General features: G+C 73.4%; 37 protein-coding genes and 2 pseudogenes (1 of these 39 only partly in view). 27 read left to right on the top strand and 12 right to left on the bottom strand.

Annotated elements, in window-relative coordinates:
* The 3 genes in view from K2F47_RS22870 to K2F47_RS22860 are tightly spaced (each overlapping or abutting the next) and all read right to left on the bottom strand, a layout consistent with a single transcriptional unit that may run on beyond the window.
* Positions 1-880: the 5' portion of an Eco57I restriction-modification methylase domain-containing protein gene (locus tag K2F47_RS22870; RefSeq protein ID WP_242906943.1), read on the bottom strand. The gene continues 3209 nt to the left of window position 1, outside the view; the window shows 880 of its 4089 coding nt (coding positions 1-880); it begins with the start codon at positions 878-880; the stop codon falls past the left edge of the window.
* Positions 877-3840 (bottom strand): DUF8741 domain-containing protein, encoded by a 2964-nt coding sequence (locus K2F47_RS22865; protein ID WP_242906942.1) that lies wholly within the window; start codon positions 3838-3840, stop codon positions 877-879. The genes K2F47_RS22870 and K2F47_RS22865 overlap by 4 nt, the downstream gene beginning before the upstream one ends.
* Positions 3840-9044 (bottom strand): DEAD/DEAH box helicase, encoded by a 5205-nt coding sequence (locus tag K2F47_RS22860; protein ID WP_242906941.1) that lies wholly within the window; start codon positions 9042-9044, stop codon positions 3840-3842. Before K2F47_RS22860 ends, K2F47_RS22865 begins: the two co-directional genes overlap by 1 nt.
* A 209-nt stretch (positions 9045-9253) precedes the next feature.
* Here K2F47_RS22860 and K2F47_RS22855 point away from each other — a divergent pair, with 209 nt between their 5' ends.
* The 6 genes and pseudogenes from K2F47_RS22855 to K2F47_RS22830 all read left to right on the top strand — a co-directional run bounded on the left by K2F47_RS22855 (position 9254) and on the right by K2F47_RS22830 (position 19975).
* Positions 9254-10876: a PD-(D/E)XK nuclease family protein gene (locus K2F47_RS22855; RefSeq protein ID WP_242906940.1), complete on the top strand. Its 1623-nt coding sequence runs from the start codon at positions 9254-9256 to the stop codon at positions 10874-10876.
* A gap of 10 nt (positions 10877-10886) precedes the next feature.
* A complete protein-coding gene (locus tag K2F47_RS22850) occupies positions 10887-12005 on the top strand; it encodes a restriction endonuclease-related protein (protein ID WP_242906939.1) in 1119 nt (372 codons plus the stop codon).
* Positions 12002-15259: a hypothetical protein gene (locus K2F47_RS22845; protein WP_242906938.1), complete on the top strand. Its 3258-nt coding sequence runs from the start codon at positions 12002-12004 to the stop codon at positions 15257-15259. The genes K2F47_RS22850 and K2F47_RS22845 overlap by 4 nt, the downstream gene beginning before the upstream one ends.
* A gap of 3 nt (positions 15260-15262) precedes the next feature.
* A pseudogene (locus K2F47_RS22840) lies at positions 15263-16795 on the top strand (pPIWI_RE module domain-containing protein); the annotation flags it as partial.
* A gap of 53 nt (positions 16796-16848) precedes the next feature.
* A complete protein-coding gene (locus tag K2F47_RS22835) occupies positions 16849-17748 on the top strand; it encodes an RNAseH domain-containing protein (protein ID WP_242906937.1) in 900 nt (299 codons plus the stop codon).
* Between the two features lie 184 nt (positions 17749-17932).
* On the top strand, positions 17933-19975 hold the full coding sequence (locus K2F47_RS22830) for a UvrD-helicase domain-containing protein (RefSeq protein WP_242906935.1): 2043 nt from the start codon (positions 17933-17935) through the stop codon (positions 19973-19975).
* Here K2F47_RS22830 and K2F47_RS22825 read toward each other — a convergent pair.
* Complete coding sequence (locus K2F47_RS22825) at positions 19972-21495, bottom strand: serine/threonine-protein kinase (RefSeq protein ID WP_242906933.1); 1524 nt, start codon at positions 21493-21495, stop codon at positions 19972-19974. The genes K2F47_RS22830 and K2F47_RS22825 overlap by 4 nt on opposite strands.
* Before the next feature lie 15 nt (positions 21496-21510).
* Positions 21511-23565 (bottom strand): N-6 DNA methylase, encoded by a 2055-nt coding sequence (locus tag K2F47_RS22820; protein WP_242906931.1) that lies wholly within the window; start codon positions 23563-23565, stop codon positions 21511-21513.
* 196 nt (positions 23566-23761) lie between these two features.
* Between K2F47_RS22820 and K2F47_RS22815 the strand changes: the two genes are divergently transcribed.
* Entirely contained in the window at positions 23762-24895 is a 1134-nt protein-coding gene (locus tag K2F47_RS22815; RefSeq protein ID WP_242906929.1) for a DUF4011 domain-containing protein, read from the top strand.
* The gene (locus tag K2F47_RS22810) at positions 24892-25569 is read left to right on the top strand and encodes a DNA/RNA helicase domain-containing protein (RefSeq protein ID WP_242906927.1); all 678 of its coding nucleotides are present in this window, start codon (positions 24892-24894) and stop codon (positions 25567-25569) included. Before K2F47_RS22815 ends, K2F47_RS22810 begins: the two co-directional genes overlap by 4 nt.
* Before the next feature lie 35 nt (positions 25570-25604).
* Here K2F47_RS22810 and K2F47_RS22805 read toward each other — a convergent pair whose 3' ends face one another.
* Positions 25605-26897 (bottom strand): tannase/feruloyl esterase family alpha/beta hydrolase, encoded by a 1293-nt coding sequence (locus K2F47_RS22805; RefSeq protein ID WP_242906925.1) that lies wholly within the window; start codon positions 26895-26897, stop codon positions 25605-25607.
* 163 nt (positions 26898-27060) lie between these two features.
* Between K2F47_RS22805 and K2F47_RS22800 the strand changes: the two genes are divergently transcribed.
* Positions 27061-28149: a sensor histidine kinase gene (locus K2F47_RS22800; protein WP_242906923.1), complete on the top strand. Its 1089-nt coding sequence runs from the start codon at positions 27061-27063 to the stop codon at positions 28147-28149.
* A complete protein-coding gene (locus tag K2F47_RS22795; RefSeq protein ID WP_242906922.1) occupies positions 28146-28757 on the top strand; it encodes a response regulator in 612 nt (203 codons plus the stop codon). Before K2F47_RS22800 ends, K2F47_RS22795 begins: the two co-directional genes overlap by 4 nt.
* A 262-nt stretch (positions 28758-29019) precedes the next feature.
* Here K2F47_RS22795 and K2F47_RS22790 read toward each other — a convergent pair whose 3' ends face one another.
* The gene (locus K2F47_RS22790) at positions 29020-29172 is read right to left on the bottom strand and encodes a hypothetical protein (RefSeq protein WP_242906920.1); all 153 of its coding nucleotides are present in this window, start codon (positions 29170-29172) and stop codon (positions 29020-29022) included.
* 89 nt (positions 29173-29261) lie between these two features.
* On the opposite strand from K2F47_RS22790, the gene K2F47_RS22785 reads away from it, so the two are divergent.
* Positions 29262-29381 (top strand): GNAT family N-acetyltransferase, encoded by a 120-nt coding sequence (locus tag K2F47_RS22785; protein WP_242906918.1) that lies wholly within the window; start codon positions 29262-29264, stop codon positions 29379-29381.
* Here the strand turns inward: K2F47_RS22785 and K2F47_RS22780 are convergent.
* Positions 29378-30712 (bottom strand): serine/threonine-protein kinase, encoded by a 1335-nt coding sequence (locus K2F47_RS22780; protein ID WP_242906917.1) that lies wholly within the window; start codon positions 30710-30712, stop codon positions 29378-29380. The two genes, K2F47_RS22785 and K2F47_RS22780, sit on opposite strands and share 4 nt — an antisense overlap.
* 143 nt (positions 30713-30855) lie before the next feature.
* On the opposite strand from K2F47_RS22780, the gene K2F47_RS22775 reads away from it, so the two are divergent.
* The 7 genes from K2F47_RS22775 (at position 30856) to K2F47_RS22745 (ending at position 38877) form a co-directional block, all read left to right on the top strand.
* The gene (locus K2F47_RS22775) at positions 30856-33978 is read left to right on the top strand and encodes an AfsR/SARP family transcriptional regulator (RefSeq protein ID WP_242906916.1); all 3123 of its coding nucleotides are present in this window, start codon (positions 30856-30858) and stop codon (positions 33976-33978) included.
* Positions 33979-34045: 67 nt separating this feature from the next.
* A complete protein-coding gene (locus K2F47_RS22770; protein ID WP_242906915.1) occupies positions 34046-35599 on the top strand; it encodes an MFS transporter in 1554 nt (517 codons plus the stop codon).
* A gap of 40 nt (positions 35600-35639) precedes the next feature.
* The gene (locus K2F47_RS22765) at positions 35640-36551 is read left to right on the top strand and encodes an SPFH domain-containing protein (protein WP_242906914.1); all 912 of its coding nucleotides are present in this window, start codon (positions 35640-35642) and stop codon (positions 36549-36551) included.
* Positions 36552-36564: 13 nt separating this feature from the next.
* Positions 36565-36837 (top strand): type II toxin-antitoxin system antitoxin, encoded by a 273-nt coding sequence (locus K2F47_RS22760; RefSeq protein ID WP_242906912.1) that lies wholly within the window; start codon positions 36565-36567, stop codon positions 36835-36837.
* A 2-nt stretch (positions 36838-36839) separates the two neighbouring features.
* Positions 36840-37463: a GOLPH3/VPS74 family protein gene (locus K2F47_RS22755; RefSeq protein ID WP_242906910.1), complete on the top strand. Its 624-nt coding sequence runs from the start codon at positions 36840-36842 to the stop codon at positions 37461-37463.
* A gap of 117 nt (positions 37464-37580) precedes the next feature.
* Entirely contained in the window at positions 37581-38270 is a 690-nt protein-coding gene (locus K2F47_RS22750; RefSeq protein ID WP_242906908.1) for a lysophospholipid acyltransferase family protein, read from the top strand.
* A gap of 31 nt (positions 38271-38301) precedes the next feature.
* Positions 38302-38877 (top strand): 3'-5' exonuclease, encoded by a 576-nt coding sequence (locus K2F47_RS22745; protein ID WP_242906906.1) that lies wholly within the window; start codon positions 38302-38304, stop codon positions 38875-38877.
* A gap of 22 nt (positions 38878-38899) precedes the next feature.
* Here the strand turns inward: K2F47_RS22745 and K2F47_RS22740 are convergent, their stop codons facing one another.
* Positions 38900-40336, bottom strand: coding sequence for an MFS transporter (locus K2F47_RS22740; protein ID WP_242906905.1), 1437 nt, complete (start codon positions 40334-40336; stop codon positions 38900-38902).
* A 137-nt stretch (positions 40337-40473) separates the two neighbouring features.
* Between K2F47_RS22740 and K2F47_RS22735 the strand changes: the two genes are divergently transcribed.
* Entirely contained in the window at positions 40474-41052 is a 579-nt protein-coding gene (locus tag K2F47_RS22735; RefSeq protein WP_242906903.1) for a TetR/AcrR family transcriptional regulator, read from the top strand.
* Positions 41053-41073: 21 nt separating this feature from the next.
* Here K2F47_RS22735 and K2F47_RS22730 read toward each other — a convergent pair whose 3' ends face one another.
* Complete coding sequence (locus tag K2F47_RS22730; protein ID WP_242906901.1) at positions 41074-42174, bottom strand: mechanosensitive ion channel family protein; 1101 nt, start codon at positions 42172-42174, stop codon at positions 41074-41076.
* Positions 42175-42299: 125 nt separating this feature from the next.
* Between K2F47_RS22730 and K2F47_RS22725 the strand changes: the two genes are divergently transcribed.
* The gene (locus tag K2F47_RS22725; RefSeq protein ID WP_308198443.1) at positions 42300-43946 is read left to right on the top strand and encodes a CocE/NonD family hydrolase; all 1647 of its coding nucleotides are present in this window, start codon (positions 42300-42302) and stop codon (positions 43944-43946) included.
* Here K2F47_RS22725 and K2F47_RS22720 read toward each other — a convergent pair.
* Positions 43918-44556, bottom strand: coding sequence for a histone deacetylase (locus K2F47_RS22720; RefSeq protein ID WP_242906899.1), 639 nt, complete (start codon positions 44554-44556; stop codon positions 43918-43920). The two genes, K2F47_RS22725 and K2F47_RS22720, sit on opposite strands and share 29 nt — an antisense overlap.
* A 165-nt stretch (positions 44557-44721) precedes the next feature.
* Between K2F47_RS22720 and K2F47_RS22715 the strand changes: the two genes are divergently transcribed.
* The 7 genes from K2F47_RS22715 (at position 44722) to K2F47_RS41460 (ending at position 57067) form a co-directional block, all read left to right on the top strand.
* Positions 44722-45990, top strand: coding sequence for a glycosyltransferase (locus tag K2F47_RS22715; RefSeq protein ID WP_242906897.1), 1269 nt, complete (start codon positions 44722-44724; stop codon positions 45988-45990).
* 339 nt (positions 45991-46329) lie between these two features.
* Entirely contained in the window at positions 46330-49275 is a 2946-nt protein-coding gene (locus K2F47_RS40825) for a helix-turn-helix transcriptional regulator (protein WP_308198442.1), read from the top strand.
* Positions 49276-49582: 307 nt separating this feature from the next.
* Positions 49583-50431, top strand: a complete 849-nt coding sequence (locus K2F47_RS22700; RefSeq protein ID WP_242906895.1) for a nitroreductase/quinone reductase family protein — start codon at positions 49583-49585, stop codon at positions 50429-50431.
* 197 nt (positions 50432-50628) lie between these two features.
* Entirely contained in the window at positions 50629-53187 is a 2559-nt protein-coding gene (gene lanKC, locus K2F47_RS22695) for a class III lanthionine synthetase LanKC (RefSeq protein WP_242906894.1), read from the top strand.
* 6 nt (positions 53188-53193) lie between these two features.
* Positions 53194-53304 (top strand): SapB/AmfS family lanthipeptide, encoded by a 111-nt coding sequence (locus K2F47_RS22690; protein ID WP_089315262.1) that lies wholly within the window; start codon positions 53194-53196, stop codon positions 53302-53304.
* Positions 53305-53421: 117 nt separating this feature from the next.
* The gene (locus tag K2F47_RS22685) at positions 53422-55125 is read left to right on the top strand and encodes an ATP-binding cassette domain-containing protein (protein WP_242906892.1); all 1704 of its coding nucleotides are present in this window, start codon (positions 53422-53424) and stop codon (positions 55123-55125) included.
* Positions 55126-55141: 16 nt separating this feature from the next.
* Positions 55142-57067: an ATP-binding cassette domain-containing protein gene (locus K2F47_RS41460; protein WP_504913225.1), complete on the top strand. Its 1926-nt coding sequence runs from the start codon at positions 55142-55144 to the stop codon at positions 57065-57067.
* Here K2F47_RS41460 and K2F47_RS22675 read toward each other — a convergent pair.
* A pseudogene (locus K2F47_RS22675) lies at positions 56999-57523 on the bottom strand (response regulator transcription factor); the annotation flags it as partial. The gene K2F47_RS41460 and the pseudogene K2F47_RS22675 sit on opposite strands and share 69 nt — an antisense overlap.
* Positions 57524-57671: the final 148 nt, after the last annotated feature.

The following is a 57671-nucleotide window of genomic DNA, read 5'->3' as shown; positions in this document are numbered from 1 at the left end:
GGAGCAGTTCGTGGCGGTAGTCCTGCCGGGTCAGGCGGGCGTGCGCCAAGTCGTCGCGTAGTTTTTGGTTGGCCTCGAGAAAGCCGGTGCCGAGTTCGTTCAGGGCGCGTTCGACGTTCAGGCGCAGTTGCTCGCGGGCGCGGCTGCCGGTTTCGATGCCGTGGGCGCGCCACCGTTCGAGCCAGCAGTCGGCGACCGTGGGATCGCCGCCGTCGTCGCGGGGCAGCAGTTCGAACCTGGACGAGTGCAGCAGCGCGAAAAGCTGGACGAACTCCGGATACAGGTCGCCGTCGAAAATAGTTTCCAGGTCGAACTGCACGTACGCCGAGCCGACGAGGGCGGACGAGTCGCGCAGGATGCGCAGGACGCGTCCGTTCGACAGGACGCCCCACAGGTGGGCGTCGCTGACGTTGAGGAATTCCTGGAGCATCGACTGCGGGGCGCGGCCGGTCTGGCCATGGGCCTTCGTCCGGCGGTCGAGGTCGGTGTGCCAGCCGAGCAGGTGCACGGCGACGTGCTCCCCCCACTGGTGGGAGACCGGGTACGTCTTCTCCCCCGCCGCGATGCCGCCCCGCACATAGGTGAGGCGTCCGAAGCCGAGTTCGTCGAAGAGGCGGAGGAGCCAGCGCTCGCGGGTCTCGGTGACGGCGGAGTCGGTCGGCGGAAGCGCGTCCAGACGTTCGCGGAAGGCGCGGTAGGCGCCCTTGAGGTAGTCCCATTTGCGGCTGGCCGCCTCGCCGATCCGCTCCCCGGCGGCGAGATGGTAGTCCTCGGGGCGGTTGCCCGGCAGTTCCCTGGTCCCGGACCTGATCAGCTCGATCAGGTCGGCGGAGAGCAGGCCGCCCTCGATGTGAACGGCGGTGTAGGGCGAGCCGCTCACCGGGCGCCTCCCGCGGGCAGGTAGACGTAGACGCCGAGGACGTCGGCGTGGTCGTGGGGCCGGACGTCCAGGCCGCGCTTGATCGCGCCGACCGACGACCGGACGCGCCGGTGCGCGGCCTCCAGCCGGTCAGCCAGTCCGGCGGCGCGGGCGTCCAACTCCGCCTGGACGGAGCCGGGCGGCGCGGGTTCGCCGGGCGCGGGCGGGTCGCCGAGTTCGTCGATGGACGTCTTGACGGCCCGCTGGACGAGTTCGGGGAGCACGTTCGCGTCCGGGCCCGCGCCGAGCAGCGCGGCGACCTCGTCGTCGGTGAGCCATTCGCGACCGCCCGCGTCCCCCGGGGCCGGTGTGTCCCCGGTAGAGGGGCGGACCGATCTGTAGGCGAGGATCCGGGCGTCCTCGGCGACGAGGGTGCGCGGCTCGGGCCGTGAGTCGTCCGGCCGGGGCGGTCTCGGCAGCGTCAGGTGGAAGCGGTAGCGGACGAGGAGCATGGTCGTGCGGGACGTGACGGCCGTGGTGCGGATCGCGCCGCAGCTGCGGGCGGGGCGTTCCCGATCCGGCAGCTCGGGATCGAGGGCGGCGTCGACGACATGGCGGGCGAGTGCCACGACCGACGGGTCCGTGCGGACGAGGGCGTGTTTGCCGGTGGGCGCGGGCACATCGTTCACGAACTCCAGGAGTGGCGGCTTCGACTCCTCCTCGGCGGCGCCGATGAGACCGAGGGCGTGCCGGACACCGATCGGGAGGCCCTGCGTCTGGACGCTGAACCCCTGCTCGCCGACCTGGACGGCGCCGCCCATCGCCGACAGCGACTCGCGGACGAAACGGGCCACGTCGGTGTGGCGGCCGACCGCGGTGCGGGCCTCGGCGGCCTCGCGCCGCACCTCGTCCAGTTCCTTGACCCCGGAGTGCGCGTACTTGGTGAGCACCTTCGATTCGCGGGCTGCGGCGCTCTCCCAAGAGCGGTGGAGCTTTTTGGTGGCGGGGTCGTCCTCGAAGTTGAGGGCGAGCTGGTCGGGGTCCTTCCTGTGCAGGAGAAGGCCCTCGACAAGGGCCTTGACGACGGTCTCGCTGCGCTCGGGAACGGGCACGGCGACGCCGGTCTGCTTCGCGATCGTGGCGTGCTTGAGGAGCAGGACGTGCAGGACGACGCCGTCGATGCCGTTGTCGGTGCCGAACAGGGTGATCGCGCGGACGTTCGTGCTGCGCTGCCCGAACCGGTCGACGCGGCCTTCCCGCTGCTCGTGCCGGGTCGGGTTCCAGGCGAGGTCGTAGTGGACGACGGCGTTGAAGTGCTCCTGGAGGTTGACGCCCTCGGAGAGGCAGTCGGTGGCGACGAGGACGCGGCGCTTCGACCGCCGGGTAAGTTCCTCGATGCGGTCGATGCGCTCGGCGGGTGGGAGCGTGCCCGTCACCGCCTCCACGCCGGCCTTGCGGCCGAGGGCCTTGCCGAGGTGTTCGGCGACGTACTCGGCGGTGGGGATGTACTTGCAGAACACGATCGGGTCGTAGCCGTCGATCAGCAGCGTCTTGACCTTGTCGATCAGCTTGCGGAGCTTCGCGTCGTGCTCCACACCCTCCAGCGCGCGGGCCTCGGCCGCCATGGCGCGCATGCGGGCGCGGGCCCGTGCGGACAGTTCCTCGTGGTCGGCGCCGGGCGCGACGTCGACGCCTTCGAGCGCCTCGTCCTCGATCATGTCGAGGACGCCCCGCGCGCCGAGCTCGTCCGCTTCGGAGACGGTCTCGGCGGCGTCGGCCGCGGAACGGGCGGTGAGCGTCGCGGCGGCGGCGCGGGGCGAGGACGCCACCGAGCGCAGCAGCGCGAGCACCGACCACCAGCGCACCTGCCGCCGGACCTCCCTGGTCACCGGATCGCGCACGGTCTCCCGGGCATAGGAGAGGACCTTGTGCATCAGCTCGGACTGGCCTTCGCTCTGCTCGTACGGGACGGGAAGGAGCATCCGGTCCTTGGGGAAACGGGTCTCCTCGTCCAGGTAGCGGCGGATGTCGCGGCGGCGCCGCTGGACGTAGTGGCGGGCGAGGCGGTCGCGGCCCTTCTCGGTCTCCAGGTCGACGTTGGCGAGCGCCGGGTCGAGCAGGCCGATGAGGTCGCGGAACGCCTCCTCCTTGCCGCTGTGCGGGGTGGCGGTCACCAGGATCAGGTGCCGGTCGGCATCCTCGGCGATCTCTTTGAGCAGGTCGTAGCGGCGCTGCCGGAGCGTCGTCGCGGCGCCGCCCGCCGGGACGCAAGTGTGCGCCTCGTCCACGATGACCAGGTCGGGGCAGGCGCGGAGGAACTGGGCGCGGCGCTGGTCGCCCTTGATGAAGTCGGTGGAGACGACCGTGTAGGGGTGGCGTTCGAAGACCGACTCGTCCGAGCGCAGGTCGCGCTGGAGCCTGGTCACCGTGGAGGGCAGGACGAGGACGGCGTCGATGGCGAACTTGTCGCGCAGCTCGGCCTGCCACTGCTCGGCGAGCGCGGGCGAGCACAGCACGGTCAGCCGGTCCGCCTCGCCCTGCTCGATCAGCTCCTTGGCGATCAGCGCCGCCTCGATGGTCTTGCCGATGCCGACGTCGTCGGCGATGAGCAGCCGGACGGTGTCCATGCGCAGCGCGAGCAGCAGCGGGAGGAGCTGGTACTGCCGGGGTTCCACGGCGATCGCGGCGAGCGAGCGGAACGGCCCGGCAGCGGAGGTGAACCCGATCCGCATCGCGGTGCGCAGCAGGCCGGCCGCGACGCTGTCGCCGACCTCGCCCGGGTCGGCGGACGGGCGGGGGAAGCTCGCGGGCTCGACCTCGTCGGCGAACAGGCCCGTGGTGAACTCCCGGTCGCCGTTGAGGGGGCGCGCGACGATGAAGCCGTCCGTGGACTCGGGCAGGACGACCCACTCCCGGCCGCGCGCGGCGACGAGGGCTCCGGGCGAGTACACGGGCGCGGCGGTGCCCGCGGGAGCCGCCATCAGGCGTTGCCCCGTCCGGTGCCGAAGACGCTCGGGTACCCGCTCACGATCTCGTCCCACTCCCCGTCATAACCGAACCGGACCACCAGCCAGCCGAGGTCCAGCAGCCGTCCCTCCGCTTGGACGTCGCGTTCCCACACCTCCGCGTATCCGTGGTGCGGGCCGTCGACGAACACCGCCACGGGACCGGCGGGCAGGCGGTACACGAAGTCGGGGCGGGCCAGGGCGTCGGCGACGAGCGTCTGGGCCTCGTCCGGCAGACGATAGTCCCTTTGCTTGAGGAACGTGACGAATCGGCGCTCCAACTCGCTGCCGGAGGCGTCGGTGAGGCCGGTCGCGTGTTCCTCGACGGTGCCCCGCTGGTCGGAACGCGCGCCCGTCCAGGCCCCGGCCAGCTCGGCCAGGAGGTCGATGACGGAGTGTCGGTCGATCCGCTGGTGAAAGAGCTGGTTGGTGTAGGACAGCAGGCAGTCGTAGCAGCCGCGTTCGCAGCGCTCGCGGGCGCCGGGTGCGGAGCCGAGGTCTTTCAGGGTGCCGGGCTCGACATGGATGATTCGCAGCGCCGTCTTGGCGACCTCGGCGAGCGCGTCCCCCTCGTCGTGGAGGCGGCGCAGAGCGCCGGCGCCACCCTCGGCGCTCTCGACGAACAGCATCCGGCCGCGGTCGTCGGCGTCCGGCAGGCCCTCACTGGTGAGCTCGGAATCCTCCAGTTGGAAGTGGGCCTCCATGCCGCGCTCCAGCGCGTAGCGCAGGGTGACCGCCTCGGTCTCGGAGATCCGGCGGCCGAGCCGGATCACGCAGATGTTCTTGTGGTCCTCGACGAACGGGACCACCTTCACCGCGCGGGCGGCGTCCTTGAGCGGGCGGAGCCCCTCGTCCTCGGGCATGAGGCCGGCCGCGGACGTCTCGCTGAGCCAGCGGCCGCGGATCGGGTCGAGCCAGAAGCCGACGTCGCTCGCGTCCCTGCGCCGCCGCCGGCCCCGGTTGATGACGCGGAGCGCGGCGGCGTCCCCGTACACGAGGTCGGCGATCCGGGCGCCGTCCGGCCCCTCGACCTCGGCGTGCAGGCGGCCCGGGCGGGTGCCGTGCGTGCTGAACCGGTAGACGGTCTGCAACTCGAAGCCCGCGCGGCGCCGCTCCTCCTCGTCGGAGGAGATGCGCTGCCGCCGGACGGTGTGCACGGTCTGGAGGTGCATCATCCCGGACAGGGCGCCGCCGAGCTCGGCGTCGCACTCCTCGCACCGGTCGACGCCCGCCTGCCGCGAGTGCCAGTATCCGCACGACCCGCAGATGCGGGCCTCGGTGGTGGCGACCTCGCCCGCCTCGGCGCCCGCCGGAACCTGGACGCTGCTGACCTGGTAACGGGCGCCCTCGTGGTAGATCAGCGCGCCCGGCCCGAACTCGCCGACCGCGATGAACCTGGGCCGCTGGATGTAGGTGCCGCGCCTGCGCTCCCCCGGGATGTAGGCCGCCAGGGGCAGCCGGGGGAAGGAGTAGCCGGGCAGGAACCCCTCGGACGCGAAGTAGCGGTAGGTGTAGAAGTCGCTGAACTGCTGCTCGCTGTCCTCGTTCTTCAGCAGCTTGATCTGGTTCTCGGCGTCCATGCGCCGCCGCTGCGCCTGCGTCCGCGCCCTGGACTCGGTCGAGTGGTCGAGGACGCGCCGGTTCTGCTCGCGCTGCTCGGCCAGGGCCGCCCGGTAGAGCTGCCGCCAGCGGTCGCAGGCGGCGTGGAACCTGTGGGCGGCTCCGCGGACGACGTCGCGCACCCAGTCCTCGTACCACCAGGTGGTGTCCTCGATGCTCTGCGGCCCGGCGCCCGGGACGGCGAGGTCGGCGAGCACACGGCTCGCCCGATCGGTCGCGCGGCGGCGGGCGGTCTCGTCGGCGAACTGGTCGAGCAGGTGCGGATGGATCTCCAGGGACGGCTCCTCGCCGGAGATGTCCAGCACGTCCGCCATCCGGGAGTGCAGGGACACACCGGTCTCGGCCAGCCAGATGGCGTGGACGTGCGAGCGCAGCAGGTCCTCGTTGGTCAGGTCGAGCCGGGGCGGTTCGACGCTGCCCGCCACCATCAGGTCGGAGCGGCGGAAGTAGTACTGGTCGTGCGCGCGTCCCGTGGAGCAGTAGGTCGTGACGAGGGCGGGCTGGCCGCTGCGTCCGGCACGACCCGACCGCTGGGCGTAGTTCGCCGGGGTGGGCGGCACGTTGCGCATCCCGACGGCGTTGAGCGTCGCGATGTCGACGCCCAGCTCCATCGTCGGTGAGCAGTACAGGAGCGGCAGCTTCCCCTCGCGGAAGTCCTGCTCGCGCTGCATCCTGTCCTCGTTGCGGACCTGGGCCGTGTGCTCGCGCGCCTCCAAGCCGGTGAGGCTGCCCGACGTCTCCTTGTAGAGGTCGCGGAAGAACCGGTTGACGCGGACGCCGACCTCGGGGTCGACGACCTTGCGGAGCGGGTCTGCGGCACCCGACATGCCGTCGCCCGCGCGCCAGACCAGCGCCGACGCCTTGAGCCGGTAGCCGCGCACGCCCTCACGGGTCTCGGTCTCGACGGTGAGCAGCCCGCAGTCCTCCAGGACCTTGAGCAGGCTGGCGATGATCTCCTGGGCGTCGGCGACGGACAACGTGTCCGGCAGGTGGGGGAACTCCTTCGGTCTGCGCAGGTAGCGCCCGACGGCGCTCCGGCCGGTGAAGTGGACGCTGCCGCGACTGCCCCCGCGCCCGGACGGGACCGCGAACACCGTCCGCGCCCTGACCATCGGCTCACCGTGCGGCAGCGCCCATGTGCCCTTGAGAAGCTGGTCCGACAGGCCCTCGATCCGCTCCTGCCCCTGCTGGGTGAGGACGTCGATGTCCACGGCGAGGGCCCGCCGCATCTCGTCCAGGACGATCTGTATCAACGTCGCCCGGTGGCCCGGATCGTCGTCGCGGAGGACGTGGTAGGCGTTCTGCCAGCTCTCCTCGTCGGCGGCGATCTCCTCCAGGTCGAGGTAGCCGAAACGGATCAGGCCGGTCTGCTCCAGGTTCGGCATCGTGACCCGCCAGCCGCGTTCCAGATCCGCGTAGAGGCGGTACGACAGCACCAGCCGCAGGGCGCGCCTGATGTTCTCCTTCTGGCTGAACTTCGCCCCAGGGTTCTGCGCGAAGTCGTTCATGCCGAGGCCGAGCGCGTCCTCGACGGCCTGCGCGACGTTCTCGTGGGTGAGCCCTCGCTCGCCGGCCGCGAGCGCGGCCTGGTACAGGGCCCCGCGCACCTGGGTGACCTGCACGAAGTCGTTGAGGAACCCCGCCTGGAGGCTGGCGTCCTGCCGGTTGTCGACGAACGTGAGGAGCTTCTTCGCCTCGTCGCTCAACTCCTCCTGCGTGCGCAGGCTGCGCACGATGCTGGAGCTGATCACCGAGACGGCGGAGCTGCGGCCCTCCGCCGCGTAGGAGGCGAGCTTGGCGAAGTCCTGGCCGCGGGTCTGGGTATAGGAGACCCGGCAGCGCAGGCAGAAGCGGAAGGGCGTGGAGAAGTAGGCGGCTCGGACGCCGTCGCCCTCGGGCCGCTCCGCGCCGTCCACGCCCAGCCACACCTCGCGCGGCAGGTGATCGCGAAGCGACGGCAGGACGTAGGGGGCGCCGCTCTCGTCGGTGTCGTACCAGGAGTCGGGCAGGCGGCCCGCGCCGATCGGATCCTGGACCGGCCACGGCTCGTCGGAGCTGAGGTACAGGTAGCCGTTCGCCGCGTCGCCACCGGCGACGTCCTGGTCCTGGCGGGGCGTGTAGAACACGCCGTCCGACCTCCGGGTGCGGGCGACGACGAGGTACTCCTGCCCGCACTCGCGGCAGAACGCCAACGGCAGCAGCGCCTTCTCACGGTGCCCGGGGACGCTCACCTGGTACTGGCTGGTGATGTGGCGCTCGTTCTCCGGCTCCAGGCTGACGTAGACCGTGTCGCCCTTGGAGAGGAACTGGTGCAGGCGGAACGCGAACAGCGGCCAGCCCGTCACCGGATGCCGGGCCCGTGAGCCCTGCTTGAGCGCCTCCTCGATGGCCTGGGCACACCGGTCTCGCGGCGCCCCGGTTGTCCGCGCGAGTTCCTCGGCCGCGTCCGGCAGCTTTCGTGGCCGTTGGCGGACGAGGCGGTTCGTCGATGCCTCGGTCGTGAGGCCGAAGGTCGTCTCGATCCATCCGGCGAGCGGATCGCGGGCGAGCGCGGCGTAGTCCCGTTCGGGACCGTCGAGAACCGCGGCGATGCCCTCACGAAGGTCGTCCGCGCCCGGCCCCTCGGCCTCGGTGGCACGGCGGAGCGTCTCACCGATCACCCGGTCCGGCCGCACCGGCGTGCCGAACAACCTGGTCGCCACGCCGGCGACCTTCTCCCGCGCCTGGGCGAACGTGGCGCCGGTGGCCATCGTGGCCGACGTACCGACGCACTGGAGCGCGGGGGCGTCGCAGGCGTCCCGCAGGCGCCGGACGAGCATCGCGACGTCCGAGCCCTGGCGCCCCCGGTAGGTGTGCAGTTCGTCCAGGACGAGGAACCGCAGTCCCTGCGCGGCGCCGATCAGTTGCAGGCGCTCCGCCGGACGGGTGAGGAGGTACTCCAGCATCACGTAGTTGGTCAGCAGGATGTCCGGCTTGCGGCGCAGGATGCGGTCGCGCTCCTCCTCGCCCTCCTGACCGGTGTACCGGGCGAACGTCACCGGCCGGTCGTCGGCCGCCATCCCCCAGGTCAGGTACTTCTCCAGCTCGTGGAGCTGGCTGTTGGCCAGGGCGTTCATCGGGTAGACGACGATCGCCTTGATCCTTCCGGGGGCGGGGTCGCGCAGGACGGAGTCGACGATCGGGACGATGTAGGTCAGGCTCTTGCCGGACCCCGTCCCGGTCGTGAGGACATAGCTCTCGCCGGTCCGTGCCGCGTCGATGGCCTGCCGCTGGTGCTCGTGGAGGGTGAGCGACCGCGCGCCCTCGTCGTCCGCGCTCTTCTTCGCCCGGAAGAAGCGGTCGCAGTAGGGGTGCAGGACGTCGCGCCGGACCAGCTCGGTCACGGTGCCCGCGGGCTCGAAGTTGGGATTGAGGGAGAGCCAGGGGTCCGGCCAGCGGACCTTGTCACCGTTCTCCTCGGCCAGATGCTCGGCGATCCTCGGGTCGCGCACCTCCACCAGTGAGGCGGTGAAGGCCGAGTAGTCCTCGATCAGCCGCTCGTGCACGCCGAAGACGTCCATGCCGCCGGCCCTCCCCTCCCGTTGCCTCTCCCCGTCGCGAGCGGCCACCGGTACCGCACGTGGCACATGCTCACCCTGGGTGGACGCCTCCCGCAAGCCGACGGATGACATCGCGTCGGGAAACCGTGGAACTGTCCTCAAGGTAAGAATTACCCTACCATCAACCGAATCATGTGTTGATCGAGTTCACAGCTGCTCTAATGGACGACATGACCGTTCATGAGTGGGGAACTCCCGATGGGCTGCGCGGTGAGGCGCACATCATCAGGCTCTCGGCCAGCGCCCTCGACCGCGACGACCGGCACTGCCGCGACTTCACGGCCCTCAAGGCCCGCCCTCGGGTCTGGCCGCGCGCGTACGAGCGGCGCCGCTACGCGCCCTGGGAGACGTTCCCGCTGGGGCTCGTCATGAGGGCGCTCGACTCGGTCGAGTTCCATGGCGCGGACATCGCGGACGCGGCGGACGAGGCCGTCACGCGCAACCGTTCCACCGTCCACCCCGGGGTGGCGGTGTGGGTGCGGCACGCCTGCGACGCCTACCTTCAGGCCGCCGAGTGGGTGGCGGACGAACTCGAACCCGAGGGTGTCGTGCTCGTGCCGCAGCGGCTCCCCCGGGTCGTCCAGCACGAGTCGGCGGCCGAGTTGCGGATGCTCACCGCCTGGGGACGCTGGTACGCCTCCGCGGGCGGCCGGGTCCGGGAGTTCCGGCGGCTGCGGATGAGCCGGGCCGGCGAACCGGACGCCCCGTCCAACGACGCCATGGCCTTCGTGGCGGCGGCGGGGCAGCGCGCGCAGGGCGACGTGTACCGGGATCTGCCGGTCGACGTCGACGCGGACGAGAGCATGCCCACGCGGGTACGGGTGGTGGAGGTGGTTCTGGCGGCCGGCGTCGCCCCGAGGGTTCTCGTGGACTCCGCTCCGGACGAGATCCGCCGGACCTACCAGCAGAATACGCGGCATCTCGTGACCCTTGTCGTTTTCGGCGGAGGTAGGCGGCCGGGCTCCGACTGCGTCGACTGCAAAGCGCGGGCGTCCTGCGAGGCGCTGCCGCGTGTTCCCGGCCTGCTGGGCCTGGGGGGAACCGGAACGCATCGCCGGACGTGGTCGGTCACGACCGGACGGCAGTACCTCGTCTGCCCGGCGCAGGCGCACCTCCGGGAGCTGCACATTCCCGCGGCCCCGTGGGCGGACGGCTCGGCGGTGCGGCGCGGCCGGGCCGTCCACCGGTGGTTGGAGGCCGCGCACGGCCGTTCGCCCGCCCGAGCCTGCCGTCCGGAGGACCTTCCGGAAGTGGACGCGGCGGACCTCGGCCTGGCCGCGGAGGTCATGACCCATGAGGAGTACCTGGACGCCCGACCGTTCCTGCTCGCGCATCTGGCCGTCTGCCCCTTGGACGGCACGGTGGAGAACGTCGTCCCGGAACCGGCCCTGGCGGTGTACGACCCCGCGGCCGACGTGGTGGTCGTCGCCTACCCCGACCTGATCCGCGAGGTGGGCGGCCGGACCGTCTACCGGGAACAGAAGACCACGCTGGCGGCGACGCCCGGTGAAGCGCCCGAGGAGGTCTTCCCGCGTGTCCGGATGACCGGCGAGTGGCACGTGGACACCGCCTTCCGTCCGAACCCCGGTCACTGGTGCGCGGGATGCCCGGTCGCCCAGTGGTGTCCGGACCGCGCCCCGACCGACCCGGCGGCGCCGATCGTGGTGGACGGCGTCCGCATCGACCCCCGTACGGGCGAGGTGCTGGACGTTCCGCGATCGGTCAGCGGTCGCGCCGCCGCCGTGGCCCAGGGCATCGCCGAGCCCGGCGCCGATGATGAGCCCCCGTTCTGAGGAAGCCGACATGACGAGTACGACGACGCTCGAGCGGGCGGTCACGGCGGCGATCCGGGCCGGCTTCGCCTGGACCGTCAGGCGGGAGCGGCCGGAGTCCTGGGCGGAGATCGCCAGGATGACCGGCGTGATCATGCGGACGTGCGGGCCCGGACGGGGACCCGCCACCCCCGTCGAGCTGGTCGCGGCGCTGAGACGTCCCCTCGGCACATGGCTGCCGGGATGCGGAGACGATGTGCGCGGTCTCGTGGTGCTCGACGCCGACGACGAGCTCACCGACGCGACCTTCGAGATCGGTTGCGACTACACCGCCGAGGTCCTGAGCGGTCAGGACGATCCCGGCGCCAGGTGGCTTCCGGACTGGCGCGTGCACCGGGGTGAGCAGATCGAGAAGGCCGCCTTCCGCACGCTCCTTGTCGGAACCGACGAGGAGTACACCCGGGGACGGAGGTTCATCACCGAGCACCCCGCGGGCGCCCTGACCGAGCTGATGCTCGCGCGCGACGCCCTCGACCTCCCCGCACTCGTCTCGTACTCGGAGATTCCCGAGGAGCGGCAATGGCGCGGTCTGTGGTGGCCCTGTCCGGTCTGCCGCTGGCCCATGCGGGTGCGGGGCCCGCTGGTGCGCTGCGACTTCCCCCGCCACGAGGCGGTCTATGGGGCACCGGACGGCGGCACCGCTCCGCGGCTGAGTCCGGTCGGCGCGGCGCGGCGCGCCCCCAGGTCCCGGCCCGCGGACGGCGCCGTCTGCGTGGACGAGTCGGTCTGGCGCTACATCGTGGTGCCGGGTGTCGTCGAGGTACGACTGCACGACCGGCTCGCCGCACTCCCCGGCGTCGAGACCACCCTCTACCCGCGAAAGGACCTCCACGACATCCAGGTCGTGGGCACGGGGGAAGGCGACGGCTGGGAGTTCACCCTGGACGTCAAGGACTACGCTTCCGCCTCCGCGCTGGCCCGCAGGCTGGAGGAACGGCCGATCGCCTCGGGCCATCTCGTCCTGCCCCGTTACCGGCGCGACCAGGTCGGAGAGCTGCGGCGGCTCCTGCCTGAGACGCGGATCGCCACCGAGGACCAGATCCACGACCGGATCCGCCGGCGAGCGGCTCGGCAGGGAGGAGCCCGATGACACAGGCGAACGACGGACGGCGTGTCCGCGAGCAGACATCGATCTCCTGTGCCCTGGCGCTCGCCGAGGTCTATCTCCCCGGCATGGGCGGCAAAGCCCATGAGGAGCACGCCCAATTGCTGCTCACGGGACGAATCGACGCTTGGCCGGGCTACTGGCATCTCGCGGAGGACGACAAGCGACGGGTCTGCGCGCTGCTGCGGCACCGCCCTGACGAACTGGCGAGCGGCGAGTTCTTCGCCGCCGCGCTGCGCACGGCCGCCGAGACCGGGCGGCTGCCCGGCTACCACCGCGAACCGGACGGGACGGTCACGTCCGACCACGGCCTGCCTCCGCTCGAACACGCCGACCGTCTGCTCGCGGAACTCTCGCGACGGCAGAGGAACGGCGCCCGGCTGACGAAGGCGGCCACCCCAGGCCGGTACCGGACGACGCTCCGCGTCCTGCGCCAGGGCGCGGCGACGACCACGACCCGCGCGGTCTACAACCTCACCGACCTGCGCGCCGGAACCGACGAGCTCCCGTTGGTGACCGACGCCCCCCGTGAGGACGAGGTCGTCCTCGAAGCCGACGACCTGCGCAAGACGGCCGAGCGCATCGACTTCGCCCGAGGCGAGCGACACCGCCTGGAGCGGGTCGACGCCCTGTTCGCGGGGCTCGTCGGCCGTAACGGCGACACCGTCACCAAAAGGCTGCGCATCGGCGCGGGCGGGCTCACGAAGGTCCTTCAGGCACCGACCGGTTTCGGAAAGTCCGTGCTGCTGGAGGTCATCGGAACGCACGCGGCCGAACGGCATCTGACCACCGCGCTCGTCGTCCCGACCAGGGCCGCCGCGCTCCGGCTCGCGCACCGCATCGAGAGCAACCTGTCGCTGCTGGGGATCGACGCGTCCTGCACGCCGTTGCTGTCCCCGGCCAAGCTGATGGACGACGCGGTGAAGGCCGCGACCGACGATCCGGACGGCTTCGGCGCCTGGGCGTACGAGCGGCTGGCGTACGGTTGCGCGCTCGCCGCGGCGGCCGAGACCGAGTCCGAGGTGGACGCCTGGCGGCCGGGAGAGGAGCCGTGCCGGGAGTTGCGCCCTTCGCGCCCCGGCAGGACCGAGACCGACGGCGCTCCACGCGCCTGCCCATGGCGGGCCGGCTGCGGCAAGTTCAGGCTGATGCGGGAGGCCGTGGACGCCGACGTCATCGTCACCGCGCACCAGACGTTCTTCACCGGGCGGATGCACATCCCCCTCGAAACCTCCGGCGCGACGGCGCCGGGACGCTCGGACCGGCTCAGCGTCGAGGAGTTCCTGCTCCGGCGGTGCCAGCTCGTGGCGGTCGACGAGCTGGACCAGTTCCAGGCCGCGGTGATCGGCAGGAGCGCCCGCCATCTCGTGCTCGCCGACGGACCGTGGAAGACCCCGCTCCACACGCTGGAGGAGGAGTTCCGCACCGCCTTCGGGCAGATCCCCGCCGAGATCGACGGGGAGGTCCGCCCGATCCTCTCCGATCTGCAACTGCTGGCGGGCGGGTACGTCGCGGGGCTCGCGCACGGCTGGCTCCGCCCGGTGCGCGCGCACCGCCCCGGCTGGCGCACCGACCACTGGATCGTCCCGCGCGGCCATGACGCCTGGATCACGGGGCGGCTCCTCGGCCTGCCCCCTGACGGCCGGGACATCGCCGAGGAGGAGACACGCGCGCTCCACCTTCTCTACACCGGCTCGGTCGCCGAGGCGGCCGGCATACTCCGGCTCGGCGGCGGCCTCGGCGAACGCGAACAACGGGAACTGCTGGCCGAGGTCTCGACGGTGTTGCGCGCGGTGTCGGACGGCTGCCGGGACGCGATCCTCCCCGTCCATCTGACGCGGCTCGTGAGCCTGCTCCAACCGGTGGTGGCGGACGAGGCACAGCGCGGCCTGCTCGCCGAACGCATGATCCGCCGCGCCTACCTGGAGCCGCTGCGGCGGCGGCTCCAGGAACTGTTCGTGCACACCTCGCACCTGCGGGCGGTCGGCGCGGAGTCCGCCGAACAGGTCGCGGACGCGCTCGGCGGGCTGACTGCGTGGACGGCCATGCCCGGGAGCCCGCTCGGCCGGCTGTTCCTGGCCTTCAAGGAACGCCATGCCCCGGAGACGCCCCGGCAGGCCAAGCTCTCGATGGCCGCCTTCGGCGGCGACCCGCACGGGTACGTGCTGTACCTGGGCGAACTGACCGCCCGCGCCCGCGCCCACGCCGGCGTGCCGAGGGCCGTTCTCGGGCTGTCGGCGACCTCGTACTTCCCCGGCTCGCCGCACCATCACGTCCACACGCCACCGACCTGGAGCGTCCCCGACACCGACCCCACGGGGGTGACGGTCCTCGCGTCCCAGGCGTTCTCGGCCGACCGGTCGCCGATCAGGGTGTCCGGCGTCCAGGGGCCGCGACGGGACCTCAACGTGCGAGATCTCGGCGAGTCCCTGTACCGCGCCACGCTCCACCCGGAACTCGATCGGCTGGCCGTTCGGCGCCTACGGTCGGGAACACCGGGACGAGACCTGATCCTCGTCGCCACTACCTCGTACGCGAGCTGCCTCGACCTGGCCGAGGGCATGGCGCGTGCGGGAGCCGCGCCGGGATCGCTCTGCGTCGTCGCCAGGCGGGACGACGAACTCATGATGACCGACTCGCGCTGGCATACCCTCACCGCCGACCGGGTCGAGCGCTTCCCGGCCACGGGGGCCCGCATTCTGATCGCGCCGCTGGCCACCGTGGAACGCGGTGTCAACATCCTCGACGGGACGGTCTCGGCGCTCGGCTCGATCTACCTCGTCGTCCGTCCCATCCCGATCATCGACGAGCCCGCCGAGCTGCTCGCCCACATCAACCACCGGCTCTGGGCCACGGACCGGGAGCGCGAGGAGGACCCCCAGGCCGCGCTCCGGCTCCGGATCAGCAGGGCCGGCCGGCATTTCGCCGAGGTGGTCCGCTCCGCGCAGTTCTTCCGCTCCCAGCCCGACTGGGTCCAGCGCGGCGTCGTCGCCGAGATCGTCATCGGCCTCGTCCAGCTCGTCGGCCGGGCCCGCCGCGGCGGCACCCCCGGTCGGGTGCACCTGGTCGACCACGCCTTCTTCGACACGCGCGGTGGGTCGGACCTGCCGCGTCTCATCCGCGCGCTGCGGGACGAGTGGGCCGCCTCCGGCGAGCTCGACCCTCTCCTCCGCCTCTACGGCCCGACCCTGCGGGCCTTCTTCGAGTTCGCCGACCGGCGATCGTCCCCTGAGGAGTGAACGATGTTGCAGACCTCGGCTTTCCCCCTCGCATCCGAACAGCTCGGCAGACTGTACGTCTATCCGCTGCCGGCGGTCTTCGTCGACGCCCTCTGGGAGCTCGGGCGGCGGTGGCGCGGCAAGAGCGATCGTGCGCGGGCTCCGCACGCGTCCCTGGCCAACGCGTTGGCCGCCGTGACCGGCCGTCCCGTGCGTGTGCTGCCCCGGACGCGCATGGGCGAGGGCGACGTCCTCCTCGTCACCACCGAGCCCATCGCCCCCACGGTCCTCGCCATCGCCGTCCGCAGGTGGGAGCGTCTGTGCCGCGGATCGGACACGAACGTGCTGGCTCCCCTGCTCGGCGAGGTCGCTCCCGTCAGCACGGCGCTCGCCGACGCGGTGCGGCGGCCCGCGCCCGGGCGGGTGGCCGCCGAGCCCTGGATCTACGGGGTCCTGCGGTGGGTGGTCGCGGCGCGGCTCGCGGCCTCGCCGGTGCTGTTCGACGGGCACGAGGTGGCCTTCCGCCTCGACAGCTCCGGCGCCCTCGTCGCCTGGGACGACCCGATCACCAAGCCGCGGCGGAACGGAACCGACGCGCGGGCCGTCATGCAGATCACCGTGCACATCAAGACGATGCCGGGCGTCGACGACCTGATCTGCGTCGTCGACGCGAGTCTCACGCGCCTTCGCGACGGCCTCTACGACGTCCGCAACGTCTGGATCGATCACGGCCGGAGGCACGGCGGAAGCGCGCTGCTGCGGCTTCCGGTGGGGTACCGCAAGGACCAGGACGGCGTGGGACGCGTCCTCGGTGACTTCAGCGCCGACATCGTCACCGCCTGCGGGCTCGACCCGCTGCCGTGGGGCCCGGACGTGCTGCGCGAGCATCCGGACCACGTCCGCGCCTGGCGGGCGACCAACGCCGAACACCCGATCGGCACCGGGGTCGGCCCGCGCACGTACCTGCGGCTGGCCGAGCACGCCGCGAAGGCGCTGGACGCGGAACCGATCACGTACCAGCCCTTCACCGCCCCGGGCAAGGGGTCCGGTCGCGTGAGCGTCCGGGTGCCCGCCACGGCCAAGGGCGACTCCATCCGGCCGGAGGCGCTGGACGCCGCGATCGGCGCGACCGGGCATGGCCGTCTCCGCGTCGTCCACCTGACCTCGTCGTCCGCCACCCGCAAGCGCATCCGGGAGGGGCTGGAAGAGTACCGGCACCCGGAGTCGCCCGAGCCGACGCCCGCGCTCGGCGTCGTGCAGCCGCTCACCCGGCAGACCGAAGTGGTGGGCTACGACATCGCGGCACTCCTCGACGACGTCCAAGTCGACGCCGCGGCGCTGGCGTCGGAGGCGCCCATGCTGAAGGCCGAGCCTGGGACCCTCACGCTGGCGCTGGTCGAGACGACCCATGACGGGGAGGACGACGACAGGCCCGACACCAAGCGTTCGCTGCGGCGGGCACTGGCCGAACTCGGAGTCGCCTCGCAGTTCCTCGCGACCCGCCCTGCCCCCGAGGACCCTGAAGCACCGGACTACCCCGTCGAAGCGGCCCTCAAGGACCTGATGCGGCTCGGCGGCTCAGCGACGACCGGCTCCGGGACGCCGTCACGATGCGGTCCTACGCGCTGGACCGGCCGGCCTGGCTCGTCGGCGTGCACATCAGGCGGCAGAACCCGACTGCGGCCAGGGCACGTCCCCTCCTCGTCACCGTGCTCGTGGCCGTGCACGCCGACCCGGACCCCTCCCGTCCCTGGACCATGCACATGTACGTCCCGGGCGCCGGATGGCGTCCCCATGCCCAGGGTCTCGCCGCCTTCCACGCTTCCGCGATCGGAGCCGAGGCGGGCCGGGACGCCTTCGCGAACGCGCGCGATCTCGTCGACCAGGCCCTCGGCGCCCTCCCGGATCGCGACGAGGACCCGGTACTGGTGATGATCGACGCGGACGCGAGCCGCCGCGTGTGGTCCGGGCTCTCCGACGCGCGCCTCGCGGCGGGGGCGCTGCCCGGGGACGGCCTCCCGGAGGCTCGGGACATCGCGGTGGTGCGCATCTGCTCGGACGACACCGAGATCCCCCGGCCCGTCCACAAGGCGGCCGGCGGGAAGCGGTCCGCGGACCCGGGCCAGCCGGCCAAACCGGACGGCCGGCTCTACGTCCACGAGGGAGACGACGGCAGGCGGAGTTGGATGCTGGGCAGGACGTCCACGACCTACGAGTCCGGTATCGTCGGCCGCGCCGGAGCCCTGTACACGCGGTTCACGCTTCCTCCCGAGAAGAAGTCCCTCCAGGGCAAGCCCTGGCATTCGTTCACGGGCACCGAGTTCGTCGTCGTCCGGTCCGGACGGTTCTCCGAGGAGACAGCGGCGGTGATCGCGGCGCGGCTCTGCGCACAGCCGGTCTCCTGGCGGGGCCGTACGCGCTGGCCGGTCCCCCTCCATCTGGCCCGGGTCGCCGACATGGACCACCCGCACTACCGCGTCGACGAAGAGCCCGACGTCGCCCCCGGGTGATGTCCTGAACCTCCGCCATCGAGCTCACCAACTGTCGTTGTCCGGATCCGGACGGCGATGGCTGATCTGAATCGTTCTGGCGGCCCGTCCGGCGAGTATCGGACACCTAGAATGGCGCCTCGACCAGTCGTCAAAAGTGATGAAGGGCACGGAATTGGCTCAGCTGGCGATTGCGAACTCGTTCATGCCGCAGTACGCCAGGCTGGAGCCGAAGGTACGGAAAGGCGTCGAGGCGACCTTCGCGAAGTTCGCCGAGCACACCTACGCCGGGTTGCACCTGGAGAAGATTCACAACTCCAGGGACCCTCGTATCAGGACCATTCGGATCGACCAGTTCTGGCGTGGCGTGGTACTCGCGCCGGACCAGGGGGACGTGCACTGCCTGCTCGCCGTTCTTCCCCACGACGAGGCGATCGCCTGGGCCAGGAGCAGGAAGTTCACCGTCAACCAGCGGCTCGGTGTGCTGGAGGTGCGCGACCAGGCCGCGCTGGACCAGATGTCGCCGGCGCTGACCAAGGCCGCCGAAGGCACCGACTTCCGGCTGTTCGGGCATGTCTTCGACAAGGACCTGATCAAGCTCGGCATCGACGAGGACCTCATCCCGCTCGTCCGGTTGCTGACGACCGAGGCGCATCTCCAGGCCCTGGAGAAGCGGCTGCCCGAACCCCAGTACATCGCGCTGCTGGCACTCGCGCAGGGCATGAACGTCCAGCAGGCGTGGGAGGAGGTCGCCCAGAGCCTGGCGTGCGAGGAGGGACCGGCGTCGGTCGATCCGGACGACCTGGTCGCGGCCATGCGGCGGACGCCCGGGCAGGTCGCCTTCGTGAACAGGCCCGAAGAGCTGAGCGACATCCTCGCGCACCCGTTCGACACCTGGCGGATCTTCCTGCACCCGGTGCAGCGGCAGATCGCGTTGCGCCCCTCCTACAGCGGCCCCGCGCAGGTGACGGGCGGGGCCGGGACGGGGAAGACCGTCACGGCCCTCCACCGCGCCCGCCTTCTGGCCTCGAAGGGGGAATCGACCCGCGTCCTGCTCACGACCTACACGACCAATCTCGCGCAGGCGCTGGAGGGGCAGCTGGCGCTGCTCGTCGAGGACGAGCGGGTGCGAGGGCGCATCCACGTCCGGAACGTGGACGCCATCGCCTACGGCATCGTCGGCCGGCACCGGCGGCCGAACATCGCCGGCGCCGAGGTCCTGGAACCGCTCTGGGCCGAGGCCGCCGAGCAGACGCCGTACTCGCCCACCTTCCTGAGCCGGGAATGGGAACAGGTCATCCTCGCGCAGGGGCTGGAGAGCGAGGCCGACTACCTCGCATGCACGCGGACCGGCCGCGGCGTCCCGCTCAGCCAGGGAAAGCGGTCGACGGTGTGGAAGGCCGTCCAGCAGGTGGTGGAGCAGCTGAGGACGGCGGAGAAGTCGACCTTCCCGCAGCTCGCCAACGAGGCGGCGGAACTTGTGGACGGGCCCGAGTACGACCATGTGATCATCGACGAGGCACAGGACATCCACCCCACACAGTGGCGGCTCCTGCGCCGGCTGGTGGCCGAGGGCCCCGACGACCTCTTCATCGTGGGCGACCCGCACCAGCGGATCTACGACAGCCACGTGTCGCTGGCGAGCCTCGGCATCAACGTCCGGGGGCGCAGCTCGAAGCTGAAGCTGAACTACCGGACGACGCAGGAGATCCTCACCTGGTCGGTCTCGCTGCTGGGGCTCTCCCCCGCGCAGGGCCTCGACGACTCCGCCGACACCCTGGACGGCTACCGGTCCCCCATGCACGGCCGACGCCCGACGGTCACGGCCTACGACGACCAGGAGGCGGAGCTGGACGGGCTCGTCCGGCAGGTGCGGTCGTGGCTCGACGAGGGGGTCGAACCGGCCACGATCGGGGTCGCCGCGCGGTACAAGTACATGGTGCGGAAGGCCATCGACCGGCTGAAGGCCGACGGCGTCAAAGCCTTCCAGGTCCCCAGCAAGTCGGCGGGCGTACAGGTGGGAACGATGCACCGGATGAAGGGCCTGGAGTTTCGCTGCATCGCGGTCATCGGGGCCGACGATCATTCACTGCCGTCGTCCCGCGCCGTCACGCCGGAAGGCGAGGACCCGAAGGCGCACGCCCAGGACGTGCAGAAGGAACGCTGCCTGCTGTTCGTCGCGTGCACACGCGCTCGCGACCGGCTGGCCGTCTCGTACACGGCGTCGGCCAGCCCGTTCCTTCCCTAACCGAGTTCGTTGAGCAGGGCCTCCAGGTCACCGACCCGCGGGTGGTCATCGCCGTGGAGCCCGCGCAGGTCGTCCGCGAGCGCCGTGATCTCCCTGCGCGCCTCGCCCGTCCGGCCCGCCGCCAGCCACAGCCGGGCCATCTGCTCCCGCAGGCGGAATGCGGTCTCGTTGTAGGGCCCCTCATAAGTGACGTCGTCGAGCAGCTCCTCCAGGCTTCGGATGGCGGCGGCGGTGGCACCCAGCCGCGTATGGCACAGCGCCTCCTGCTCGCGGCAGCGCAGTACCTCCGCGTCGTCCGGCCCGTACCACTCGGCCAATTCCACGGCGAGCTTGCCGTAGGCGACGACGGCGCGACGGTGGTCGCCGCCCCGGAAGAGCACGTCGGCGAGGTCCAGCCGCAACCCCATGTATTCGGGATCATCGTCGCCCAGCGCGAGACGCGCGGGTTCGATCATGTCCGAGAGGATCCCGGCGGCCTGGGTGTACCGGCCGCCCTCGGAGAGGACCGCGGACTCCGCCCGTGCTTCGACGACGTCGTCCACATCGGGAAGCACCGTGGGCTTCACCACGGGTGCGACGGCGGGCGCGGTCTCGGCTATCTCGATCCTGCTCACGATGTCGCCGTAGAGGCGAACGCTCGTGGTGGCGTCGACCGCGCCCGGCAGGGGTTCGAGAGGCCCGATGAACTCTCGGAGGCGGTGGTAGACCTCCTCCGCATCCGCCGGACGATCGTCCGGCCGCTTCGCGAGCAGTCGCAGGACGAGGGCGTCGAGCCCGGGCGGGACATCCTGGCGATGGAAGCGCGGCGGGACCGGCGTCTCGTCCTCGTGACGGCGTATCACCTCGTAGGGCGTCACCCCTGGGAAGACCTGACGTCCTGTGAGCATCTCGTAGAGCACACAGCCGAGCGAGTACAGATCGCTCCGCGGCTCAGGACTGCCGTACACCTGCTCCAGCGCGGCATAGCCCGGCGTGTAGGGACCACCGAAGCCGGTGGTGGTTGCGCGGGAGTCCTGCGGACCGAGGCTGACGGACGCGCCGAAATCGAGCACCTTTACCGAACCGTCTCCGCAGAGCATGAGGTTGCGGGGCTTGAGGTCACGGTGCACGAGCGGCCTCCGGTGCGCGACGCTCAACACCGCCGCCACCTGCGCCGCGATCAGGGCGGCCCAGGAGACGGGCAGCCGCTCGTGCGCGTCGACGAGATCGCCGACCGTCATCCCCTCGACGTACTGCATGACCAGGTAGAAGCAGGGGCCGCCCACCTCGTCTCGGTGCTCGCCGAAGTCGTACACGGTCGGGACTCCAGGGTGCTCGAGCCAGGCGGTGCCGCGCGCCTCCTGCTCGAAGCGGCTCACCAGCGCCTCGTCCGGCGCCCCCCGCACGAAGGTGAACTTGACGGCCAGGCGGCGGTCCAGGAACCGGTCGTAGGCGCGCCACACCTCCCCCATCCCCCCACGCCCGATGGCCTGGTCGAGTTCGTAGCGACCGCGTTCTCCAAGAAGATCACCCCGCCGCACGTTCGCCTCCTCCGCTCAGGCGCCGCGACCCTTCCCCGAGGCCTTGGTGCGGGCGGGCCCGACCGGGCGCAGGCTCCCGTCGGCCAGGCCGTCGCCGAGCAGGCGGGCCAGATCCCCGCCGAGCGTGGCGGCCAGGCGCAGTTTCGTCTCGAACTCCTCAAGCCCGCGGAAAGCACTACCGTAGCGACGTTGCTCGCCGATAGGGGGAAGCGGCACTTCCGCACGCCGGATGTCCACCCGGTAGCTCGACGACATCATCGAGTAGTGGCGAAGGTTGAGCGAACCGCGCAGCACGCCCGCCAGGAAGTGGGCGTCGAGCCGTTCGGGATCGGGGCGCAGGAGGAACAGGTGCCGACCCAACACCGCCCCCGCCTCCGGAACGACGCGGGCCTCGGGTCTCCGCACGATCGTGGGCACCACGACGTCGCCCGCGAGGACCGGGATGACATCCTCGTCCGGCACGGTTTCCGAAACGGATGGCAGGGATGGCCAGCGCCCCTGGACGACGTCGTCGGCGGTGAGGAACGGAGGGGCTCCCGCCGCCGCGCCCTCCTCGTCCCCGGGCGGGGCGCCGGTCGCGTGGTGGACGGTGACCAGGCCCATGCGGACGAGTTCCGCCACAGGCACGAGGGGCGCGTCAACCGCTTCCTCGCCGCCCTCCACTTCCGGGAGCAGCCCCGGCAGGGCGTCCAGCAGGCCGAGGACGCCCACGCGCTCATCGGTGACCCGCTCGATCGCGGGAGCCGCCGCGGGGCGGCCGATGTGACGCGACGGGGTGAGGTCCACCTCCTCATCCAGCAGGTCGATGATGCGGACGGCGTGGGCGCGTCCCGGTTCGTCGAGCTCCTCCTCGGGCTCCGCCTCGAAACGGCGCCAGACGGTGACGGCCTGCGCCACGTAGTCGTCCGACGTCTCCACCATGAGGACCCGGCTCGGTTGCCGGTCGCCGGCGTCGGGGCGCCGCAGCACCCACAGGTTCAACGGCACCGCCGTGTTCGGGACCGCACCGAGCGGCAGGGTGAACACCGCGCGGAGGGCGCCGCGGCGAAGCAGCTGGGCGCGGATCCGCCGCCCGGCACGGCGGTTCGCGGCCGCGGGCGGCATCAGCAGGATCGCCTGGGCGCCCGGTAGGCAGTGCGCCAGGGCGTGCTGCACCCACGCGAGCTCCGACTCGGTGCGCGGCGGCAGACCGTATTCCCACCGGGCATCGGCTGTGAGCTCTTCGTAACCCCAATTGCGGTCGTTGAACGGCGGAGTGGTCACGACGAGATCGGCCAGGACGCCCGAGAACGCGTCGTGGCGCAGCGAGTCACCGGCCCGGACGACCGTGCCCGACGCTCGGAGGGCGAGGCGTACGGCGGTGAGTCGTGCGACCGTCTCGTCGATGTCCTGACCGAAGACGGGCCCCGAGGCACCACGTTCGAGAGCGCCCAGGAGATAGGCGCCGGTACCGCAGGCCGGATCAAGGACCGTCGTGAGATCCGGCCCGGCGAGGTCCAGGACGAGGCGGACGACCTCGGGCGGTGTGACGTAGGTGCGCCGCCGGTGGAGATCGAGGTAGCGCTCGCGCAGGAACTCGAAGGTCGCGGTCGCTCCTCGCTCCGCCGCCAGCGATGCCAGTCCCCGAAACAACGGGGGGAACCGCCGCCGCAGCACGGCCGGAAGCGGCCGCCCGCCCGGGAAGATCGCGACGGCGTCGTCGACCGCGCCCGGCAGGTTCCGCAGAATGTCTGCGTCCGACGCCCCCGCGAGCGATTCCCCGTACGCGGGGTCTCGGGCGAGGCGGAGCAGAAACGCGCCCGCATATCCGAGGACTTCGGGCAGGGCGGCGTCGTCGGTGGTCCGCCGGAGTTCGTGCCAGAGGTCCTCGTCGACGGCTGGCTCGTCGAGCCTGCCCTGATCGCGCAGCCAGCGGCGTACTTCGATGAGAGAGAACGACGGGCTGGTGGCCGTTCCGCCGACAGGTCGGGGAAAGTCGTCGTACCGCTTGCGCCAGTTACTGACCGCCGCCCGTCCGACACCGGCCAGCCGAGCGATGTCCGCCGCGGTCACGGTCGCGTCCTGTGGCACGGCCCCCACCCCTCCTACCTGCGGTGCACGCTCGTGACGGTGCTGAACGCCACGCTACACCTACCCGCTTTCGACCAATGAGACGCTGGTCGATCGCGTTCACAGCCAATCTATGCCTTGATGCGGCGCGGGAGCTATCCATCCGTGACCTCGGCGGAGCATTGTGATTCCGGGGACTGTTCTACGGGAGTGGTACATGGATGAACGGGCGCGTGTGCAGTTGCAGAACGTTCTGGGGAAATGGCGAGCCAGCCTGATCGATCTCAGTGGACGAAACCGCCTGCTGAACTTCCGGCACACCCGCATCGCCACGCTGAAGATCCGATCTCCGGAAGCGGGCCCCCTCCTCGTCGAACTCGATACGGGGCTGCGCTTCGCCGAGTTGCCGGAGGACGAGACCACGGACGAACCGTCCGAGATCGAGATCGACGGCCGGATCCTTACCCAGAAGACCACGCGCTCCGCCCTCGACGCGTCGCTGCGCAAGTTGTACCGCGACTCCAACCAGATCTTCAACGACACCGGCCTGTGGACCCTTCAGCTCGGGGTGTCGTTCCTCAAATGGCGCGAGCCCGGGGCGGAGGACTTCAGTTCGGCTCCGCTCCTGCTCGTCCCGGTCCGCCTCGACAGGGTGGGCCCCGGCCTGTTCCGCCTGGTCGCGGAGCAGAGCGAGGACCCCGTCCCCAACCCGGCGCTCGCCGTCAAGATGAGCCGGCTCGGGCTCGCCTGGCCCGCACCGGACGACATGAAGGACCTGTTCAGTACGCTCACCGCGGTGCGGGAGATCGTCGCGGAGCGCCCGGGGTGGGAGGTGACCGAGGAGGTCGTGCTCGCCACCTTCCGCTCCCACAAGGAGGCGATGTACCGGGATCTGCTCGACCACGAGGATCAGATCCTCGCCCACCCCCTCGTGCAGGCCATCGGCCTGGGTGCGGCGTCGGGACTCCCCGACGACGCGCTCGATTTCGATCCCATCGACCCGCACAGGATCGACGTCCTCCAGCCGCCCGAGCGGGTCCCCCTCGTTCTGGACGCCGACTCGTCGCAGCGTCAATGCGTCGCGGCGGCGCTGGACGGCCGGTCCTTCATCATGGACGGGCCACCGGGCACGGGGAAGAGCCAGACGATCGCGAACATGATCGCGACACTGATGCACGAGGGGCGGAGCGTCCTCTTCGTCAGTGAGAAGGCGGCGGCCCTGGACGTCGTTCGCAACCGTCTGGACTCGGTCGGCCTCGGCGCCCCAAGGCCCTCCGCGCCGACTCCGAGGAGGATCGGCGGAGACTCCGCATCACCCGCGAGGGTCTGTCAGCCTACGCGGCGGCGATGAACGAGCCCCGTCCGCCGCTCGGCCTCACACTGCACGACGCGATTGGACGGCTGTGCGCGCTGGCGCACGTCCCGCTGCTCAGAACCGCGTTTCCCGACGGCCTGACCGCTGACGGACTCCAGGACGTGCTCGCCGCCGCGACGACGGTGAACGACTCCTGGCGGCCGGTGGTCGAAGGTCCCGACTTCGTCTGGCTTGGCCTTACGGGACGCGGGACCCCACGGGCACGACTCGGGCTGCTGCGTGAACGGGCCGATACGCTCCTGCGCCGGATGGCGGCGCACTCCGATATCACCGAGCCGCTGGGACTGACGGGACCAGGCTCCTTGGAGCGGCTGCTCGCCCTGCTCGACTCCACCGGAGACCGTCCCGACGTACCGGAGGCATGGCTCACCGCCCCCGGGCTGCCGGTGGTCCGCACGATGACCACCGAATTCATCACGAGGCTGAACACCCTGCGTAAGTCCATCGCCGCGGTCGCCGACAAGGTCGGCCCGGACTGGGACCGTTTGCCCGCGCAGCTCGACACCGAAGCACCGGACGAGGAAAGGGCACTCGCCGAGCTGATCCGCAACACCTACAAGGTGCTGCTGACCCGGGGCATGGTCGGGACGCTCATCTACTCCGTGGACGAGGAGACACAGAAGTTCCTGTCGGCCCTGCTCCGCTGCTGAGCAGGGCCAACCGGGCATGGCGGACGAAGCCGGGGTCATTGCGGTGGTTGGAGGCCGCGCTGTGTCCAGGCGGTCAGGCGGTCGAATGCCTTCAGGAAGTCGGGTTGCATCGGACGGACGAGGGCTGGGAAGGCGGCGGCGAGTCCGTCGGTGTGGGTGCCGCCGGGTACGCGGTAGTAGCGGTGCAATGGTCCCCGGCCCGCCTTGCGCACCATCGCGTCGTACACGTCGCCGTTCTTGCTGATCGGTGTCATCACGTCCAGCGTGCCCTGGATGCTGATGAGCGGCCGTCCGATGCGCCCTGTCAGGGACACGCGGTCCACCGCCTTCCGCACCGCTCTCGGACGCGACTGGAGTCGGTAGTCGGTGTCGCATCCGGCACCGGTTCCCTCTGGGCAGAACGGCGTTCCCGCTTGGGCGTCCCCGTCGTAGGACGGGTCGAGCTCCTCCCGCATGATCCGCTGGAGGAAGTCCCACTGGTTCTTGTAGTGGTAATCCCAGAGAGGTTCCGATCCTGCCAGGTAGCCGGCGGCGAGCATCTCTTCGTGCGCGCCCGGCCTGCCCGCCTTGAAGCGGGGGTAGGCGCGGAGCGCGGGCGGAAGCGTGGTCAGGAGGCTCGGGCCCTTCGGGGCGAACGTCAGCGCGTTCCAGTCGACGCCGCCCGTGTAGAGACGCGGATAACGCTCAAGCTGCTTGCGGACGAGGTATCCCCCGGCCGACAGGCCGGCGGCGTAGGTGTAGCGCGGGGCCCGGCCGTACCGCTGCGCCGCGACCTGTTTGGCCGCGATGGTCAGCTGCGCCATGCGAAAGTGCCACTCTCGGATCGCGTCACCCGGCCTGCGCCCGTCCTTGTAGACGGTGGGCCCGGTGTTGCCCTTGTCGGTCGCCGCGAACGCGTAGCCCCTGGCCAGGACGTGGTCGCCGATGATCCGGTCGTTGGCGTACTGCTCGCGCACGCCGGGCGGCCCGCTCACCACCAGCCCTCCGTTCCACCGCTCGGGAAGCCTGATGACGAACTGCGCGTCGTGGTTCCAGCCGTGCGTCGGGTTGGTGCTGGACGTGTCAGGAAAGTAGCCGTCGATCTGGATGCCCGGCACACCGGACGGGTTGACCGACGTGGGGGCCACCAGTCCGGCCCAGTCGCCGGGATCGGTGTGCCCGCTCGGAACCGTTCCGGCCGTCGTGAGGTCGGGCAGACACGTTAGGACGGAACGCTCCGCGCCGGGGACGCGGAGCCCCCGTTCACCGCAGCCCGTGTCGGCGGCGGCGACAGGGCCGAGCGTGGATGCGAGCAGGATTGGGACGAGCACGGCGGTACGCAACACCATGGCGCACTCCTTCTGTAGGGACACCCCGCAACGTAGGAAGCACCGCCCCTGCCGGATAAGTGAGCTGCGGCCAGACCCTCGCCGGCCGAAAGGCACATGACCTCTGGCCAGTCCCGTCGCGCGTCCGTAGCCCGCGCGGCGCCCGCACGCGTAGCCTGCGCGCATGGCCACGACGCGCCCCGTGCCCTGGGTGCCACCCCTCCTCTGTCTCGCGGTCCTGCTCGGCGGCGTCTACTACGCCGTCGTGACCGCGGGCCCGTCGATGCGCACGGCCGGATTCGTCGCCTGTGTCCTGCTGGTGATGGGTGTGGACGCCCTCGACCGGCGCATCCCGGCGGCCGCCCTCCTGGCGCTCCGCATCGCCCTCTACGCGACGGTCAACGCGCTCGACGTCTCGGGCGTCGCGCGCGTGCTGTTCGTGCTCGTCCCCTTCACGGCCTACTTCGCGTTCGGACGCCGCGCCGCGGTCGCGCTCGGCGCCGGGTGCGTCGCGGCGATCGTGGCCGCGTACACGCTCTGGGTCCCGGACTGGCAGGTTCGCGCCGCCTACATCTCCGACCTGGTGATGTTCGCCCTCGGCGTCGTCCTGGCCGTCACGATGGCCGCCGTCGCCGTCCGCGAGAGGGAGGCCCGCGTGCGGCTGGAGCGGACGGTGCGCGAGGTGGAGGTCCTGTCCGCCGCGCAGGAGCGCAACCGGCTCGCCCGGGAGATCCACGACAGCCTGGGCCACCACCTGACCGCCATCGGCATCCAACTGGAGAAGGCCACCGCCTTCGCCGACCTCGACCCCGCGGCCGCCCGGACCGCGGTGTCCGACGCCCGCTGGTCGGCCGACCGCGCCCTCACCGAGGTACGGCAGTCGGTGCGCGCGCTCGGCCCGGACCGGTTCCGGCTGACCGGCGCGCTGACCGAGTTGATCGCCCGCCTGAACGACGGCCGCCTCGCCGTCACCCTCGAAGTGACCGGTGACGAGGGCGAACGTCCCCAAGCGGCGCTCACCGCCGTCTACCGGGCCGCCCAGGAGGCGCTGACCAACGCGTGCCGCCACTCGGGCGCCACACGCATCAGGCTGTCCCTGGCCTACGAGGACTCAGGGGCCAGCCTGGTCGTCGCCGACGACGGCCGGGGCTTCGACCTGCGGGAGGGATTCGGCATACGCGGAATGCGCGAGCGGATCGGCCACCTCGGCGGCCGCTTCGAGCTCGCGAGCGCGTCCAGCGGCACCACGGTCTCGGTCACGGTGCCCTGGTGAACGACATCCGTGTGCTCGTTGCGGACGACCAGGAACTCGTCCGCGAGGGGATCGCCTCGCTCCTCGGCCTCCAACCGGGCATCGACGTGGTCGGCACGGCCCGCGACGGGACGGAGGCCGTCGACGGCGCCCCGTCCGCCGACGTCGTGCTGATGGACGTGCGCATGCCCGGCATGGACGGCGTCGCGGCCACCGCGGAGGTCCGCCGCAGGACCCCGTCCTGCAAGGTCGTGATGCTCACGACGTTCGACGACGACGAGTACGTCGTGCAGGCCCTGCGCGCGGGCGCGTCCGGGTACCTGCTGAAGAACCTCCCGGCGGCCGAACTCGCGGCCGCGGTGCGGTTGGCCCACTCCGGCGTCGCGCAACTCGACTCCGGCGTCGCCCGCCGCCTCGCCGCCGCCCTCCCCGGCCCGGGGGCGCTCACCCCGCGCGAGACCGACGTCCTCAGGCTGATCGCGGCCGGTGCCACCAACAAGGAGATCGCCTCCCGCCTCTACCTGAGCGAGGGAACGGTCAAGAACCACATCTCCCGCATCTTGCAGCGCCTCAACCTGCGCGACCGGACCCAGGCCGCCCTCTACGCCAAGGACCAGGGCCTCCTCTAACAGCCCGCACGGTAGTGCTCGTATTCGGCGACCAGGGTTCCAACGGCATGCGCGGCCAGCGGCTGAGCGCACCGGTGTAGCGGTCGACGACCACCGGGCGCACCGAGTACGCGGCCAGAACGTGGCCGACGCCCCGCAGCGTCCGGCAGTCGGAGGTGCCGCAGCCACGGCAGATCTCCCGGCCGTAAGGGTCGTCGCCGGGACGGTGCGCCGCGAGCACGCGCGTCATGGCCGCCCCGCACGCGAGCACCAACCCGCGCGCCTAGCCGACTAACTTGCGGCTGTTCGGGTCGAGCCGCCCGCCCTTCACGAGGACGGCGTCGATCGCGTGCACGTCCGCGCGCATCGCGGCGGTCATCGCGGCGTGCACCCCCTTGCTGACCTCGTTATGCGTCCAGGACGCCGGGCTGCTCACGCGGCCTCCCCCGCCCCGAACACGGCGGTGACGGTGCGGCCGTCGGCGTTGCCATGCCAGCCCCAACTCCGGGCCGTGAGCGAGACGGTGTGCAGCCCGCGTACTTCGCCGTCCACCCCGGCTATCGGGGACGAGGGTACGGGCGCAGGCTGTGGCGGGCTTCGAGGGCCTGGGGACGCGCGGGTACGTCTGCCGGGGGTGAGGGTTAGAAGGGGCAGGTGGGGAGGTCGGGGATGGGGGTGGTCGTCCAGGTTGGGGAGACTGAGGTTGCCGGGAACCAGCCCCAGCCGTCGTTCTGGTAGCGGTCGTCGCCCTGGGTGTAGAGCCAGGCGGTGGCGGGGTTGGTGGAGCCCTGGCGTTGGCAGACGAACCAGTTGTTCGTCGATCTCAGGTAGCCGGTGGTGGGGCCGGACGACGGTTCCTGGTAGAGGGGGCCGCGTTGTGCCGTCTGGCAGGACCAGGTGTCGAAGGTGCGGCCCTCCGGATCGGTCACTCGTCTGCCCTGGTGGGTGCAGTGGGCCAGCGGGGAGGCGGAGGCGGACGGGGTGGCGGATTTTGTTGGTGCGGCGGCCGGGGCGGACGGGTTTCGAGCGATGAAGAAGCCTGTGACCAGGGTGATGGTCAGGGCCAGGACTGCGGCGCCTGCCCAGAGGGGCCAGGGTGTGCGGCGGGGTGGGGGCGGGGCTTCCTGGTGATGGCTCACCATCTGGGTTACTTCGGGGGGCAGCCATTCGTCGGGGGCGGCCTGTGTGGCCAGGCGTTCCAGGATCTCGGGTGGCGTCGGGCGGGCGGCCGGGTCCTTGGCCAGGCAGGACGCGGCCAGGTCGTGGATCGCGGGCGGGAGGCCGGCCAGGGTCGGTTCGCCGTGGACGATCCGGTACATGAGCGTGTGGGCCGGGCCCTCGCCGAAGGGGCGGACGCCCGCCGCATGGCACAGGACCAGTCCCAGCGCGAAGACGTCGGCGCGCGGGCCGACCTCCGCGCCGGTGATCTGCTCGGGGGCCATGAAGCCGGGGGTGCCGACGGAGCCGCCGGTGCGGGTGAGCGCGGTCCCCTCGTCCGCCTGGGCGATGCCGAAGTCGATGACGCGGGGGCCGTCGGGCGCCAGGATGATGTTGGACGGTTTCAGGTCGCGGTGCACGAGCCCGGCGGCGTGGATCGCCTCCAGCGCCTCGGCGAGGCCCGCGCCGAGGACGCGCAGGGAGGGTTCGGGGAGGGCGCCGTGCTCGGCGACGACGGCGGCGAGGGACGGGCCGGGGACGTAGGCGGTGACCAGCCACGGTGGGTCGGCGTCCAGGTTGATCTCGACCACCTGGGCGGTGTGGAAGCCGCCGACCTTGCGTGCGGCCTCGGCCTCGCGGGCGAACCGGCGGCGGAAGGCCTCGTCGGAGCCGAGTTCGGCCCGCACGACCTTCACCGCGACGGCGCGTCCGCCCGGCGAGTGGCCGAAGAACACCTCGCCCATGCCGCCGGAGCCGAGCCGGCCCGAGAGGCGGTAGCGGCCGATCGTCGGTGGGTCGTCGGGTCGCAGCGGCTCCATCGTCCCCCATCTTCCGTGCGCGATCACTCAAGTCTCCTGGACGCGCGGAGTGCCGGTCACGGTTCCGGGCCGGGGGCCGCTTCTGGTCAGGGGACGTTTCCCGGTGATCTCGCGGGTGTCGGCGAGCTGGGAGGATCGGGGGCATGTGGTTTGGGGTTCTGGGGGCCGTGGAGGTCCGGGGCGGCGAGGCCGAGGGGGCGGTGGGCGGGCCCCGGGTGCGGGGGCTGCTCGCCATGCTGCTGCTGGAGGCGGGACGGGTCGTCGCCGCCGAGCGGCTGATCGACGGGCTGTACGGGGAGGAGCCGCCGAAGGGGGCGGCGAACGCGTTGCAGTCGCAGGTGTCGCGGCTGCGGCGGGGGCTCGGGGACGCGGGGCTCGTGGAGGGGCACGCGGCCGGGTACCGGCTGGCCGTCCCGCCCGAGGTGGTGGACGTCCACGAGTTCGGGCGGCTGGCGCGGTACGGGCGGGAGGCGCTGGCGGCGGGCGAGCACGCGAGGGCGGCGGCGGTGTTGAAGGAGGCGCTCGGCTTGTGGCGGGGGCCCGCGCTGGCCGACGTCAGCGCGCCGTTCGCGGCGGCGCAGGCGGCGCGGCTGGAGGAGTCGCGGGTCGCGGTGGCGGAGGATCTCGCCGAGGCGGAGATCGCCCTGGGTGAGTTCGGGGCGGTGGTGCCGGGGCTCAGGGAGCTGGTCGACGCGCAGCCGTTGCGGGAGCAGGCGCGGGCGCTGCTCATGCGGGCCCTGTACGGGGCCGGGAGGCAGGCCGACGCGCTGGCGGTGTTCGAGGACGGGCGGCGGCTGCTGGCGGAGGAGCTCGGCGCCGACCCGGGGCGGGAGCTGGCCGAGGCGCATCTGGCGATCCTGCGCGGCGAGCCCGCGCCCGAGGCCGCGCCGACGCCCGCGCCGGTGCCCGTCCAGAGTCTGCCCGCCCAGCTCACCAGCTTCGTCGGACGCGAGGACGAGGTGCGCCGGGTCGGGGCCATGCTCGCGGACGGGCGGCTGGTGACGCTGCTCGGGCCGGGCGGGGCGGGCAAGACGCGGCTGGCGATCGAGGCGGCGGGACGGGAGGACGGCGAGGTCCGCTTCGTCGACCTCGCGCCGGTCGACCGGACGGAGGTCGGCAAGGCGCTGCTCGCGGCGCTCGGGCTGCGCGAGAGCGGGATGCTGCCGGGGTCCGCGGAGGGGCAGCCGGGGGCGGAGGAGCGGCTGGTCACGGCGCTGGCGGGGCGGCGGATCCTGCTGGTGCTGGACAACTGCGAGCACGTCGTGGAGCCGGTCGCGCGGCTGGCGCACCGGCTGCTGAGCGCCTGCCCGGAGCTGCGGGTGCTCGCGACGAGCCGGGAGGCGCTCGGGATCACCGGGGAGGCGCTGCGTCCGCTGCCGCCGCTCGGACTGCCGCCGGAGGGCACGCCCACAGGAGACCTCATCGATTTCCCGGCGGTGCGGCTGTTCGCCGAGCGGGCGGCGGCGGTGCGGCCGGGGTTCGCGGTGGACGAGGCGAACGCGCGGGACGTCCTGCGGATCTGCGGGGCGCTGGACGGCCTGCCGCTGGCGATCGAGCTCGCGGCGGCGCGGCTGCGGTCGCTGCCGGTCGGCGAGGTCGCGACGCGGCTGGACGACCGGTTCCGGCTGCTGTCGCGCGGCAACCGGGGCGCGGCGCCCCGGCACCAGACGCTGCGGGCCGTCGTCGAGTGGAGCTGGGGCCTGCTGGACGAGCCGGAGCAGGTCCTCGCGCGGCGGCTGACGGTGTTCTCCGGCGGGCTCACGCTGGAGGCGGCGGAGGAGGTGTGCGACGTCGAGGACGCCGACGAGCTGCTCGTCGAGCTGGCCGACAAGTCGCTGCTCCAGGCCGACGGGACGCGGTTCCGGATGCTCGACACCGTCCGCGCGTTCTGCGCCGAGCGCCTCGCGGACGCCGGTGAGGAGGAGCGGTTCCAGCAGGCGCACGCGGAGTACTTCCTCGGGCTCGCGCGGCGCGCCGACCCGCATCTGCGGGGCGCCGAGCAGGTGGCGTGGCTGGAGCGGCTCGCCGCCGACCACGGCAACCTGCACGCGGCGCTGCGGCGCAGCGTCCGGGCGGATCCGGCGCTGGCGCTGCGGCTCGTCGCGTCGCTGTCGTGGTACTGGTGGCTGCGGGGACGGATCGAGGGGGCCTCGCTGGCGACCGCGCTGCTGGAGGAGATCGGGACCGAGCCGCCGGAGGGCCTGGCCGAGGAGTACGTGCTGTGCGTCGCGAACGCGGTGGGGGGCGACGCGGCGGGCGAACGGGCGGCGGCGTGGCTCGACCGGGCCGAGGAGCTGCTGAACGGGATCGACCACACGCTGGCCTACCCGGTCGTCACCGTCGCCTGGGCGCTGACGGCGGGTCCGCGGCGCACCGACATCGCGGTCATGACGCGGCAGATCGGCGACGACCCGTGGTCGCGGGCGCTGATGCGGATGAGCGAGGCGTTCCTGCTCCAGTTCCGGGGCGACATGGCGGCCGCGGAGCGGGCCTGCGACGACGCGGTCGCGGAGTTCCGCGAGGCCGGGGACGCCTGGGGCATCGCGAACACGCTGGACCCGCTCGCGCAGCTCGCCGACTGGCGCGGCGACCGCGACCGCGCGCTCGCCCTGCTGGACGAGGCGCTCGCGCTGACCGAACGGCTCGGCGCGCTGGAGGACACCGCCGACCTGCTCTACCGGCGCGGCGACGTCCATGTCCACGCCGGGGACCTCGCCGCGGCGCACGCCGACTACACGCGCGGCGGCGGGCTGGCGCGCCGCGCGGGCGCGCCCGACAAGGTCGCGGGCGCCCACCACGGGCTCGGGCAGGTCGCGCGGCTGCGCGGCGACCTGGCCGGGGCGCGCCGCGAGTACGAGGCGGCGCTCGGCGGCCCGGCGTCCGAGCGGTTCATCGCGGGCGCCGTCCGCGCGGTCGCGCTGGTCGGGCTCGGCTGGGTGGAGCTGCGCGAGGGCGACGCCGGGCGGGCCCGGGAGCGGTTCCGCGCGTCCCTGGACATGGCGATCGACCATCCGATCTTCATGCACCAGGTGGGCGCCGCCGTCGGCCTGGCGGGCGCGGCCCTCGCGGACGGCGACGGGACGCGGGCGGCGCTGCTGCTCGGGCTGGCCCGCCCGCTGCGCGGCACCGACATCGCCGGGGACGCCGACGCCGAGAACGTCGAGCGCGAGGCCCGCGCGCTGGTGGGCGACGCCGCGTACGAGGCGTCCTACGCCGAGGGCGCCGCCCTGTCCCGCGAGGAGGCCGTGGCCGAGCTGCGCCGCTGACCGTCGAGGCGGGAGCCGGTCAGCGGACGGTGCGCCGGCGGTCAGCGGCCCCCGCGACGCTGCGGCCATGGAGAATTCGGCCCGCAAATGGGGCACGTTCGCGATCTGCACGCTGCTCGCCATCGTGCCCAACATCGACCTGACCGCGCTGAACCAGGCGATCCCCCACCTGAGCGCGGACCTGGACCCCTCCGCCACGCAGATCCTGTGGATCGCCGACGCCTACGGCTTCGCGCTCGCCGGGCTGCTGGTCACGATGGGCGGCGTCGGCGACCGGATCGGGCACAAGAAGCTGCTGCTCATCGGCACCGCCGTGTTCGCCGCCGCGTCCGCGGTCACCGCCTACGCGCCGAGCGCGGAACTGCTGATCGCGGCCCGGGCGCTGCTCGGCGTCGCGGGCGCGACGCTCATGCCGTCCTGCCTCAGCCTGATCCGCCGGGTGTTCACCGACCCCAAGCAGCGGACGATGGCGGTCGGGGTGTTCAGCGGCACCGCCGGGCTCGCGGTCGGGCTCGGCCCGGTCGTCAGCGGGGCGCTGCTCGACCACTTCTGGTGGGGCTCGGTCTTCCTGATCAACGTGCCGCTGATGGCGGTGGCGCTCGTCGCGGGCGCGCTGGTGCTGCCCGGCGCGCACCGGTCGGCCGCGTCCGGGCGGATGGACCTGCCGAGCGTGCCGCTGTCGATCGTCGGCGTGCTCGGGCTGGTGTACGCGGTGAAGGAGGCCGCCGCGCACGGCGTGGACGAGCCGCGGGTGCCGGTCGCCGCCGTCCTCGGCGCCGCGGCGCTGCTGGCGTTCGTGGTCCGGCAGCACGGGGTGGCCGAGCCGCTGATCGACATCGGCCTGTTCCGGGTCCGCGCGTTCAGCGGGTCGGTCGTCACCAACATGTTCGCGATGTTCGCCCTGGTCGCGCAGTCGCTGATCTTCTCGCTGCTGTTCCAGCTCGCGCTCGGCTGGGCGCCGCTGCGGGCCGGGCTCGCCGGGCTGCCCGGCGCGCTCGGCGCGATGGTCGGCGGCGCCGCGCTCGCGCCGCCGCTGATCTCGCTGCTCGGCCGGGCCCGCTCGGTCGCGATCGGCATGGCCGTGTCCGCGTGCGCGTTCGCCTCGTTCCTGACGATCGGGTTGCACACCTCCTATCTGGCCATGGTCCCGATGATCCTGGTGTCGGGGATCGGGATGGGGCTGGCGCTGACCGTCACCTCCGACACCGTGCTCGCCTCGGTGCCCCGGGAGCGCTCGGGCGCCGCGTCCGCGATCTCCGAGACCGCGACCGAGCTGGGCGGCGCGCTCGGCATGGCGATCCTCGGCAGCGTCCTGAACGCGGTCTACCGCGACGCCCTGGACCTGCCCGCGGGCGTCCCGGCACCCGCTGCTGCGGCCGCGCGCGACTCGCTGACCGGCGCCGTCCAGGCGGCGACCGCGCTGCCCGGACACCTCGGCGGGCAGGTCGTCGACGCCGCACGCGTCGCGTTCGTGGACGGCATGCACGCCGCCCTGCTGTGCAGCGCCGGGCTGGCCGGGCTGGTGGCCGTGTTCGCGCTCGTGACCCTCCGCGACGTCCCCAAGGTCATCGAGGACGTCCCGGAGCCCGCCGAGGCCCCCGTGCACGAATGGAAAAAGTGATATCACTTTGCTATGCTCGCGCCAACGAAGGAGGGGACAGATGGTGGAGTCGACACGGGTGGAGATGCCGAGACCGCAGATCTCCGAGCGCGCGGCGCGGGACGTCGGCGGCTGGCCGATGCTGGGGGTCGGGCTGGGGCTGATCCTGCTGGGGGCCGTGGCGGTGCTGCTCGGGCTCGCCGCCGGGGGCGGCGCGGGGCTCGCGGTCGGGATCACGGCGGCGGTGCTGCTGGTGCTCGCCGGGCTGGTCGTCCTGGCGGGGCTGACGGCGGTCGCGCCGGGCGAGGCGCGGGTGCTCCAGGTCCTCGGCCGCTACGCCGGGACGGTGCGCACCGACGGGCTCCGCTGGGTGAACCCGATCACCGACCGGCGCAAGGTCTCGACCCGCATCCGCAACCACGAGACCGGGCTCGCCAAGGTCAACGACCTGGACGGGAACCCGATCGAGATCTCGGCGGTGGTGGTCTGGCAGGTGCGCGACACCGCGCGCGCGATGTTCGAGGTCGACGACTTCGTGGAGTTCGTGGCCTTCCAGACCGAGGCGGCGGTGCGGCACATCGCGGGCAGCTTCCCCTACGACGCGCACGACCGCACGTCGCTGCGCGACAACGCCGACGAGATAACCGGGCAGCTGTCGGAGGAGCTGCGGCAGCGGGTCGCCTCCGCCGGGGTGGAGATCATCGAGTCGCGGATCACCCGGCTCGCCTACGCGCCGGAGATCGCGCAGGCGATGCTGCGCCGCCAGCAGGCGGGCGCGGTCGTCGCGGCCCGGCAGCGGATCGTCGAGGGCGCGGTCGGGATGGTGCAGCTCGCTCTGGACCGGCTCGACGAGGAGGACGTGGTGGAACTCGACGAGGAGCGCAAGGCGGCGATGGTCAGCAACCTGCTGGTCGTGCTGTGCGCCGACCGGGACGCCCAGCCGGTGGTGAACGCCGGCTCGCTCTACCAGTGAGCGCCGACCACCAGTGAGCGCCGAGCGCAAGAAGATCCTGCTGCGGCTCGACCCGGCCGTGCACGACGCCCTCGCGCGCTGGGCCGGGGACGAGCTGCGCAGCACCAACGCACAGATCGAGTTCCTGCTGCGGCAGGCCCTCGTCCAGGCCGGGCGGATGCCCGGCTCGGCGGGGCGGATGCGCCGGCCGGGCCGGCCGTCCAAGGCGGACGGCGGGTCGGGAACGGACAGCGGTTCGAAGACGGAGAGCGGTTCCAGGGCGGAGAACGAGGGGAGCGAGGAGTAGCCATGGTCGAGACTCCGGACACGTTGCCGGCGCGGATGTTCCTGCTGGCCTACGACCTGCGGAAGGAGCGGATGACCATGGGCGGCCACCGGCTCGGCTACGTGCTGCGCGCCGCCGCGCTGACCGAGCTGTTCCTGGACGGGCGGCTCGGCGAGGAGCGCGGCCGTCCGGTGCCGGGCACGCCGGGCGACGACCCGTACGGGGTGCTGGCGCGGATCTCGGCGTCGCGGCCGCGCTCGTGGCAGCACTGGATCCGCAAGGACAGCCGTGCGATGGTGCGCGCCGTCCGCGACGAGCTGGTGCGGGAGCGGTGGATCCGGGTGACGCGCGAGCGGGCGTTCGGGCTGTTCCCGCGCGACCGGGTGAGCGTGCGGGACCCCCGGGTCGTGAAGACGCTGTGGGGCGGCGCGTCGTCGGCGCTGCGGGGACGTCCGGTCGCGCACGTGAACAGCTACGACGCGGCGGCGCTGGCGCTGGCGGCGGCGGGTGAGATGACGTCGGTGCTCCCCCGGTCCGACCGGCGGCGGCACAAGCGGCGGATCGAGGAGCTGACGGCCCGGACGGGCCCGGCGGTGCCCGCCGTCCGCAAGGTGCTCCGCGCGCAGCGCGCGGCCGCCGCCGGCTAGCGGCCGGAACGCGGGAAGGGGCCGCCCGCAATGGCGGCGCCGACAAGATTCCGGTCCTGGATCTTGTATCGGGGCGGCACCGCGACGGCGGACGCGCGGCCCATAACCTGCTCGGACATGGACCCCGAACGCCTGATCTACCCGCTGATGAAGTACGTCCTGGTGGGCCCCGCGATGCGCCTGGCGTTCCTGCCGTCGGTGAGCGGGCTGCGGCACGTCCCCCGGACGGGCCCGGTGATCCTCGCGGCCAACCACCTCGCGTTCGTGGACTCCTTCGTCCTGCCGCTGATGGTGCCGAGGCGGGTGCACTTCCTCGGCAAGCACGAGTACTTCACGGGGGTGGGTGCGCGGGGCCGCGCGATCGCGACGCTGTTCCGGAGCGTCGGCGCGATCGCGGTCGACCGGTCCGGCGGGCGCGCGGCGCTCGACGCGCTCGACACCTCGGCGCGGGTGCTGGAGGAGGGCGGCGCGTTCGCGATCCACCCCGAGGGCACCCGGTCGCCGGACGGGCGGCTCTACCGGGGCCGGACGGGCGTCGCGCGGCTCGCGATGCGGACCGGCGCGCCCGTGGTGCCGGTCGCGATCGAGGGCACCGACCGCGTCCAGCCGCGCGGGCGGGCCGTCCCGAAGCCGGGCCGGATCGGGCTGCGGATCGGCGCGCCGATGGACTTCACCGGACGCGACGCCGGGACGCCGCGCGGCCGGGCGGCCCGCGAGGTCACCGACGAGATCATGGAGGCGATCCGGGACCTGTCGGGCCAGGAGTACGTCGACGACTACGCGCCGAGGCCCGAAAACGGTTCGTGAGCGGCGCGGCCGGGCCGGTACCGTCCGGCGCATGGACGAGAGGACCGGCCGCTGCCTCAACGTGGTCGACGTGGAGGCCACCTGCTGGCGGACGAGGGCCGAGTCGGCGGGGCAGCCGAACGAGATCATCGAGATCGGGCTGTGCGTCGTCGACCTGGAGGCGCGGGAGCGCACCGCCAAGCACCGGATCCTGGTGCGCCCGGAGCGGTCGGCGGTGAGCCCGTTCTGTACCGAGCTGACCGGCCTCACCCAGGACGAGGTGGACGGCGGCGTCCCGTTCGCGGAGGCGTGCGCGATGCTGGAGCGCGAGCACCGCTCCCACACCCGCGCCTGGGCGAGCTGGGGCGACTACGACCGCAAGCAGTTCGAGGCGCAGTGCGCGCGGGCGGGCGTCCGGTACCCGTTCGGGCGGCGGCACACCAACGCCAAGGCGGCCTACGCGCAGGCCCACGACCTCCGGAAGAAGCTCGGCATGGCGGGCGCGCTCCAGCACGCGGGCCTGCCGCTGGAAGGACGCCACCACAGCGGCGCCGACGACGCGTGGAACATCGGCGCGCTCGTCCTGGACGTCGTCGGACGCGGCGCGTGGCCGGGGCGCGCCCAGTAGGCGCGCCCCGGCCACGCCCCGGTCACTTGCGGACGCGCATGACGACGAGCGTGACCAGCAGCGCCGCCGCAGCGAACACGGCACCGGCCGCGAAGGCCGCGTCGATGCCGCTCATCGGGTCGTCCTGCGAGCCCTGGACCGCGACCAGGACGGCCGAGCCGAGCGACGCGCCCGACCACAGCATCGCCTGCGCGACCCCAGACGCGGCGCCCGCGTGCTCGGGCTCCACGCTCGCGAGGATCGTCGCGTTCAGCGGCAGTATCGTCAGGCCCGCGCCGAGACCGATGATCACGAAGGGGCCGAGCAGGCCGCTGACGAAGCCGTCCCCGGCCGACAGCTGCGACAGCCACAGCAGGCCCGCGCCGAGCAGCAGCGTGCCGAGCACGACCAGCGGCCGCGCGCCGGTCCTCGGCAGCACGCGCGGGACGAGCCGGACCGTGACGAACTGGAGCCCCACCAGCGGCAGGAACGCGGCCCCGGCCCGGAGCGGCCCGTAGCCGAGGTTCTGCTGGAGGTACTGGGTGAGGAAGAAGAACGACCCGAAGATCCCCGCCACGTACAGCAGGAGGACCAGGTAGGACGCGGCGCGGTCGCGTCCGGTCAGCAGCCACAGCGGCATGATCGGCTGCCGGACGCGCCACTCGACGACCGTGAACACCGCGAGCAGCAGGGCGGCGATGGCGAAGGCCGCCAGCGTGCGGGCGTCGCCCCAGCCGTCCGAGCCGGCCCGGATCAGCCCGTACACGAGCGCGGTCATCCCGGCCGTGGAGGTGAGCGCGCCCGCGACGTCGAACCGGCCGGGGCGCCGCGCGGTCTCGACGAGGACGCGCGGGGCCAGCAGCGCCAGCACGACGCCGACCGGCACGTTGATGAAGAACACCCACCGCCAGGACCCCACTTCGGTGAGGACGCCGCCGACGAGCATGCCGATCGCGCCGCCCGCGCCGGACACGGCGGAGAAGACGCTGAGCGCGCGGACCCGCGCCGCGCCCTCGAAGTTGCTCGCGATCAGCGCCATCGCGCTCGGCGCGGCGACGGCGGCGGCCACGCCCTGGGCGGTGCGGGCGGCGAGCAGGAACCAGCCGCTCGTCGCGAACCCGCCGACCAGGGACGCGGCGGTGAACGCGGCGATCCCGGCGGTGAAGGCGCGGCGGCGGCCGAACATGTCCCCGGCGCGCCCGCCGAGCAGCAGCAGGCCGCCGAATGCGAGCATGTAGGAGTTCTGGATCCAGGCGAGGCCGCCGGTCGACAGCCCGAGGCCCTCCCGGACCCTGGGCAGCGCGATCGTGACGACGGACGTGTCGAGCGTGATCATGAGCTGGCAGCTCACGATCACGCCGAGCAGGACGCCCGGACGGTGAAGGAGGCTCTGGAAGAGGCCATGATGGACCGGCGGAGCGGCGGCGGTGGGAGCGGCGAACTCCCCGCGCGCTGCCGTCCGCTCGTTGGACGTGGTCACGAGGGACCCCCGGAACGAGAAATTTAGGGAACGGCGAAGTACACTATGTGGGAAACGTACCACCGATCCGCGCAAAAGAGAACGATACCGTTCCTTAAATTCGCGGGGCCGAGGGTGACGGTGAAGGGGAGCGGCCGGTGAGCACGGGCACGCGCCGCCGCGGCGGCGCCCTGGAGGCGGCGATCTACGAGGCCGTGTTCGCGCAGCTGGAGGAGGTCGGCTACCGCAAGCTGACCATGGAGGGCATCGCGGGCGCGGCGCGGACCGGCAAGGCCGCGCTCTACCGGCGCTGGCAGTCCAAGGAGGACCTGGTCAGCGACGCGCTGCGGCACGCGCTGCCGAACCCGCCGCCGCGTCCGGCGACCGGGAGCGTGCGCCGGGACCTGCTGGCCACGCTCACCTGCCTGCGCGACACGCTGGTCACCTGCCGGGGCGCGGCGTTCAAGGTGCTGAAGGAGGAGTCCGCCGACGGCAAGGGCCTGATCCACGACGTGATCCGCGCGCGCATCTCCCAGCCCGTGCGGGAGGCGCTGTACGAGGCCCTGGAGCAGGGCGCGGCGCGCGGCGAGGTCCGTCCGGCGGCGGTCACCCGGAAGGTCGCGAACGTCGGCCCGGCGCTGATCGTGTACGACCACCTCACCGAGGGCGGCACGATGGACGACGCGCAGCTCGCCGAGCTGGTCGACGACATCCTGCTCCCGATGCTGCGCCCCTGACCCGTCGGGGGCGTCACGGCTCTACAGGCCGGGCGCCACGGGGCTGCCGTCCACGGGGCTGCCGTCCGCGCCGGGCGCCTCGTCCAGCGTCACGCGGCGGCGCGGGTAGGGCGTCTCGACGCCCGCCTCACGGAACCTGCGGTGCAGCCGCTTGACGAACTCGTGCTTGATGGCGAACTGGTCGCCGAACTCGCTGGTGCGCAGGATGACGGTGAAGTCGATGGACGACTCGGCGAAGGTGTGGAAGCGGACGAGGATCTCCGCGTCCTTCACGCCGCCCTGCACGTCCGCCATCACGCCCTCGCCGACCTCGACGACGAGCTTCTCGACCCGGTCCAGGTCGGCCTCGTAGGGGACGCGCGCCTGGATCAGCAGCGACATGTCCTGCGCGGGCCGGTGGTAGTTGGTGAGGATCGTGTCGGAGAACCGCTGGTTCGGGATGACCTCGATGTTGTCCGACAGCGTGCGGATGGAGGTGTTGCGCCAGTTGATGTCGACGACGTACCCCTCCTGCCCGCTGCTCAGCTTGATGTAGTCGCCGGGCTCGATGGTCTTGGACGCCAGCACGTGCACGCCCGCGAACAGGTTGGCGAGCGTGTCCTGCAAGGCGAGCGCGACCGCGAGGCCGCCGACGCCGAGGGCGCCGAGCAGCGGTGTGATCGACACGCCGAGGCTCTGGAGCATGACCAGCAGGCCGATGCCGATGACGATCACGCGGGTGATGTTGGCGAAGATCGTCACGTTGGCGGCCACGCCCTGCCGGGCCAGCGCGATCGAGGTGACCGACCCGGCGATGAGCCGCGCCAGCGCCAGCGACACCACGAGGATCGTCGCGGCGGTCAGCACCCGGGCGGTGACGTCCAGCGTGCCGCGCGGCAGGTGCAGGACCAGCGCCGCGAACCAGGCGCCGCCGAGCACCGCGATCGGCATCGCGAGGTCGCGGATCAGCCGGGCCGCGAGGTCGTCCCACGTCCACCGGGTGTCCCCGGCGCGGCGGAACAGCCGTCCGGTGAGCATCCGCAGCGCCACCGCGACCCCCAGCGCGGCCACCATGACGATCGCCGCGATGAGGACCCGCCGCCAGTCCAGGTGGTCGCCCATGACGCCCAGATCACTCCTCAATGGTCGACTTGCCGGGCAGATCCGGATTTCGCCCACGATCGTAGTGAAGGACCGGAGCGGCCGGGACCCGGTGCGGGGTGAGGCCGCCCGAGCGGCGCGGGGAGCCGCGGGTTACGATCGATCAAGTGGTGAGCGTCGGGATGATGCGCCGGCTCGGGGTCACGGCGCTGGGACTGCGGAACGGCCCCCACCGGGTACGGGTCGAGCGCGACCTGGAGGTGCCCGCCGCCGACGGCGTCGCCCTGCTGGCCGACCGGTACGCGCCCGCCGACGTGGAGCGGGCGCCGGTGGTGCTCGTCCGCTCCCCCTACGGCCGGCGCGGGCCGTTCGGGCTCATGTGCGGGCAGGCGTTCGCGTCGCAGGGGTTCCAGGCCGTGGTGCAGAGCGTGCGCGGCGGCTTCGGCTCGGGCGGGGTGTTCGAGCCGCTGGACGAGCGGGAGGACGGCCTCGCCACCATCGCGTGGCTCCGGGAGCAGGAGTGGTTCGGCGGCGCGTTCGCGATGCACGGCCCGAGCTACCTCGGCTACGTGCAGTGGGCCGTCGCCGCCGAGGCCGGGCCGGAACTGAAGGCGCTGTCGATGCAGGTCACGGCGTCCACGTTCCGGGACGCGGTGAACGTCGGCGGCGCGTTCGCGCTGGAGTCGGCGCTGATCTGGGTCGACCTGACGGCCCGGATGAAGCACTCGCTGTCGGGCATCACCACCGGGATCATGTCGCCGCGCCGCGCCCGGCGGGCCGCGCTGTCGGGCCGCCCGCTCGCCGAGCTGGACCGGCTCGCGACCGGCGCGCAGCAGCGGTTCTTCCAGGAGCTGCTCACCAACGGCGCCGACACCCCGTTCTGGGACCGGCGCGACTTCAGCGCCACCGTGTCCCGGGTGGACGCGCCGGTCAACATGACCGGCGGCTGGTACGACATCTTCCTGCCCTGGCAGTTGCGCGACTACGCCGCGCTGCGCGCCGCCGGGCACCGCCCCTACCTGACGATCGGGCCCTGGTTCCACGCCGACCAGCGGATGATGCGCGGCTCGGTCGGCGAGGCGGTGAAGTGGTTCCGCGCGCACCTGCTGGACGACCCGTCGCAGCTGCGGGAGCGGCCCGTCCGGCTGTTCGTGACCGGCGCGGCGGAGTGGCGCGAGTTCCCCGACTGGCCCGTCCCGGGGATGGCCGAGGAGCGCTGGCACCTCCAGCCGGACGGGGCGCTCGCCCCCGGGGAGCCGCCCGAGTCCGCCCCGGACGCCTACCGCTACGACCCCCGGCACCCGACGCCGTTCCTCGGCGGGCCCACGCTGCTCGGCGAGACCCGCCCGTCCACCGACCAGCGGCGCCTGGAGCGCCGCCGCGACGTGCTGACCTACACCTCCGCCGTGCTGGAGGAGGACCTGGAGATCATCGGCCCGGTCGCCGCCGACCTGCGGGTCCGCTCGAACCGGGAGCACACCGACTTCGTCGTCCGGCTGTGCGACGTGGCGCCGGACGGCGAGTCGCTGAACCTGTGCGAGGGGATGCGGCGGCTCATGCCCGGCGCCCCCGAGGCGGGCGCGGACGGCGTCCGCCGCGTCGCCGTCGAGCTGTGGCCCGCCGGGCACCGCTTCCGGCGCGGGCACCGGGTGCGCGTGCAGGTCGCGAGCGGCGCCTACCCGCGCGTCGCGCGCAACCCCGGCACCGGCGAGCCGATCGGCACCGCCACCGCCATGCTCACCGCCGACCAGGAGGTGCTGCACTCCCCCGCGCACCCGTCGGCGATCATCCTCCCGGTCGTCCCGGCCCGCTGATCAGCGCGGTCACCTTCTCCGGACGCCACGTCCCCGCCGCGCCTGGCCGCCCGCACAGGTAGGACGCGGCGCGCGCGGCCGTCCAGCCGTGCGCCTCGCGCAGCCCGTTGCCGAGCATGCCCAGGTACGCGGCGGCCGGCGCGTTCAGGTCGGCGGGGCCGTGCGGGGCGGGCGCGGTGAAGGTGAGCATGGGGCGGCCGTCGCGCTCGCCGACCCGCAGGACGGTCTCGTAGCGGCCGGGGCCGAGCCGCTGGCGGCCCGCGCGCACCGCCTCCGTCAGGTCGACGTCCACGCCGGTGTCGCGCCACATCTCCTGCGAGACCACGTCGCAGAACTGCGGCCGCGAGAGCAGGTAGGCGCGGGCGGCGGCGCGTCCCGGCAGGTCCGGGTCGTAGAAGGCCATGCCGCCGCCCCACGTCGGCGATTCCATGGCGAAGTAGATGCCGCCCGGCAGTGTGACCGGCGCCACCGCGCGCGCCGGACGCGGGTCGCGGCAGCCCGGGTAGTGCCGGGCGCCGCCCTTCGGCCGTCCACCGGACAGGTAGCAGCGGAACCTCTCGCGGAAGAGGTTCGATCCGTAGGCCACGTACCAGACCGGTTCATTCTCCATATCCTCAGTATCCCCGCCGGTCAGGGCTTCGCGGCGGCCCTGGGCCCCGGGGTGATCCGATTCGCGAGGTTTGACGGGGTGGGCACACGGAAATAGTCTCCTGCGAGCAGGTGTCTACGACGCAGATACCTCCAGGCTTCCCCTGTGTTGTCCCGGAGGATCGTCATGCATCGCCCGCTGAACATCGCGCTCGTGTCCGCCTCCGACCTCGACGGCGAACACGCGCATTCCGTCCACGTCCGGGATCTCGCCCGCTCGCTCGCCCGGCCCCGTCCGGATGACGACGACGGCAACCACGTCACCGTGTACACCCGGCGGCAGGACCCGTCCGCCCGCGCCCGGACCAGGCTCGGCCCCGGCGCCGCGCTCGTCCAGCTCGACGCGGGCCCCGCGCGGCCCCTCACCGAGGCCGAGCAGCTCGACCACGTCCGCGACCTCGCCGACGGCCTGCGCCGCCGGTGGAGCGGGGCGGGGCGGCCCGACGTCGTGCACGCGCACGGCTGGATCGGCGGCCTGGCCGCCTGCGCCGTCGCCCGCGAGCTCGGCATCCCCTTCTTCCAGAGCTTCCACGGGGTCGCCGCCACCGAGCGGCGCGCCGGCCGCGAGGTGCACCCGCACCGCGACCGGCTGGAGAAGGCCATCGGCCGCGGCGCCGACTTCGTACTGGCCTCCAGCGGCGAGGAGGCCGCCGCGATCGTCCGCTCCGGCGTGCCCCGGCCGTCGGTCAAGGTCGTCCCCTACGGCGTGGACGCCGACACGTTCGCGCCGGTCGGCCCGGCGATGCCGCACGGCGGCCGGGACCGCCTCGTGATGGTGTGCCGCGACCTCGCGGCCGGCGACGTCGCGACCGCGCTGCGCGCCCTCGTCCACGTCCCCGACGCCGAGCTGGCCGTCGCCGGCGGCCCGGACCGGGAGGACCTGGAGAACGACCCGGTCGTCCACCGGCTGATGCTGCTCGCCAAGGAGCTGCACGTCGCCGACCGCGTGGTGTTCCTCGGCCGCCTCCCTCGCAAGGCCCTGCCCAAGCTGCTGCGCACCGCCCGGCTGGCGCTGTGCCTCGCGCCCGCCCAGCCGTCCCCGGCGGTGCCGCTGGAGGCCATGGCCTGCGGCGTGCCGGTCGTCGCGACGCCCGCGGGCGGCAACGCCGACGAGGTGCTCGACAAGATCACCGGCCTGCACGTCCCGGCCGGGCGGCCGGTCGTGATCGGCCGGACGGTCCGGCGCCTGCTCGCCGAGGAGACCACCCTGCACGGCTACTCCATCGCCGCCGCCGACCGCGCCCGCTCCCGCTACTCCTGGGACCGGATCGCGGGCGAGACCCTGCGCGCCTACGCCAAGGCGCTGCCCGAGCCCGAGCCCGAGCCGGTGCCCGCGCCCCGGGCCGCGGACGAGGCGGAGCACGAGGCCGACCGGACACCCGCCATGGCCGGCTGACGCGCCCCGTCACCGGCGGGCCCCGGATCCCTCCCCGGATCCGGGGCCCGCTCATGTCCGCCCCCGCACGGCGGTCCCCGGACACCGCCGGTGTTCCGGCACCGCTGCGGGAGGGCACCGCACGGCGGGTTCAGGCACCGCTGTGTCCGGGTACGCCGCGCGGCGTACCCGGACACCCCTGCCGTCCCAGCGCCGCGCACGGCCCGGCACCGCACGCGTCGAGGCAGCGCATGGTCGGGGGCCGCCGCTCGGGTTCGGGCGGCGCGGGGCGTTTCTCGGTGTTCCGGCCGGTGGGATACTGTGCGACATGGCCGAATACGCGACGTCCGGGGGCGCCGGGTGCTGATCGGGAGGGCGGCGCAGCTCGCCGAGCTGACCGCCGCGCTCGACCGCGCCGCCGCGGGCAGCGCCGGGGTCGCGCTCGTCAGCGGGGACGCCGGGGTCGGCAAGACCCACCTCGTCACCGCGCTCGGCCGCGCCGCCCGCGACCGCGACTGCGCCGTCCTCGTCGGGCAGTGCGCCGAGCTGGGCGAGAGCATGCCCTACCTGCCGCTCGCGGACGCGCTGTGGACCGCCGCGCGCGCCGCCGCCCCGGAGGCCGCCGCCGTGCGCGCCGCGCTGGAGGCGCGTCCCGTGCTCGGGCTGCTGTTGCCGGACGGCGAGGGGGCGCCGGGCGCCGCGTCCGAGCTCGGGCAGCAGCAGCTGTTCGGCGCGGTCCTCGGGCTGCTCGGCGAGCTCGGCCGGGAGCGGCCCGTCCTGCTGGTGCTGGAGGACCTGCACTGGGCCGACCGCTCGACCCGGCACCTGCTGACGTTCCTGAGCCGCGTCCTCCAGCGCGAGCGGGTCTGCCTCGTCGGCACCTACCGCTCCGACGACCTGCACCGGCGGCACCCGCTGCGCCCGGTCGTGGCGGAGCTGCTGCGGCTGCCGAACGTGACCGGGGTCGAGGTCGCGCCGTTCGGGCCCGGGGAGACCGCCGACTACCTCGCCGCGCTCGCGGGCGGGACGGCGCCGGTGACCGCCGAGGTCGTCGAGCGGGTGCACCAGCGCTCGGAGGGCAACGCCTTCTACGCCGCCGAGCTGTACTCGGCCGAGAGCACCGGCGAGGAGCTGCCCGCCGGGCTCGCCGACCTGCTGCTGTCGCGGGTGGAGCGGCTCTCGGAGGACGCGCAGCGCGTCGTGCGGGTCGCGGCCGTCGCCGGGCGGCGGGTCGACGACGAGCTGGTCCGCCGGGTGTCGGGGCTGGACGAGGCGTCCGCCGGGGAGGCGCTGCGGGAGGTCGTCTCGCACCAGCTGCTCGTCCCGGCGGGCGCGGGCTACACGTTCCGGCACGCGCTGCTGCGCGAGGCCGTCTACGCCGACCTGCTGCCCGGCGAGCGGACCCGGCTGCACGCGGGGTTCGCCGGGCTGCTGGCGGACGGGGCGGCCGCCGCCCGGCGCGGGTCGGCGGCCGAGCTGGCGGCGCACAGCCTCGCCGCGCACGACCTGCCCGCCGCGTTCGCCGCGTCCGTCCGGGCGGGCCGCGAGGCCGAGCGGCTCGGCGCGCCCGCCGAGGCGTTCGAGCACTTCGACCGGGCGCTGGAGCTGTGGGACGCCGTCCCCGACCCCGAGGCCGTCGCCGGCACCGACCGGATGGAACTGTCGATCATGACCGCCCGGATGTCGGGACGGGCGGGCGAGGTGCGCCGGGCCGTCTCGCACCTGCGGCGGCTGCTCGACCTCGCCGACCCCGCGGACACCGTGCTCGGCGTGCGGATCCGCGAGCAGCTCGCCTCCTACCTCGCCGACGTCGACGAGGACGACGAGGCCCTCGCGATCTGCCGCACCGCCGTCGGCATGCTCGAACCCGGCACCCCGGCGTGGGTGCGCGCCGCCGCGCTCGCCACCTACGCCCGGCAGCTGCTCTACGACGACCCGGACGAGGAGATGCCCCGGCTCGCCGAGGACGCCGTCGCGGCGGCGCGCGCGGCCGGCGCGCGCGTCGCGGAGGCGAGCCTGCTGGTCACGCTCGGCATCTACCGCGAGTCGCGGGAGGCCGACGACGCGGTCGCCGAGGTGTTCGCGTCCGCCCGCGACCTCGCCGCCGCCGAGGGCAACCAGGCGGTCGCGCTGCGGGCCGCGTTCCACTACGCCCGCACGAAGTTCGACCGCGGCGACCTCGCGGGCGCGACGCTCGCCGCCGACGAGGGCGTCAAGCTCGCCCTCGACAACGGCCTGGAGTGGAGCTCGTTCGGGACGGTGCTCCGCAGCCTCCAGTACCTCGTCCACTACACCACCGGGGACTGGGACGAGGCGGCCCGGCTCGCCGACGGGTTCGGGGTGCGGGTCGTCCGCCCGCCCGAGGCGCGGGTGTCGTCGTACGCGCTGTTCCTGGAGGTCGCGCGCGGCGACCCCCGGGTCGAGGAGCGGCTGCGCTGGCTGGTCCCGCTGTGGCGCGGGGACGTCTTCCTCGCCTACGTCGCGCGCGGGCTCGCCGCCGAGCACGAGCTGTGGCGCGGGAACGTGGACGCGGCGATCGAGCACGTGACGGCCACGCTGGACGTCCTGTACCAGTTCGAGCCGGGCATCATCCGCATCGCCGCGACCGGCCTGTGGGCGCAGGCCGACCGCGCCGCGCGGGCCCGCGCGGCGGGCGACGAGGCCACCGCCGCCGACGCCGCGCGCGTGGGCGACGACCTGCTGGGCCGCGCCCGGTACGTCGCAGCCCGCACCTGGGGCGACCATCCCCGCGCGTGGCTCGGGCTGGAGGGGCACGCCTGGCTCGCCCGCGCCGAGGCCGAGCGCAGCCGCCTGGACGGTGACCACGACCCCGAGCCGTGGCGCAGGTCCGCCGACCTGTTCACCTACGGCGGGGACGGCTTCGTCTACGAGGTCGCGCGGTCGCGGCACCGGCTGGTGGAGGCGCTCGTCGAGCGCGGCGAGCGCGAGGAGGCCGCCGAGCAGTGGCGGTCGGCCGTCGCGATCGCCGAGCGGCTCGGCGCGGCCCCGCTGCTGGCGGCGCTGCGCGAACTCGGCGCCCGCGCCCGGCTCGACCCGGGACGGCCGGGAGCGGGGCGGACGGCGCCGGGGCGGGCGGACGCCGCGGCCGGGCCGTTCGCGGCGCTGACCGTCCGGGAGCGGGAGGTGCTCAAGCTCGTCGCGGAGGGCCGCAACAACCGGGAGATCGCGGCGGCGCTGTTCATCTCCCCGAAGACCGCGAGCGTGCACGTGTCGAACATCCTCGCCAAGCTGGACGTCGCGAGCCGCACCCAGGCCGCCGCGCTCGCGCACCGCGAAGGGCTTTAGCGGCCGCCCTTGCCACGGCAATGCGATGCCCTTTAGGATCAATTCCGTGACTGCCGGGTCGGCCATGGGCCACTACCGAGTGAGGCACCCGGCCGCGACGTGAGCGCCGGGGCCAGGGCCCCGCCTCCGCCGGCATCCGCGCACCTCGCGCCCCCTCTCCCCCTTTACCTCGATGCCGCACGCCCGTGCGCGCACCGGGCTTCGGCGTGCTTTCCGCATGCCGTTCTTCACGCTTTCCTTCCGTACGCCGCGGTCGAGCACCCTCCCGTGGCGAATTCAGCATGCCCCGAAAAGGAGAAGCACCGGAATGACGAACGAATTCAACCGGCGGATCATCGAGGAGTTCCGCGCGAACGCCGGACGGGTGGGCGGCCCGTTCGAGGGCGGCCGGCTCGTCCTGCTGACCACCACCGGCGCGCGGACCGGCGCCCCGCACACCACGCCGCTCGCCTACCTCCCGGACGCCGGGCAGCGCGTCCACGTCATCGCCTCGGCGGGCGGCTCCCCACGGGACCCGGCCTGGTACCGCAACCTGCTGGCCGACCCCCGCGCCACCGTCGAGACGGGCCTGTTCACCTACGAGGCGCGGGCCACGGTGCTGGACGGCGCCGAGCGGGACGCGGTGTTCGCGCGGGCCGTCGAGGCCGATCCGGGGTGGGCGGAGTACGAGGCGGCCGCGTCCCGGACGCTGCCGGTCGTCGCGCTCGACCCGGCCTTCGAGGGCCCGCCGCAGGTCGAGGGCGGCCCGGCGGCCCAGCTCGTCCGCGTCCACGACGCGTTCCGCCGCGAGCTGGAGCTGATCCGGGCGGAGGTCGCCGCGTCCGGGTCCACGGTCGGCGCGCAGCTGCGCGTCAACTGCCTCGCGCTGTGCGAGGGGCTCGGCAACCACCACGCCGGGGAGGACCAGATGCTCTTCCCGGCCCTGGCGAGGGAGTACCCGGCCCTGGACGAGGCCCTGGCCGTGCTCCGCGACGAGCACCGGGTGATCGAGCGGCTCCTGGACGACCTGCGGGCCGTCCTCGCCGCGCCCTCCCCCGGCTCCGCCGCCCTCGCGGCGGAGGTCGAGCGGCTGACGACCGAGCTCGTCGCGCACCTGGACCACGAGGAGGAGCGGCTGGTGCGGGCGCTCGCCCAACTGACAGCGCGCGCCAACTGACAGCGAGCACTGCGTAACACCAGGTCAGGGCGGGCGCACGGTCACGGGACGCGGGCGGAGGGTGACGAACGCCCACGCGCGGCCGGTACATCTTCACGGGTGAGTCGTTATATCAGCTACTAGCCCCCTTCTCCGCCATTTGCCATTCTTTTACCTGTGACCGGCGCCCGCCGGATCCGGCAGAGAGGATTGACGTCGTGGACAAGAGGTATGAGCTTTACTGCCTCGCGGACAAGTTCTTCTACGACGCCCCTCCGACGTCCCGTGAAACCGAATTCGACATCGCCGCCCGCCCCCTTCCGGAAGGTTGGGAAAGGGTGCGCGGAGAAGAATGGACGGTGTACGTCCCGCCGGAGCAGAAGGCTCCGCTCCAGGGCTGGAAGGTGCACGTCACCGGCTGCGCGGAAAGCGCGGACGAGGCGCTCGCCGGCTCCTTCGACTTCTGCGTCGAGAACGGCATCGAGTTCAAGCACCTGCACGGCCCCGGGACGCTCCGGATGCGCAACGCCAAGTACGCGCCGCGCGGGGCGAGCGGCAAGCTCGTCACCATCTACCCGAGCGACGAGGCGGAGCTGGAGTCGGTGCTGGAGACGCTCGGCGCCCGGCTCGCCGGCCTGCCCGGGCCCTACATCCTCAGTGACCTGCGCATCGGCGACGGCCCCCTGTACGTCCGCTACGGCGGTTTCGCCGAGCGCCGCTGCCTGGACGAGCGCGGCGAGCTCGTCGCCGCGCTGGAGAACGGCGAGGGCGTGCTGGTCCCCGACCGCCGCAACCCCGTCTTCTCCGTCCCGGAATGGGTGACGCTGCCCCGCTGCCTCGAACCGCATCTCGCCGCGCGGGGCGCCACCACGACGACCGATCTTCCGTACCGGATCGAGAAGGCGCTGCACTTCTCCAACGGCGGCGGCGTGTACCAGGGAACGGACACGCGTACCGGAGAGAAGGTCGTGCTGAAGGAGGCGCGCCCCTACGCCGGGCTCGCCGCCGACGGCGCCGACGCGGTCGAACGCCTCGACCGAGAGCGCCGCATTCTCGAACTGCTGGACGGGATCGACGGAATTCCCGCCGCGCGCGATTCCTTCACGCTCGGCGAGCACCATTTCCTCGTCCAGGAGTTCATCGAGGGGCGGACGCTCAACACCTTCTTCGCCGAGCGCCACCCGATGCTCGACCCCGAGCCGGAGCCCGGCAAGGTCGCCGCGTACACGGCGTGGGCGCTGCGCGTCCACGAGGGCGTCGAGCGGGTGGTGGACGCGATCCACGAGCGCGGCGTCGCCTTCAACGACCTGCACATGTTCAACGTGATGGTCCGCCCGGACGACTCGGTCGCGCTCATCGACTTCGAGGTCGCCGCGCCCGCCGCCGACGGCGGCCGGCAGACGCTCGCCAACCCGGCCTTCCTCGCCCCGCCCGACCGGCGCGGCACGGAGGTCGACCGCTACAGCCTGGCGTGCCTGCGGCTCGCGCTGTTCGTCCCGATGACGACGCTGTTCGTGATCGACCGGGGCAAGGCGCGGCAGCTGGCCGACCTGATCGCCGAGTACTTCCCGGTGCCGCGCCCGTTCCTCGACGAGGCCGTCGCGGAGATCGCGCGCGGCGTCCCCGAGGTCCCGGCGCCCGCCTTCGAGCCTGACCCGGCCGGTTGGGAGCGCGCCCGCACCGCCCTGTCGGACGCCGTCCTCGCCAGCGCCACCCCCGAGCGCCGCGACCGGCTGTTCCCCGGTGACGTGGAGCAGTTCGGGGGCGCGTCGCTCGGCATCGCCCACGGCGCGGCGGGCGTCCTGTACACGCTGGACGCGACCGGCGCCGGCCGGTACCCCGACCACGAGGAGTGGCTCGCCGAGCGGGCCGCCGATCCACCGCGCGGCACCGGCCTCGGCCTCTACGACGGGTTGCAGGGCGCCGCGTACGTCCTCGCGCGGCTCGGGCACCTCGACGCGGCGCTCGGCGCGGTCGGGCACTGCCTGAACGAGCGGTGGGAGCGCCTCGGCGACGACCTCTACGGCGGGCTCCCCGGGTACGCGCTGGTGCTGTCCCACCTCGCGGACCTCACGGGCGACACGTCCCTGGAGGACGCGGCGCGCCGCGCCGTCGAGATCGTCGCGAACCGCCCCCCGCAGGAGACGAGCCCCCGCCCCGGGCTGATGTACGGCGGGGCCGGGACGGCGCTGATGTTCGTCCGCTGGTACGAGAGGACGGGCGACAAGGCGCTGCTGGACCTCGCCGAGACCGCCCTGCGCCGCGACCTCGCCGCGTGCGTCACCGACGGCAACGGCGCCCTGCACGTCGACCAGGGCCACCGCGTGCTGCCCTACCTCGGGCGCGGCAGCGTCGGCATCGGCCTGGTCGTGGACGACTACCTCCGGCACCGCCCGGACGACCCGGAGTTCCACGAAGTCCGCGGTTCGGTCCGGCTGGCGGCGATGTCGCGGTACTACGCGCAACCCGGCCTGTTCAACGGCCGCGCCGGAATGCTCCTCTACCTGGCGGGCCAGGACCGCGACGACCCGTGCGTCGCGCGCCACGTCCGCGACCTCGCCTGGCACGCGCTGCCCTACGCGGGCGGGCTGGCGATGCCCGGCGAGCACATGTACCGGCTGTCGAACGACCTCGCGACCGGCACGGCCGGGGCGCTGCTCGCCCTCGGCGCGGCGCTGCACGAGGCTCCGGTCGGACTGCCGTTCCTCGGGACGGCCCTCGTACCCCCCGTGGAGACCTCCACGGCGGCCACCTCTATCCAGCCCGAAAGGAGGTGAAGACAAATGGCGCTTCTTGACCTTCAGGGAATGGTGAGCGAGAACGGCGGCGGCGGCGGTAACAGCAGCCTCAGCCTGCTCTGCCACAGCTCGCACAGCATCACCATCTGCCTGTAACGGCAACGGTGGCGGCCATGGCCCTCCCCCTGGGAGGGACCATGGCCGTCATCGCGGGAGAACCATGCCCTCGAACGACCCTCAGGCCTCGAACAACCCCACGACCTCTCCGAACCCATGACCACCCCGACGGCCGCCGGAGCGGACCGGCTGCTGGTCGGCGCCGCGCGGCACAGCGGCGGCTGGACCGGGCTCGTCGCGGCCACCGCGCTCGCCGACGCCCTCGCCGCCGTCCTGCTCCCCCTCGCGCTCGCCCGCGCCGTCGACGCCGCCCCGCCGGGCGGCGCGTCCGCCGTGTCGGCGCTGTGGCCGTGCGTCGCGCTCGTGCTCCTGTCGGCCACCGCAGAGGTGCTCTCGGAACTCGCGACCGGATGCGCGGCCGCGCGGGCGACGGCCTGGCTGCGGCACGCGCTCGTCCGGCACGTCCTCGCCGTCGGCCCGGCGCTGCGCGTCCCGCCCGGGGACGTCGCCGGGCGCACGGTCGGCGGCGCCGCCGAGGCCGGCACCGCGCCCGCCGCCGCGCCCGAGGCCGCCGTCGCGCTGCTGCCGCCGCTCGGCGCGCTCGCCGTGCTGGCGTTCCTCGACTGGCGGCTCGCGGTCGCCGTCGCGGTCGCGCTGCCCGCGATCGTGCTGCTGCTGCGGGTGTTCGTCCGCGACATCACCGCGTCCGCGCACCGCTACCTGAGCGTGCAGGGGACGATCGCCGGACGCCTCGCCGAGGCGCTCGCCGGGGCCCGCACGATCGCCGCCGCCGGCACCGCCGAGCGGGAGACCGAGCGCATCCTGCGGCCGCTGCCCGGCCTGCGCGCCGAGGGCGAGACGATGTGGTCGGTGCAGGGCGGCGTCGCGGCGCGCGGCCTGCTGACCCTGCTGCTGCTCCAGGTCGCCGCCGTCGGCGCGGCGGGCGCGGAGCTGATGGCGGGCCGCGTCACCCCCGGCGAACTCGTCGCGACCGTGCAGTACGCGGGGCTCGCGGCCGGGTTCGGGCCCGTCCTCACCCATGTGCTGCGGCTCGGCCGGGCGCGCGCCGGGGCCCGCCGCGCCGCCGAGATCCTGGAGCAGCCCGCCCCCGTCCACGGCGACGCCGCCGTCCCGCAGGGGCCGGGCACGCTGGAGTTCCGCGGCGTGTCGGCGGGCGGCGTGCTGGACGGCGTGGACCTCACCGTCCCCGGCGGCCTCGCGGTCGCGGTCGTCGGCCGCTCGGGCGCGGGCAAGTCGCTGCTCGCCGCGCTCGCCGGGCGCCTCGCCGACCCCGACCGGGGCGAGGTGCTGCTGGACGGGGCGCCGCTCCCCCGCCTGTCCCGCGCCGAGCTGCGCCGCCACGTCGGATACGCCTTCGCGCGCCCGTCGCTGTTCGGCGAGACGGTCCTGGACGCGATCGCGTTCGGGCCGTGCCGCCCGCCCGAGACGTGGCTGCGGGAGTCGGCGCGCACGGCGTGCGCCGAGGACTTCGTCCGCCGCCTCCCGCACGGCTACGCGACGCCGCTCGCGGACGCGCCGATGTCGGGCGGCGAACTCCAGCGCATGGGCCTCGCCCGCGCGTTCGCGCACGCGGGCCGCGTCCTCGTCCTGGACGACGCGACCTCCAGCCTCGACACCGTGACCGAGGTACAGGTCACCGGCGCCGTGCTGGACCGGTTCGGCGACCGGACCCGGCTGATCATCGCGCACCGCGCGGGCACCGCCGCCCGCGCCGACCTCGTGGTCTGGCTCGACCGCGGCCGGGTCCGCGGCCGCGGGACGCACGCCGAGCTGTGGCGCGACCCGTCCTACCGGGCGGTGTTCGGGGTGGCCGAGCCCGCCGGAGCGGCGGGATCATGACCTCCGGGCGCGAGTCATGACGTCGAGGCGCGAGGCCGCGCGGCTGCTGTGGCGGACGGCGGCGGGCGCCGTCCGGGGGCGGCCGCGCGCCGCGTCCGCCGTCATCGCCTGGTCGCTGCTGGAGGCCGTGCCCACCGCCGTGTTCGGACGGGCCGTGGCGCAGGCCACCGACGCGTTCGTGGGCGACCGCCCGGTGCGCGCCGTGGCCTGGCTCGCGGCGCTGGCGGTCGCGGCGATCGCGGGCGCCTTCGGGAGCCGCCGCCTCTACCCGGCGCTCGCCGCGCTCGTCGAGCCGTTCCGCGACGACCTGGTCCGCCAGGTCACCCGGGGCGCGCTGTACCGGTCGCTGCGCGGCCGGGCCGACACCGGCGCGGTCGCGCGGCTCACGCACCAGGTGGAGATCGTCCGGGACACCTTCGGCGGCATCCTCGTCGTCGCGCGCGGGTTCGTGTTCGCGGCGGGCGCCGCGCTGCTCGGCCTGCTCGCGCTGATGCCCGAGGTGGCGCTGCTGGTGCTGCCGCCGCTCGTGGCGGGGCTGGCGCTGTTCGGCGCCGCGTTCGGGGCGGCGGCCGTCCGGCAGCGCGACCTCGTCGTCGGCGAGGAGGAGATCGCCGAGCGGACCACCGCGCTCGCCGAGGGGCTGCGGGACGTCGTCGCGTGCGGCGCCGAGGACCAGGTGCGCGAGCGGCTCGCGGCGGCGGTCGACGCGCAGGCGGCGGCGGGACGGGCGGTCGCGCGGTTCGCGGCGGTCCGGGCCCTGGCGCTCGCGGTGAGCGGCTGGCTGCCGCTGCTGGCCGTCCTCGCGGCGGCGCCGTGGCTGATGCGGCGCGGCGCGACCCCGGGCATGGTGGTCGGCGCGCTCGCCTACGTCCTGCACGGGTTGCAGCCCGCGCTGCGGACGCTCGTCCAGGGCATGGGCGGCAGCGGCCTGCGGCTCGCGGTGACGCTCGGCCGGATCCTGGAGACCAGCGCCCCCGTCCCGCCGCCCCTGCCGCCCGTGACCGGCGCGCCGCGCGAGCGGCGCGACGACGCGCCGGCGGTCGAGCTGCGCGGCGTCACCTTCGCCTACGGGCCCTCGGCACGGCCGGTGATCAGCGGCCTCGACCTCGTGATCCCGCGCGGCGACCACCTCGCGGTCGTCGGGCCGAGCGGCATCGGGAAGTCGACGCTGGCGGCGCTCGTCGCGGGCCTGCTGGCGCCGCTGGAGGGCGAGGTGCTGGTGGACGGGCGTCCGGCGGGCGACCCGTCCGCGCGGGTGCTGATCCCGCAGGAGGCGTACGTGTTCACCGGCACCGTCCACGAGAACCTGACCTACCTCGCGCCGGACGCCTCCGACGAGGACGTGGGGCGCGCGGCGGACGAGCTCGGGCTGGCCGGCCTCGTCCGGGACCTCGGCGGCTACGGCGCGAGCGTGGACCCGGCGGCGCTGACCGAGGGGCAGCGCCAGCTCATCGCCCTGTGCCGCGCCTACCTGGCGCCCGCGCCGCTGATCGTGCTGGACGAGGCCGCCTGCCGGCTGGACGCCGCCGCCGAGGCCCGCGCCGAGGAGGCGTTCGCGCGCCGCCCCGGCACGCTCGTCGTCATCGCGCACCGGGTCAGCTCGGCCGTGCGCGCGCGCCGCGTCCTGGTCCTGGACGGGACGCACGCGCGGGTCGGACGGCACCGGGACCTGCCCGCCGTCTCCCCCCTCTACCGCGACCTCATCGGCCGCTGGGAGACGGGGGACCCGGATCGGCCCGCCCCCGGCGCCCCCGATGGGCCGGACACGGCAGGCCCCGAGGGGCCGGGCGGCTCACAGCCACCCGGCCTCCTCGGCGATCCTGATCGCGTGAACCCGGTTCCGCGCGCCGATCTTCCGGTTGATGCGGGAGAGGTGGTTGCGGACCGTCCCGATCGTGAGGACGAGGTCCTCGGCGATCTGCGCCGCCGAGGCCCCGCGTGAGGCCAGCTCCAGCACCTCGCTCTCGCGCTCGGTCAGCGGGCTCACCGCGGACCCGAGCTCGCTGAAGGCCAGCTCGGCGTCCACGACGCGCTGCCCGCCCGCGACCCGGCGGATCGCGTCCACCAGCGCGCCGGGCGAGGTGTCCTTCAGCACGAGCCCCGCCGCCCGGGCGGTCACCGCCCGCCGGAGGTCGCCGGTGCGGTGCCGCCCCGACATGAGCACGGTCCGGCAGTCGGGAAGCTCCTCCCGCAGCCTCCGGGACGCCGAGAAGCCGTCCAGTCCCGGAAGCGCGACGTCTATCAACGCAACGTCCGGCCTCCGTAAATTCGCCATGCGCACTAGATGATCACCAGAATCGATCGCGGCCACGACGTCCAGGTCCTTCACACCGCCGAAGAACGCGACCAGCCCGCCTCGCAGGAGGGGCGCCTCCTCGGCGAGGAGTATCCGAATCATGTTCTGTCTCCCAAGGCCCGCCACCCATGTGGCCCGAGAAGCACTTACCCACCGTTTGTCAACCTATGAGAAGTAAAGGGCGGTGACCGAGTCGGGGGTCCCGGGGCACGGGGCTCACGATGAGGATCTTGCTTCGACACGTCGCGAC

This window comes from Actinomadura terrae (assembly GCF_022751215.1).
In the GTDB taxonomy this organism is placed as follows: Bacteria; Actinomycetota; Actinomycetes; order Streptosporangiales; family Streptosporangiaceae; genus Spirillospora; species Spirillospora terrae.
The sequence above is the reverse complement of the archived record's forward strand: the minus strand, read 5'-3'. Positions and strand labels throughout refer to the sequence as shown.

Coding starts and splice junctions, on each gene's coding strand:
- K2F47_RS22685 (WP_242906892.1), top strand. CDS start 53,422: ATGACCACCCCGACGGCCGCCGGAGCGGACCGGCTGCTGGTCGGCGCC.
- K2F47_RS41460 (WP_504913225.1), top strand. CDS start 55,142: ATGACGTCGAGGCGCGAGGCCGCGCGGCTGCTGTGGCGGACGGCGGCG.
- K2F47_RS22860 (WP_242906941.1), bottom strand. CDS start 9,044: ATGGACGTCTTCGGCGTGCACGAGCGGCTGATCGAGGACTACTCGGCC.
- K2F47_RS22855 (WP_242906940.1), top strand. CDS start 9,254: ATGACCGTTCATGAGTGGGGAACTCCCGATGGGCTGCGCGGTGAGGCG.
- K2F47_RS22865 (WP_242906942.1), bottom strand. CDS start 3,840: ATGGCGGCTCCCGCGGGCACCGCCGCGCCCGTGTACTCGCCCGGAGCC.
- K2F47_RS22770 (WP_242906915.1), top strand. CDS start 34,046: ATGGAGAATTCGGCCCGCAAATGGGGCACGTTCGCGATCTGCACGCTG.
- K2F47_RS22720 (WP_242906899.1), bottom strand. CDS start 44,556: ATGGAGAATGAACCGGTCTGGTACGTGGCCTACGGATCGAACCTCTTC.
- K2F47_RS22850 (WP_242906939.1), top strand. CDS start 10,887: ATGACGAGTACGACGACGCTCGAGCGGGCGGTCACGGCGGCGATCCGG.
- K2F47_RS22815 (WP_242906929.1), top strand. CDS start 23,762: ATGGATGAACGGGCGCGTGTGCAGTTGCAGAACGTTCTGGGGAAATGG.
- K2F47_RS22805 (WP_242906925.1), bottom strand. CDS start 26,897: ATGGTGTTGCGTACCGCCGTGCTCGTCCCAATCCTGCTCGCATCCACG.
- K2F47_RS22830 (WP_242906935.1), top strand. CDS start 17,933: ATGCCGCAGTACGCCAGGCTGGAGCCGAAGGTACGGAAAGGCGTCGAG.
- K2F47_RS22700 (WP_242906895.1), top strand. CDS start 49,583: ATGACGAACGAATTCAACCGGCGGATCATCGAGGAGTTCCGCGCGAAC.
- K2F47_RS22835 (WP_242906937.1), top strand. CDS start 16,849: ATGCGGTCCTACGCGCTGGACCGGCCGGCCTGGCTCGTCGGCGTGCAC.
- K2F47_RS22780 (WP_242906917.1), bottom strand. CDS start 30,712: ATGGAGCCGCTGCGACCCGACGACCCACCGACGATCGGCCGCTACCGC.
- K2F47_RS22755 (WP_242906910.1), top strand. CDS start 36,840: ATGGTCGAGACTCCGGACACGTTGCCGGCGCGGATGTTCCTGCTGGCC.
- K2F47_RS22750 (WP_242906908.1), top strand. CDS start 37,581: ATGGACCCCGAACGCCTGATCTACCCGCTGATGAAGTACGTCCTGGTG.
- K2F47_RS22765 (WP_242906914.1), top strand. CDS start 35,640: ATGGTGGAGTCGACACGGGTGGAGATGCCGAGACCGCAGATCTCCGAG.
- K2F47_RS22715 (WP_242906897.1), top strand. CDS start 44,722: ATGCATCGCCCGCTGAACATCGCGCTCGTGTCCGCCTCCGACCTCGAC.
- K2F47_RS22690 (WP_089315262.1), top strand. CDS start 53,194: ATGGCGCTTCTTGACCTTCAGGGAATGGTGAGCGAGAACGGCGGCGGC.
- K2F47_RS22845 (WP_242906938.1), top strand. CDS start 12,002: ATGACACAGGCGAACGACGGACGGCGTGTCCGCGAGCAGACATCGATC.
- K2F47_RS22775 (WP_242906916.1), top strand. CDS start 30,856: ATGTGGTTTGGGGTTCTGGGGGCCGTGGAGGTCCGGGGCGGCGAGGCC.
- K2F47_RS22800 (WP_242906923.1), top strand. CDS start 27,061: ATGGCCACGACGCGCCCCGTGCCCTGGGTGCCACCCCTCCTCTGTCTC.
- K2F47_RS22745 (WP_242906906.1), top strand. CDS start 38,302: ATGGACGAGAGGACCGGCCGCTGCCTCAACGTGGTCGACGTGGAGGCC.
- K2F47_RS22810 (WP_242906927.1), top strand. CDS start 24,892: ATGAACGAGCCCCGTCCGCCGCTCGGCCTCACACTGCACGACGCGATT.